The 46712-nt window shown below is 62.4% G+C and carries 38 protein-coding genes, 1 pseudogene and 1 riboswitch; of the genes and pseudogenes, 20 read left to right on the plus strand and 19 right to left on the minus strand.

The genetic code is table 11. The features are described from left to right. A partial coding sequence (locus FRC96_RS07825; protein ID WP_146973948.1) for a serine/threonine protein kinase occupies window positions 1-2082 on the minus strand: 2082 nt, incomplete at its 3' end. Window positions 2083-2194: 112 nt separating this feature from the next. Between FRC96_RS07825 and FRC96_RS07830 the strand changes: the two genes are divergently transcribed. From FRC96_RS07830 to FRC96_RS07905, 15 genes are all read left to right on the plus strand, one after another. Then, window positions 2195-3613 carry a DEAD/DEAH box helicase gene (locus FRC96_RS07830; RefSeq protein ID WP_146973949.1) on the plus strand — a complete coding sequence of 473 codons (1419 nt, stop codon included), beginning with the start codon at window positions 2195-2197 and terminating at the stop codon, window positions 3611-3613. Then, the gene (locus tag FRC96_RS07835; RefSeq protein ID WP_146973950.1) at window positions 3600-4802 is read left to right on the plus strand and encodes a DUF790 family protein; all 1203 of its coding nucleotides are present in this window, start codon (window positions 3600-3602) and stop codon (window positions 4800-4802) included. The genes FRC96_RS07830 and FRC96_RS07835 overlap by 14 nt, the downstream gene beginning before the upstream one ends. Window positions 4803-4978: 176 nt before the next feature. Beyond that, a complete protein-coding gene (locus tag FRC96_RS07840; RefSeq protein WP_146973951.1) occupies window positions 4979-6106 on the plus strand; it encodes an MYXO-CTERM sorting domain-containing protein in 1128 nt (375 codons plus the stop codon). Between the two features lie 68 nt (window positions 6107-6174). After that, a complete protein-coding gene (locus FRC96_RS07845; protein WP_230469997.1) occupies window positions 6175-7188 on the plus strand; it encodes an MYXO-CTERM sorting domain-containing protein in 1014 nt (337 codons plus the stop codon). Window positions 7189-7457: 269 nt separating this feature from the next. Next, entirely contained in the window at window positions 7458-7937 is a 480-nt protein-coding gene (locus FRC96_RS07850; protein ID WP_146973953.1) for a GbsR/MarR family transcriptional regulator, read from the plus strand. Continuing rightward, entirely contained in the window at window positions 7930-9381 is a 1452-nt protein-coding gene (locus tag FRC96_RS07855; protein ID WP_146973954.1) for a TolC family protein, read from the plus strand. Before FRC96_RS07850 ends, FRC96_RS07855 begins: the two co-directional genes overlap by 8 nt. Next, window positions 9374-10573 (plus strand): efflux RND transporter periplasmic adaptor subunit, encoded by a 1200-nt coding sequence (locus tag FRC96_RS07860; RefSeq protein WP_146973955.1) that lies wholly within the window; start codon window positions 9374-9376, stop codon window positions 10571-10573. The genes FRC96_RS07855 and FRC96_RS07860 overlap by 8 nt, the downstream gene beginning before the upstream one ends. A 103-nt stretch (window positions 10574-10676) precedes the next feature. After that, window positions 10677-13763: an efflux RND transporter permease subunit gene (locus FRC96_RS07865; RefSeq protein ID WP_146973956.1), complete on the plus strand. Its 3087-nt coding sequence runs from the start codon at window positions 10677-10679 to the stop codon at window positions 13761-13763. A gap of 8 nt (window positions 13764-13771) precedes the next feature. Continuing rightward, entirely contained in the window at window positions 13772-14047 is a 276-nt protein-coding gene (locus tag FRC96_RS07870; protein WP_230469998.1) for a PG0541 family transporter-associated protein, read from the plus strand. A gap of 144 nt (window positions 14048-14191) precedes the next feature. Continuing rightward, the gene (locus tag FRC96_RS07875; protein ID WP_146973958.1) at window positions 14192-14722 is read left to right on the plus strand and encodes a hypothetical protein; all 531 of its coding nucleotides are present in this window, start codon (window positions 14192-14194) and stop codon (window positions 14720-14722) included. A gap of 305 nt (window positions 14723-15027) precedes the next feature. Further along, entirely contained in the window at window positions 15028-16200 is a 1173-nt protein-coding gene (locus tag FRC96_RS07885) for a hypothetical protein (protein ID WP_230469999.1), read from the plus strand. Between the two features lie 135 nt (window positions 16201-16335). Further along, a complete protein-coding gene (gene aqpZ, locus FRC96_RS07890) occupies window positions 16336-17097 on the plus strand; it encodes an aquaporin Z (protein ID WP_146973960.1) in 762 nt (253 codons plus the stop codon). A gap of 240 nt (window positions 17098-17337) precedes the next feature. After that, window positions 17338-18162 carry a DUF7151 family protein gene (locus FRC96_RS07895; RefSeq protein WP_146973961.1) on the plus strand — a complete coding sequence of 275 codons (825 nt, stop codon included), beginning with the start codon at window positions 17338-17340 and terminating at the stop codon, window positions 18160-18162. Beyond that, a complete protein-coding gene (locus tag FRC96_RS07900; RefSeq protein WP_146973962.1) occupies window positions 18129-18350 on the plus strand; it encodes a hypothetical protein in 222 nt (73 codons plus the stop codon). Before FRC96_RS07895 ends, FRC96_RS07900 begins: the two co-directional genes overlap by 34 nt. Before the next feature lie 239 nt (window positions 18351-18589). Then, window positions 18590-20215: a hypothetical protein gene (locus FRC96_RS07905; protein ID WP_146973963.1), complete on the plus strand. Its 1626-nt coding sequence runs from the start codon at window positions 18590-18592 to the stop codon at window positions 20213-20215. Window positions 20216-20311: 96 nt separating this feature from the next. On the opposite strand, the gene FRC96_RS07910 is transcribed toward FRC96_RS07905, so the two are convergent. Continuing rightward, window positions 20312-20983 (minus strand): hypothetical protein, encoded by a 672-nt coding sequence (locus FRC96_RS07910; protein ID WP_146973964.1) that lies wholly within the window; start codon window positions 20981-20983, stop codon window positions 20312-20314. Window positions 20984-21293: 310 nt separating this feature from the next. On the opposite strand from FRC96_RS07910, the gene dcm reads away from it, so the two are divergent. Beyond that, the gene (dcm, locus tag FRC96_RS07915) at window positions 21294-22472 is read left to right on the plus strand and encodes a DNA (cytosine-5-)-methyltransferase (protein WP_146973965.1); all 1179 of its coding nucleotides are present in this window, start codon (window positions 21294-21296) and stop codon (window positions 22470-22472) included. Between the two features lie 11 nt (window positions 22473-22483). Here the strand turns inward: dcm and FRC96_RS07920 are convergent, their stop codons facing one another. The 8 genes from FRC96_RS07920 to FRC96_RS07955 form a co-directional block, all read right to left on the minus strand. Further along, entirely contained in the window at window positions 22484-23749 is a 1266-nt protein-coding gene (locus FRC96_RS07920) for a type II restriction endonuclease (RefSeq protein WP_146973966.1), read from the minus strand. Window positions 23750-23853: 104 nt separating this feature from the next. Further along, a complete protein-coding gene (locus FRC96_RS07925) occupies window positions 23854-24651 on the minus strand; it encodes a DUF6339 family protein (protein ID WP_146973967.1) in 798 nt (265 codons plus the stop codon). Beyond that, entirely contained in the window at window positions 24644-25567 is a 924-nt protein-coding gene (locus tag FRC96_RS07930) for a hypothetical protein (RefSeq protein ID WP_146973968.1), read from the minus strand. The genes FRC96_RS07925 and FRC96_RS07930 overlap by 8 nt, the downstream gene beginning before the upstream one ends. Next, a complete protein-coding gene (locus tag FRC96_RS07935; protein ID WP_146973969.1) occupies window positions 25564-27459 on the minus strand; it encodes a hypothetical protein in 1896 nt (631 codons plus the stop codon). The genes FRC96_RS07930 and FRC96_RS07935 overlap by 4 nt, the downstream gene beginning before the upstream one ends. Beyond that, on the minus strand, window positions 27441-28418 hold the full coding sequence (locus FRC96_RS07940) for a PD-(D/E)XK motif protein (RefSeq protein WP_230470000.1): 978 nt from the start codon (window positions 28416-28418) through the stop codon (window positions 27441-27443). The genes FRC96_RS07935 and FRC96_RS07940 overlap by 19 nt, the downstream gene beginning before the upstream one ends. Continuing rightward, a complete protein-coding gene (locus FRC96_RS07945; RefSeq protein ID WP_146973971.1) occupies window positions 28411-31107 on the minus strand; it encodes a Z1 domain-containing protein in 2697 nt (898 codons plus the stop codon). Before FRC96_RS07945 ends, FRC96_RS07940 begins: the two co-directional genes overlap by 8 nt. 557 nt (window positions 31108-31664) lie before the next feature. Next, window positions 31665-32540: an AraC family transcriptional regulator gene (locus FRC96_RS07950; protein WP_230470001.1), complete on the minus strand. Its 876-nt coding sequence runs from the start codon at window positions 32538-32540 to the stop codon at window positions 31665-31667. Window positions 32541-32579: 39 nt separating this feature from the next. Further along, complete coding sequence (locus FRC96_RS07955; RefSeq protein WP_146973973.1) at window positions 32580-33491, minus strand: NAD(P)/FAD-dependent oxidoreductase; 912 nt, start codon at window positions 33489-33491, stop codon at window positions 32580-32582. 826 nt (window positions 33492-34317) lie between these two features. On the opposite strand from FRC96_RS07955, the gene FRC96_RS07960 reads away from it, so the two are divergent. After that, the gene (locus tag FRC96_RS07960) at window positions 34318-35127 is read left to right on the plus strand and encodes a hypothetical protein (protein ID WP_146973974.1); all 810 of its coding nucleotides are present in this window, start codon (window positions 34318-34320) and stop codon (window positions 35125-35127) included. Between the two features lie 191 nt (window positions 35128-35318). On the opposite strand, the gene FRC96_RS07965 is transcribed toward FRC96_RS07960, so the two are convergent. Both FRC96_RS07965 and FRC96_RS07970 read right to left on the minus strand, forming a co-directional pair. Continuing rightward, a complete protein-coding gene (locus FRC96_RS07965; protein WP_146973975.1) occupies window positions 35319-36098 on the minus strand; it encodes a nucleotidyl transferase AbiEii/AbiGii toxin family protein in 780 nt (259 codons plus the stop codon). Continuing rightward, a complete protein-coding gene (locus FRC96_RS07970) occupies window positions 36095-36679 on the minus strand; it encodes a type IV toxin-antitoxin system AbiEi family antitoxin domain-containing protein (protein ID WP_146973976.1) in 585 nt (194 codons plus the stop codon). Before FRC96_RS07970 ends, FRC96_RS07965 begins: the two co-directional genes overlap by 4 nt. Window positions 36680-36883: 204 nt before the next feature. On the opposite strand from FRC96_RS07970, the gene FRC96_RS07975 reads away from it, so the two are divergent. After that, window positions 36884-37117 carry a hypothetical protein gene (locus FRC96_RS07975; RefSeq protein WP_146973977.1) on the plus strand — a complete coding sequence of 78 codons (234 nt, stop codon included), beginning with the start codon at window positions 36884-36886 and terminating at the stop codon, window positions 37115-37117. After that, on the plus strand, window positions 37107-37586 hold the full coding sequence (locus FRC96_RS07980; RefSeq protein ID WP_146973978.1) for a hypothetical protein: 480 nt from the start codon (window positions 37107-37109) through the stop codon (window positions 37584-37586). The genes FRC96_RS07975 and FRC96_RS07980 overlap by 11 nt, the downstream gene beginning before the upstream one ends. Before the next feature lie 5 nt (window positions 37587-37591). On the opposite strand, the gene FRC96_RS07985 is transcribed toward FRC96_RS07980, so the two are convergent. The 4 genes from FRC96_RS07985 to FRC96_RS08000 form a co-directional block, all read right to left on the minus strand. Next, window positions 37592-38272: a DUF2306 domain-containing protein gene (locus FRC96_RS07985; RefSeq protein WP_146973979.1), complete on the minus strand. Its 681-nt coding sequence runs from the start codon at window positions 38270-38272 to the stop codon at window positions 37592-37594. 100 nt (window positions 38273-38372) lie between these two features. Beyond that, on the minus strand, window positions 38373-39869 hold the full coding sequence (locus tag FRC96_RS07990) for an SLC13 family permease (protein WP_146973980.1): 1497 nt from the start codon (window positions 39867-39869) through the stop codon (window positions 38373-38375). Between the two features lie 74 nt (window positions 39870-39943). Beyond that, the gene (locus FRC96_RS07995; RefSeq protein WP_146973981.1) at window positions 39944-40912 is read right to left on the minus strand and encodes a hypothetical protein; all 969 of its coding nucleotides are present in this window, start codon (window positions 40910-40912) and stop codon (window positions 39944-39946) included. 98 nt (window positions 40913-41010) lie between these two features. Next, complete coding sequence (locus FRC96_RS08000; protein WP_146973982.1) at window positions 41011-42093, minus strand: hypothetical protein; 1083 nt, start codon at window positions 42091-42093, stop codon at window positions 41011-41013. Window positions 42094-42362: 269 nt separating this feature from the next. After that, a riboswitch (cobalamin riboswitch) is annotated at window positions 42363-42515 on the plus strand. 150 nt (window positions 42516-42665) lie between these two features. Here FRC96_RS08000 and FRC96_RS08005 point away from each other — a divergent pair. Further along, window positions 42666-43106 carry an acyl-CoA thioesterase gene (locus FRC96_RS08005; protein ID WP_230470002.1) on the plus strand — a complete coding sequence of 147 codons (441 nt, stop codon included), beginning with the start codon at window positions 42666-42668 and terminating at the stop codon, window positions 43104-43106. A 3-nt stretch (window positions 43107-43109) separates the two neighbouring features. Here the strand turns inward: FRC96_RS08005 and FRC96_RS08010 are convergent, their stop codons facing one another. The 3 genes and pseudogenes from FRC96_RS08010 to FRC96_RS21925 form a co-directional block, all read right to left on the minus strand. Beyond that, window positions 43110-44258 carry a hypothetical protein gene (locus FRC96_RS08010; RefSeq protein ID WP_146973983.1) on the minus strand — a complete coding sequence of 383 codons (1149 nt, stop codon included), beginning with the start codon at window positions 44256-44258 and terminating at the stop codon, window positions 43110-43112. Window positions 44259-44569: 311 nt separating this feature from the next. After that, the gene (locus tag FRC96_RS22825; protein ID WP_146973985.1) at window positions 44570-45550 is read right to left on the minus strand and encodes a pirin family protein; all 981 of its coding nucleotides are present in this window, start codon (window positions 45548-45550) and stop codon (window positions 44570-44572) included. Window positions 45551-46460: 910 nt separating this feature from the next. Then, window positions 46461-46712, minus strand: a pseudogene (locus FRC96_RS21925) (hypothetical protein); the annotation flags it as partial.

Genomic DNA, 46712 nt, shown 5'->3' on the forward strand with positions numbered 1-46712 from the left:
CGGGGCGGTGCGGCGCTCCGGCTGCGGCGCAGGAGCGGGCGCGGCACCTTCGGGTTCGGCGGCCGGGGCGTTGGTGCGCGGACGTGTCGGGGCCGGGGGAGGGGCTACGAAGTTGCCGCCCTCGCCGCCCTGCACCGCGGTGGGTTGCCCGTCGTAGAGGCCGATCTTGGTCATGGCGATCTCGATGCCGTCGGCCATCGTAAACGAGAGGGTGCGGTTGGCCTCGGTGATCGGGGTGGGCTCGAAGTTCACGTCGACGTTCTCGCGGAAGAACCAGTTAGGATCGTTGCGCAAAAAGTCGGTGACGCGTCCGGCCATCGCGAAGGACATGATGATGCAGGCTGCTGCCGCGAAGATGGTCGTCCCGATGAAGATGCGCGCCAGCCGGTCAGTGGGGCGCTTGACGACGTGGAAGCGCTCTTTCTGGCTGTTTTCACCGAGGGCGGTGAAGATCGGGATCGAGAGCGCGAGCGTGCTGGCCACCCCCAGCTTGACGGTGCCGTGGGCGAAGTCGCCCAGCAAGGCACCGGTGGTGATGAAGGTGATGTAGCTGAAGAAGATGGCCAGGATGCTCAAGAAAATGAGCTTTACGACGGTGAAGGCAAAGGAGAGCAAATTATCGTCCGGGCTTGCTGCGGGGGGAGGCTTGGGCGTTGCGGAGACGGCGGCATGCGCGGCGGTCGTGTGCGCCCCGGAGCCGCTCGCTGACTGTGGTGCGGCCGGGGCCTGCGGGCTTAGCGGCGCAAAGGGGTTGTTGTCGGCGTAGGCGTCCGGGGGCAGCGGAAGCTCGGAGCTGGGAATGCCCAGGAGCTTCTCTTCGGAGAGGTCGTAGTCGACCTGATTTCCGACAAAGGGCGCTGCTTCCGCCGGGTTGAACCCGCTCTCGGCCGGGCCGGTGTCGAAGTCGCGCTCGTTGAGGTTGCCCTGAAGCCATCCCGCCTCCGCGCCAGATTGAGCCGCGGCAGACGACGCGCCCGCCGCGGCTCCCAGGCCGGGGCCGAAACCGGCGGCAGGGGCGGGCTGGCGGGGCTGCTGCGTGCGCGGCTGCGTGCGCGGCTGCGGCGTGTGCTGCTGGTGGGTGTGGCGTGGGGTGTGCGGGTGCACGCCGCTCGGGTCGGTGCGGGGCACGGCGTTGAAGTTGCCGCTGACCGCGAAGTAGCCCCCGGTCGCCGGTGAGTAACCCTGCTCCTGAGAGAGGGACATCATGGCGTGGTCGATGGACTCGCAGAACTCTTCGGCGGAGCGAAAGCGCCGGGCGATGTTTTTCTGGGTGGCGGTGCGGATGAGATCCTGGAGCAGCGGGTGCAGCGCCATCAGGCTGGGGAGGCGCAGCGGCTCGGGCGTGAGCTGCTGGCTGATCAGCCCCATCGTGGTGTCGCCCTGAACCGCCGGCTCTCCGACGAGCATCTCGTAGAGAATGAGCCCCATCCCGTAGAGGTCGCTGGCGCCGGTGAGCGACTCGCCACGGACCTGCTCCGGGCTCATGTAGCGCGGCGTGCCGATGAGCGCGCGTTCGCCCTCGGGGACGCCGATGGAGGTGAGATCGTCGTTTTGTTTGCCGAGAAGGCGAGCGACCCCGAAGTCGAGCACTTTGACAAAGTCGGGCTCGGTGTCGAGGTCGGTGACCATGATGTTGGCCGGCTTCAGATCGCGGTGCACGATGCCGTGGCGGTGCGCCTCGGCCAGCGAGCGGGTGATCTGACGGGTGAGCGCGAGCGCGCGCATCGGCGTCTGGGCGCCTTCGGCCTTGAGGATGTCTTTGAGGGTGTCGCCCTCGACAAACTCCAGCACCATGTAGACGACGCCCTCAAAGGTCTCGCCATAATCGTGGATGGTGACCGTGTTGGGGTGGCGAAGTTTGCTGATGATTTTGACTTCGCGCAGAAAGCGCTCGCGCGCGCTGGGCGCCTCCGAGCCCACACCGGGCTTGAGCACCTTCAGCGCCACGTGACGGTCCATGGCCACCTGAAAGGCCAGGTAGACCATGCCGAAGCCGCCGCGGCCGAGCTCGCGCAGGATGCGGTACTTGCCCTCGAAGAGGTGTCCTGGCTCTAAGCTGTATGTTGCATCGAAGACGACCACGGAGGTGGACTCCCCTGGGGCATAGACCTATGGTTGGCATCATCCTTAAGCCGGATCAGGCTATCAACGGCCCCGGAGCAGGTCAATCTAAGCGGGCCGCAGAATTCAAGCGATGTCGAGTAACGCAGAGTCACAGTTCGGGGACAAGGCCGACGGCGCAGCCGGCGCGACGCTCTCCTTTGAGGAGGGCACGCTGGTGCTGCGGGGGGTATCGCGGGAGCAGGGCGCGGCCGGGCCGGGCTGGGTCTATGACGCGCGGGTCGACGCCTGGCGAGCGCCGGCCTGGCGCTACCGGCAGGTGCTCGCTGCACTTCTGCGCTCCGGATTGAGCCTGCGCGATGAGGCCCGCGCCTACGCCGAACACGACCTGAAGATGGGCGGGCGGCGCTTTAAGCCCTACGACCACCAGGCCGAGGCGCTGCAGGCCTGGGGGCAGGGCAGCCGACGCGGGGTGGTGGTGCTGCCGACCGGCGCGGGAAAAAGCTATGTGGCGTCGATGGCCATTGAGCTCACCGGGCGCACCACGCTGGTAGTGGTGCCCACCATCGACCTGATGACGCAGTGGGTGGGTAACCTCGAGGCGGCCTTTGGCCAGCCCATCGGCATGCTCGGCGGGGGCTACCATCAGGTGGAGCGCATCACGGTCTCGACCTACGACTCCGCGGCGATTCATATGGCGCGGCTCGGCGATCGTTTTGGGCTGTTGATCTTTGATGAGGCGCATCACCTGCCCGGGGAGGTGTATCGGCAGGCGGCCTTGCAGAGCATTGCGCCCTTTCGGCTGGGGCTTACCGCCACGCCGGAGCGCAGCGACGGCAGAGAGCGCGACCTCGACGATCTGGTCGGACCCCAGGTCTACCGTCGCTCCATCAAGGAGCTGGCTGGCGAGGTGCTGGCCGACTACGAGGTGCGCACCCTGGAGGTGGCGATGAATGAGGAGGATCGCGCGATGTATGACGACGCTCGCGCGGTCTACCGCGGCTTTGTGGAGTCGCAGGGCATTCGCCTGGGCGGACGCCACGGCTGGCGCAACTTCCTGGCGGCCACGAGCCGCTCCGATGAGGGGCGGCGCGCGCTCAAGGCCCACCGTCTGCAGAAGCGTCTGGCGCTTGTGCATCAGGAGAAGTTGGCGCTGCTTTACGAACTTCTCGATGAGCATCCCGAGGAGCGGGTCCTGATCTTCACCAACGACAACGCGTCGGTCTACGCCATCAGTGAGGCGCTCTTATGCCCGGCCATCACCCACGAGACGAAGATCAAGGAGCGCCGCGAGATCTTAAAGCGCGTGCGTGAGGGGACCTACCGGGTGCTGGTCACCAGCAAGGTGCTCAATGAGGGGGTGGACATCCCGGAGGCCTCGGTGGCGATGATCCTGGCCGGCTCCGGGAGTGTGCGGGAGCATGTGCAGCGCCTGGGTCGAATTTTGCGACGCGGGGAGGGCAAGCGCGCTCTGCTGTACGAGTTGGTGACGGCGGATTCGGTCGAGGGGTTTGTGAGCCAGCGACGTCGGGAGCACGATGCTTACCAGTGATCTTCTGCGGGTAAAAAAGACGCGCGGGGCGATCGTGCCGCGTTATCTGGATGTGGATTCTCCCGAAGCGCGGGAGCGGGCGCAGGCGCTGGTGGGGATTTTCAACGATCACCTCGATAAACCGCGCGCGCTGGTCGATGAGCGGGTGGAAGAGGCCATTGGCCACGGCACGGATTTCTTGATCTGGCGGGGGCTTGCGAAACTTCTCTACGACCGCAGCGAGTTCGAGGTACGGGCCGAGGCGGAGCCCGCAGATGTGCGCGAGGCGCTCTTTCTGGCAGCGGCGAAAGCGGGCAACCCGCATCGCGACGAGGCGCGCGCGCAGGTGCTCAACGAGGTGGGAGCGGCGATGGGGCTGAGCCCGCAGGCGCTGGAGGTGGCGCTTTACGCCGATCTTGAGGAGCGTCAGGTGCTCTCATCCTTTAAGAAGATTGACGCCGAGGGGCTGCTGCACCGCTACAACCTGGCGCTGGCGCAGGCGGTGCTCTACCGGGCGCTGAGTCTGAAGATTTCGCTCACGGGGCAGGACTCCAACCGGCTGCGCTATCTCTTTCAGATGTTGAAGTTTCACCGTTTGATGCATCGCACCGAGCGGGTCAAAGGGGGCTATGTGATCGAAGTCGACGGGCCGGCCAGCGTGCTCAAGGGGGGCAAGCGCTACGGGTTGTCGATGGCGAGTTTCCTGCCGACGGTGCTGCACCTGAAGGGCTGGCAGCTCGACGCGGTGGTCGATTGGGATAACAAAGAGCGCACCTTTGAGCTGGGGCCGGACCAGGGGCTGAAAAGCGGTCGGCGCGTGCGGGGGCAGTGGGTGGCCGAGGAGGAGCAGTGGTTTGAGGAGCGCTTCCCCGACCAGTCGCCCGAGGGCTGGGAGCTTGTGCGCCAGGGGGAGGTTGTGGATCTGGGGGATAATGAGGTGCTCGTTACCGATTATGTGGTGCGAGAGCCGGGCGGGCGCGAGGTGCTGCTGGAGATCGTCGGGGCCTGGCGGGCGGGGTATTTGCGCCGGCGACTGGAGCGGTTGTCGGCGCTTAAGAGCGAGCGGCCGGTGATCCTGGTCGTCAGCGAGCGTCTCAAGGCCGACCGCGAGAAGATGGAGGCCGGGGCGGCGGGGGTGGTGTTTTTCAAGGGCGTGATCTTGAGCGATAAGGTCGTTGAAGCGGCCCGGCAGGCGCTGGGGCTCGGGTAAGCGCGGGGGAGGGGGCTCGATACGGGTCTCAACGCTTCGGGGGACACCCCGAGGAGGTGCAGTCGGAGCGCGGAGGTGCGGGGCCTGTTGGCGTCGAGCACCAGCGTAGGGCATGGTAGCAGGCATCATGCGCAGCGCGATGAATAAATGACTTCCGGGACAGTGGAGTGACGAGTATGCGAATCGAGAGTGCGACAAAAGCGGCCCTGGTGGGCCTTGTGGCAGGCGGGGCGATATTGGTGGGGCAGGTGGCGGTGGCCGACGCCTGCATGCCGCCTCCCGGTCAAATCAACGGGGCTTACCCGGCCGATGGCGAGGTGGTGGCTCCCGAGGTCAAGATGTGGCTCTTTGGCAGCGGGGCGGGGCAGCTCCCCACCATCGAGCTCCGAGACGCCGATGACGAGGTGGTCGAGACCACGGCGCTCACGAGCTACCTGACCTCCATGTTCGGCGTCGCTCACGCCGTGGTCCCCGACGCCCCGCTGGCCGAGGGCACCTACACGCTGAGCGCTCAGTTTGAGAGTTTCCCCCAGAGCGACTTTGAGCGCGTCATCGAGGTCGACGCCGACGCCGCCTGGCCCGCGCCGCCCGCCCCGCCGGCGATCACCTGGTACCGGGAGACTCACGACCAGGCCGTGGGCAACAGCTGTGAGTTTGGCGATGAGCATCACCGCATCATGCTTCAGCCGTCTGCGGGAGCAGTGGCGTACCGCCTGGAGCTTGAGACCGAGTTTGATACGGCCTTTGAGATCGGCCCGATGGGCGGTCGCACCGCCATCGAACACGGCATCACCCTGGGCGATGTGGTCTGCGTGCGGGCCTACGCCATCCGTGGCGACGGCGTGGAGAGTGAGGTCTCGGAGCGCTGCCTGCCGCAGAAGTGCCGTCATTACGAGCTCGACGAGAGCCCCGGCGCGCTGGGAACCACTGACTGGAGCCTTGTGAGTGAGGATAGCTGCCCGGGTGATCCCGGGGAGGGGGATGAGCCCGGTGGGGGCGATGTGGGCGCAGATGCCGGCTTTGATGTTGGCGAGTGGCCCGACGAGGATGCTGGTGATGATGTGGGGCCTCAGCCCGGCGATGATGTTGGCGAGGAGCCTCAGCATGATGCGGGAGAAAGCGTCGATGCCGGCTCCGGCGATGTGGGCACAGGCTCCGGCGGTGACGTCGCCCTGGACGACGATGGAAACTCGCAGGGAGCGGTCAGCGGGGGCGGCTGCTCCTCGTCGGGAAGTCCGGCGGGCGGTGCGCTGAGCCTGGTGCTCGGTGCGCTGGGGATGCTCGTGTGGCGTCGGCGCCTTTGAGTCGCTCAAAGGTCGGGTGTGAAGTTCCAAAAACATGGCCGTCTTTTAAGGCGGCCGGGAGTATGACGATGACGATGTGGAGTGTGGGAAGTGGCCTGGCGATCTGCGCGGGCGTGATGATGGCGAGCGTACTGCCCGTGCAGGAGGCGCAGGCCTGTGATCCGGCGCTTGAGTATGTGGTCGATGCGTTGCCCGCCGAAGATGCGGTGGTGGCGCCCGATGCGCAGCTGTTGATCTTCTTTAACGGCGCGCAGGACGACCCTTTGGTCGAGCTTGTGAACGCGGCCGGGGAGCAGGTGCCCGTCAGCGTGGAGCGCGTCAATCAGGCGGCGTTCTTCGGTTTTGTTCGCGAGCTCCTGCCGGAGGCGCCGCTGGCCGAGGGCAGCTATAGCATCCGCGTGACCTATGACGATGAGTTTCAGGAGGACTTCGAGCGTAGCTTTGAGGTGGACGCCGAGCACACCTGGGCCCCGATTGAGAGCGCGCCCGAGTTGACCTGGTATCAGGAGACCTACGCCGAGGGCACCGGCAACAGCTGCGAGTGGGGTGATGAGTATCAGATGATCCGTTTTGGGGAGGTTCCCGGGGCGATCAGCTATTATGTGGAGCTGGAGCGCGATGACACGATCCTGGAGCAGCGTTACCTGAGCGATAAGGCCGGGATGTTTCACGGCTTCGTGATGCAGGACATCGACTGCGTGCGCGTGGTGGCCCTCGGCGGCGATGGTGGGGCTGGCGAGTCGACCGAGCTCTGTGTGCCCGATAAGTGCAACCACTTCGAGGGGGAGATGCCCTTTCAATTTGGTACCACCGACTGGGACGAGGTCGAGGGCTGTGAGATCGAGGTGCCGGTGGAGGGCGATCCGGACGACAGTGACGCTGGCAGCGACGACGTCGGCGCAGGCGATGTGGGCTCGGGCGCCGATGCGGGGAGTGACGCCGGCGGCTGGGATGTGGAGGAACCTTCTGGCGGATCGGATGACGAGGGTGGTTGCAGCAGCACCGGCGGAGCACCGGGCGGCATGATGGCGACGGCGCTGGCGATGTTTGGATTGCTGTGGCGCCGGCGCCGCGCGTTCTGAGCGGCGCTCAGGTCGGCCTGAACCGACATCGATCGAAGTACAAGCGAGACGCGCGGCCCGAAAGGGTCGCGCGTTTTTTTATTCAGATGGTCGGGTGGGTCTAAGTTGTTGATTGGGAACGTCTTTTGGCCTGCCCGGGGAGAGGGCGTTCGCAAAGGTTGACGGATCATGAAATAGTCTCCAAATTAGCGCCGTTAGTTTGTTCAGTTCATACTGAATGTTTCATATGAACAGCCTGTCGCACGCAGAACACCCACTGAGACGAACCTATGAATGACGCAGAGATCGAGTTTATCGAGCGCTTCGGCCTGATCTTTGAGGAGGACGGCGCGCCGCGTATCGCCGGTCGCATCTTCGCGCTGGCGCTAATCGAAGACCGCGCGCTGACCCTCGACGATATGGCCGAGATCCTTCAGGTGAGCAAAGCCTCGATCAGCACGAACACTCGCCTGCTCGACGGGATGGGGCTCCTGGAGCGCACGACCGTGCCCGGCGATCGCCACACCTACTATCGCCTCGCGCCGGATGCCTTTGAGGTCTCGCTGGCGAGGGCGCGCCGGCGGATGGTCACGGTGCTGGAGGTGCTCGACGACACCCTCCCGGGGCTCCCCGAGGATAACCCGGTCGCGAAGCGACGGCTCTCAAAGATGCAGGAGTGGCACCGCTTTTTGGTCGACGATATGGACGCGATGCTGATTCGCTGGCGCGATCGTCAGGACGCGAAACACGAGGAGGGCGCCGATGCGTAAGCGAGCATTCATGCGTCATAGCGGCGTTTGGGGGGCGGTGGCACTCCTGATGGTGAGCGCGCCGGCCTGGGCTCAGGAACTTCCCGAGACGCCCCCCCGGGCAGAGCCGGTCGATTCGCCCGACGATGTGCAGCCGGAGTCGTCGACGAGCGTGGCTCAGCAGGATACGGGCGCGCAGACCACCGGGGCGCGCGTGCTTACGCTGGACGAGGCGGTGGAGCGGGCGACCACCCGCGGCAACCAGATCGCGCTGGCGCAGGCCGACGTGCAGAGCGCCGAGCTGGCGCTGAAAGAAGCGCGCTACGGACGGCTTCCGCAGGTCAGCGCCGAGGGGCAGTACTCCAACAACATTCGCACGCCTTTCATCGTGCTTCCCGAAGACAGCCCCTTCGGGGGTGGGGTGTTGCGCACGGGCAGCAAACATAACTTCAACTTCTCGGCCCAGGTCTCGGTGCCGATCTGGTCGACGCAGCTCAACCGCAGCATCGATCTGGCCGAGGCCAGCGCGGAGCTGAGCCGGCTGGTGGCGGAGTCGTCGCAGACCACGGTGAGTGTGGAGGTGCAGCGGGCGTATCTCAACGGGCTCATCACCCTGGAGTCGCTGGAGGTGTTGGAGCAGAGCTATCAGACCCTGCAGAAGAACCTGGAGCTCGTGCGCGCGCTCTACGAGCAGGGCGCGGCGCCGGAGTACGATCTGATCCGCACCGAAGTTCAGGTGCGCAACGTGGAGCCGGAGCTCAGCCGCGCGCTGAGCAACCATCAGGGCGCCCTCAACTACATCAAGCTGCTCACGGCGATCCCGATCGATGAAGAGATTCGGCTGGCAGGCTCGCTGCGCGAGCTCTACGCGGAGGCTGATGCGGCCGGGCTGGAGCCGAACTTCGAGCAGAACGCCGATCTCATTCAGCTCACCGGCCAGCGCAGCCTGGTGGAGCGGCAGGTGGCGCTGGAGAAGGCCGCCTACTGGCCGACGCTGGCCGCCTTCGGCAGCTTCACCTACCAGGGCCAGGCCAACGATCTGAGGTTCTGGGATTACGAGTGGGGAGAGACGGCGATCGCCGGGCTGACCCTCTCAGTGCCGATCTTCAGTCCGGGGCTGCGCCAGCGGGTGGAGCAGGCCGAGGTCGATCAGATGCGGCTCGGGTTGCAGGAGGAGTTCTTGCGCCAGTCGCTGCGCTCGGAGTTCGAGATTGCTATGGCCCGTCTGGCCGACCTGGAGAAGACCATTGAGGCCCAGGAGCGCAATGTGGCGCAGGCCGAGCGCGGCTACTCGATCGCGCAGACAAGCTACGAAGAGGGCGCCTACGGCCTGATGGAGGTCAACGACGCCGAGAGCGCGCTGACCGACGCGCGGCTCAATTACACGACCACGCTTAACGATTACCTCAACGCGTTGCTCGACCTGGAAGAGCTGGTCGGAGCGGGGAGCGAGAACGATGACTGACGAGATGATGATGAACCCGACGACGACGTTTCGAAGTCGAGCAGGACGAGGCGCGATGCTACTGAGCGCGCTGGTGCTGGTGATCGGCAGCGTGGCGTGCAAACCCCCGGCCGAGGAGAGCAGCGCGGAGGTCGAAGAGACCGTGGAGCGTGCCGCGCCAGTGCGCGTGAGCTCGCCGGAGGCGCTGACGCTTCCCCGGCGCGCGACCTACTCCGGGACGCTGGAGGCCTGGGAGGTGGCGCAGATCACCGGGCAGCAGGGCACCCGCATCGATCGTATGCTGGTGCAGGAGGGCGACCGGGTGCGCCGCGGGCAGGTGCTCGCCAGGATGGATGACGCCACCCTTCGTCAGGCGCAGGTGGAGCTGCGCACCGCGCAGACCGAGCTCGATCGGGCCAAACGCCTGGTGGATATCGGTGCGGTGGCCCGCCAGCAGCTCGAGCAGGCCCAGGCGGCCTACGACTCGATCAGCGCTAACATCGAGCTTCTTCAGAGCAACACCGTCCTCACAAGCCCGATCTCGGGCATCGTGACCAACCGCTACTTTGTGGCCGGTGAGCAGTTTGTGGCCGGCACGCAGGCCCCGGCGCTTCTGACGGTGCAGCAGATCGATCCTCTCAAAGTGATCATCGACGTGGCCGAGCGCTACTTCCCGCAGGTCAAGACGGGGATGAAGGCCACCGTAAACCTCGACACCTACCCCGGCGAGGACTTCGCCGGGGAGGTCACGCGTATCAACCCCACCATCTCGCCAGATAGCCGCAGCTTCCGGGTGGAGATTCGCCTGGACAATGAAGACGGGAGACTCAGCCCGGGGATGTCGGCCCGCGCCAGCCTGGAGCTCGGCGAGGTGGAGGGGCTCTTTGTGGCGCGCAGCGCGGTGCAGACCCAGCCGGGGCGCGACGAGCCTTTTGTGTGGGTGGTGCAGCAGGACAAAGCCCACCGCGCCTTTATCGAGGCTGGCGAGCGCTTTGAGGATCGCCAGCTGGTGCGCTCCGGTCTGGAGCCCGATGCGCAGGTGGTGATTGAGGGGATGTCGCGTCTCAATGAGGGCACGGAGGTCGAGGTGGTGGGCGCGCCCGATTCCCAGCCGGAGGGCGGCGATGAGGTGACCCCGGAGGTCGATGAGCGCGATGTGCGCGCCCAAGATAAGGCCGAAGACGAGGCGGAGAGCACCGACCAACCCGGTTGATGATGACGAGCGCGTTGTCGTCATGACCGCGCGCTCGCCAATCCGGGTAGCCCCCCATCACGTTGCGGCGACGCTGCCTGTTTTGCTGCATTGAGGACGCATTATGAACATCTTTCGCCTGGCCGTCTCCCGGCCGATTGCCACCTCGATGGTCTTTATCGCCATCATGGTCTTTGGCATCTACTCCTACATTCGCCTCCCGGTGGACCTCTTCCCCGAGGTCGATTCGCCCATCATCTCGGTGATCACAAGCTACGAGGGGGCCGGCGCGCTGGAGGTTGAGCGCAACGTCACCGAGCACCTGGAGAGCGTGCTGGGCACCACCCCGGAGCTGCTGGAGATCACCTCCACCTCGATGGATAACGTCTCGGTGGTGACCCTGGAGTTTAACGGTGGCGCCAACATGGACGAGGCCACCAACAACGTGCGTGACCGCCTGGGGCAGGCCGAGTTTTTGCTGCCCGACGACGTCAACGACCCCATCCTCCAGAAGTTCGACGCCAGCGCGATTCCCGTGGTCATCTACTCGGTCACCGCCGATGAGAGTTACCCGGAGCTTGAGCAGATCATTGACGACTACATCGTCAACCCCCTCAACCGCATCAGCGGGGTGGGCGATGTCTCGGTGACCGGGGCGCCCAGCCGCGAGGTGCAGGTGGTGCTCGATCCGGAGCGGTTGCGTGCCTACAACCTCGATGTGCCGCAGATCGCCCAGGCCTTGCAGGCCGAGAACATCTCGTCGCCGGCCGGGCGCGTCGACCTGGGGACAGAGAGCTACAACCTGCGCGTGAACACCGAGTTTCGCTCTGTCGACGATATCGGCGGGGTGATCGTGGCCAACTACCAGGGCCGCCAGGTCACCCTGGATCAGGTCGCGAGCATCCGCGAGGGCTTCGCCGACGAAGACGCGATCTCGCGCGTCAACGGCCGCCAGGGGCTGACCTTTGCGGTGCAGAAGCAGACCGAGGCGAACACCGTCGAGGTCAGCGAGCGGGTCATGGCGCAGATGCCGGCCATCGCCGAGTCGTTGCCGGACGATGTGGAGATGACGCTGATCATCGACACCTCCGACTTCATCGTGGATGCCATCAACAACTTGAGCTCGGTGCTCTTTTACGCGGTGGTCTTCGTGGTGCTGGTGGTGCTGATCTTTTTGCGCCAGTGGCGGGCCACGATCGTGATCGCCGCGACGATTCCGGTCTCGCTGATTGTGGGCTTTATCTACCTGACCCTTGTGGGCTCCACGCTGAACATGATCTCGCTGAGCTCGCTCTCGATCGCGCTGGGGATGGTGGTCGATGACGCGATCGTCGTGCTCGAGAACATCATGCAGCATATCGAGCGGGGATCGACGCCCAGGGAGGCCGCGATCCACGGCACCGGGGAGGTGGGTGTGGCGGTTGTGGCCACCACGCTCACCGTGGTGGCGGTCTTTTTGCCGCTGACCTTTCTCGAAGGTCAGACCGGCGTGTGGTTCGGCCAGCTCGGAGCCATTGTCGTGGTTACGGTCGTGACCTCGACGGTGGCCGCGCTCACGCTCACGCCGATGATGGGCTCGCTGATGATGAAGCCCGTCGATGAGAAAGGGCGCGGGCCGCTCAAAGCGCTGGCCCGCGGCATTGATAAAGGACTTCGGGGCATTGAGGCGGTCTACCGCGGCGCCCTGGGCGTGGCGGTGCGTTTTCGCAAAACGACCATGCTGGCAGCGCTCGCGGTCTTTGGCCTGAGCGTGGCGCTTGTGCCACGGGTGGGCACCGAGTTTATGCCCATCAGCGATGACGGCTTCGTCACGGTCAGCGGGGAGCTCGAGACCAGCCGAAGTCTCGAGTACACCTCGGAGGTGGTGACCCGGCTGGAGGCTCAGATCACCGAGGAGGTGCCCGAGCTCAAGCGCCTCAACAGCACCAGCGGCACCAGCGGCTCGATGTTTGGCGGGGTGGGCGGGGGCAAGAACGAGTTTCAGCTGCGCATGGAGCTCATCGACCAGGATGATCGCGAGCGCTCGGTCTTTGAGGTCGCCGATCAGGTCCGCGGCATCATGGCGGGGACCCCCGAGATCGTGACCTCCACGGTGACCGCCGGTAACAGCGGTGGGGCCGGCAGCGCACAACCGGTGGCCGTGGAGATCCGCGGCTTTAACCTGGAGCAGACCACCGCCCTGGCCCGAGATCTGGCCGAGCATATGGAGGGCATCGAGGGCACGCGCGATGTCAACTTAAGCCGTGGCGAGAGCCGCCCGGAGTTTGAGATCATCTTTGATCGCGAGCGCCTCAGCGACTTCGGTCTGACCTCGGCGCAGGTGGCCCAGGTGGTGCGCGGCAACATCGCCGGGCAGACCGCCACGATCTTCCGACGCGACGGCGATGAGTACGACGTCGTGCTGCGCTATGCCGAAGGCGAGCGCAGCTCGCTGGAGCAGGTCCGGGAGATGACGGTCAACACGCCGTCCGGCGCGCGGGTGCGCCTCGAAGACCTTGGCGAGATCAAAGAGTTCATGGTGCCGCCCAACATCGAGCGCATCGACCGGGAGCGCATGCTCACCGTCTCGGCCGGCATTGAGGGGCGCCCCCTGAACCTGGTCATGGAGGACGTGCGCGAGTGGGTGGATGCGCAGAACCTCCCTCCCCAGATCGCCATCACCTACGGCGGCGACTTCCAGGAGCAGCAAGAGTCCTTCCAGGATCTTTTCCTCATCCTCGCCCTGAGCCTGATCCTCGTCTACCTGGTGATGGCCGGGCAGTTTGAGTCGCTCAAAGAGCCCTTTGTCATCATGTTCTCGATCCCCTTTGCGTTTACCGGGGTGATTCTGGCGCTCTTGATCACCAACACGCCGCTGAGCGTCATCGGGCTTATCGGGGCGATCATTCTGGTGGGCATCGTGGTGAAAAACGCCATCGTGCTCATCGATTACATCAAGCTCTTGCAGGGGCGCGGCCAGCCCATCTTTGAGGCGATCGTCGACGGCAGCGTCTCGCGTCTGCGCCCGGTGTTGATGACGACCCTGACGACCATCCTGGCGATGATTCCGCTGGCGCTGGAGATTGGCGAGGGGGCCGAGCTCTGGAAGCCGATGGCCATCTCGGTGATCGGGGGCCTGAGTTTCTCGACGGTGGTCACGCTGATCATCGTGCCGGTGCTCTACGGGATGTTTGAGCGCAACGCCAAGACCGAGACCGGAGGTATGACGTGAAAGCGGTGATGATTACCTACAACGAGGTGCTCTCCGAGCGGCTGATTCATCTGCTCGATGAGCTTGAGCTGCGCGGTTTTACGCGCTGGAACGGCGTGCAGGGCCGCGGCACCACCACGGGCGAGCCGCATATGGGAAACCATATCTGGCCCTCGCTCAACGGGGCGATGTACGTGGTGGTCGAAGACGAGCAGCTCGACGCGTTTTTCGACGCGCTCTCGGAGCTCGATGCCCAGGGGCGCGGACTGCGCGCGTTTGTGAGCCCGGTGGAGCGGGCGATTTAAAGGGAGCGTGCCCGGTATCGCTCACCCGGGGGAGGTCCGGGCTGTCATCGTGCGTCGGGGTGCGCTAATTTAATGGCATCGATGATCGCATTGGGTGCCACCTCGCGTATGATGATGGCAACGACCTTCTCCCGGGATCTTTTTATGCATACGTTGCGCAGGCTGTTGGTGATGTCGTTTTTCGCGCTCGCGCTCCTGGCGACGAGCTTCGCGTCCACGGCGTCGGCGCAGACGCCTGACTTCAGCGGCAGCTATGTGCTGGATGAGGCGGCGAGCGATGATTTTCTGGCGGCGTTTGAGCCGGCGCTCGAAGAGATGAACGCCATCAAACGCGCGCTGGCGCGGCGCTACCTCAAGAAAAGCGACGGCCCCGATACGCGCATGAGTATCGAGCAGAGCGACGAGACCTTTACCGTACAGGGCGAAGATCGCACCCCGGTGGCCATTCCCCTCTCTGGCGAGCGCATCTCGCGGGAGGGTGAGGATGGAAAGACGGTGCATTTCACCGCCGGGCGGCGCGGCGAGGTGGTGCGTGTGACGATGTTCACCGAGGGCGGCCCCTTCCGCACCGACTACCGCATGCTGGACGACGGGCGCATGGAGATTCGCGTGCGCGTGGAGAACGAGCACCTACCCCTGCCGGTGACCTACAGGCTGGTGTATCGGGCGCAGTGATGGGAACGCGTGCACGGTATGCAAGTGTTTGATTTTAAATGAAAAAAGCCCCCGGAGTCGGGGGCCTTTTTTGTGCCGGAGATCCGGCCGAGTGATACCAGCCGCCCCCGCAAACTCGCCGCGACGGGCTGTTGAGACGACCCGATGCCATCCCATCACCCTCTCATCAGAGCCTCAAACTCCGGGGGACCCTCGCGGTGTGTTTGTGCCCGCACGTTCCAGCCGCTACGGTGAAGGTGTGCCACTTACACCTACATGGTCCGGGTCGCGAGCTATTCCCGAGCCTCATCACGCCAGGAGTGCGGATGAACACACGAGCAACGCCTTCGGTTCGGTCGCTACCGTGCGCGCTGATGCGCGGCGCGGTGCTCGTGTCGCTGGCCCTTACGATGGCGTGCATGCCGCCCTCGATTCGTTCGGTGAGCGAAGGCTCCGACGATGCGGGCGACTGGTCGCTCGATGAGGATGGTGGCGAGGACGATGGTGGCGAGGATGTCGGTGTGCCGGATGTCGCGTTCAACGACGGAGGGTGGGGCGACGAAGACGCGATCGATTTTTTTGATGCGTCCGAGCCCGATCCCGATCCGGAACCTGAACCGGATCCCGATCCTGAACCCGATCCGGAACCTGAACCGGATCCCGATCCCGATCCCGATCCGGAACCCGAGCCCGAACCCACCGTCGATCCGGCCTTTGAGGCGGTGATGACCTTCACCACGGTGAACATCGGCCGTAACTACCCCAACCGCGCCGCGATGGAGACGGTGATCGACCGGGTCGGCGACGTCATCGGCCCCAAGAACGGCCCGAACATCTTCGGGTGGCAGGAGATCGGGGCGGCCGACCCCTGCGGCGCAAGCTGCGAGATCGAGGCGGTGCGTGCGCGCTTCCGCTCCGAGTGGGGCTGGCAGACGCGCCGGCCGATGGGCACTCGCCCTAACGGCGGCCGTGAGCGCGTGAATGTGCCCGTCACCGTGCGCGGCGCCAATACGTTGAGGGTGCGCACCGCCTACGCCTCGGCCGGGTGGGCAGGGGTGAGCTCCACCCGTTTTCATACCGTGGTGTTCCTCCCCGAGCGCAACCTCTCGGTGATCAATACCCACCTGATCGCCGGCGCGTGGAGTTGCAAGTCCAACGTGGAGCGCCGCAAACGCTACTGGCGTCAGGCCTGGAACGTCTTAAAAGACGAGGTCGAACGCGAACACCAGCGTGGTCGCAACGTCATCGTCACCGGCGATCTCAACCGCCCGCGAAACGCCAACGGTTGCAACCCCGCATGGGACCCGACGTCTCTGCACCCCCGGGCGCGCATCATCGGGGGCGCTTCCATCGACTATGTCTTTGCGGTGCCCGCGGCCGGCTGGCGCTTCGAGCTGGCCCGACGCGCCAGCGGTGAGGTGCGCCGCGGCGCGGTGACCCTGGGGATCGACAGCCACCGGGCGTTCTGGGTGCGGGGGCGCTTTCAACATCGCTCCTGAGGGCGCTCCGCCGCTCAAGGCGGGTGTTTTGGTCTTCGGCGAGGTGCTCCTGGCTTTGGAGTCAGGGCGCTCGCGGTCTGTGCAAGGGGTGCGGACGCGAAGCCGCCGTGTTGAAACGCGGCCACAGGAGACTCGATGCGCGCACAAGCCAGACCGCTGCTCGCGGAGTTCGTAGGGACCTTCTTTCTGGTGCTGGCCGGATGCGGCACCGCCGTGCTCGCCGGAACCTTTCCCGAGGTGGGCGTCGGCATCGTGGGCGTGGCCCTGGCCTTTGGCCTGGTGCTGCTGGTCATGGCGTACGCCATCGGGGATATCTCGGGATGCCACATCAACCCGGCCGTCTCGGTGGGGCTGTGGATCGGCGGACGCTTTCCGGGCCGCGACGTGATCCCCTACATCGTGGTGCAGGTGCTCGGCGGCATCCTCGCCGCAGCCGTGCTCTACCTGATCGCCGGCGGCACCCCCGGCTTCACACTCGCCGACGGCTTTGCCGCCAACGGCTACGCCGAACACTCGCCAGGGGGCTACTCCCTGCTCTCGGCGTTGACCATCGAAGTGTTCATGACGGCGCTTTTTGTCTTCGCAATCATGGGAGCCACGCATAAGCGCGTGCCCGCCGCGGTGGCCCCGGTGGCGATTGGCCTTGCGCTCACCCTGGTGCACCTGATCAGCATCCCGGTGACCAACACCTCGGTGAATCCCGCCCGCAGCACCGGCGTGGCGCTTTTCGTGGGCGACTGGGCGCTGACGCAGCTCTGGCTCTTCTGGCTGGCCCCGATCGCCGGCGGCATGGGCGGCGCGCTGCTCTACCGCGCCCTTGGCGAGCGCAGCACCGAGACGGCAGAGGACGAGCGCGCGGTTGAGATCCCACCGGACGTGGCGGCAAGACCGGTGTGATAGGAGGTGCGGACGCCCCCGGAGACCGGGGCTTTTCGTGGCGCATCGTTCTGACGGGAGACAAAGAGACGTTGACCGCCGGGGGGAGACGTCCGTACAAAAGATAACCTTTGCACCATTGTCCCTGGCTGTTTTCGTTGTCTTGAGGCTGCGAGCACATCGCTTCTTGATCGAGCCCGCGGCCTACTTCTGTTGTATGGAGTGTGAACTGTGTCTGATCTGCGACCTGCGATGCATTGTGTGTGTCTCGCCCTTCTCCTTAGCGCCTGTGGAGCCGATAGCAGCGGCGTGCAGGGGCCCGAGGGGGACGCCGGCCTCAACTCCCTGATCCGCACCGAAGCGGTGGAGCCGGGCGCCGAATGCGCCGAAGGCGGCGTCCGGGTCTTGAGCGGCCTGGACGCCGACGCCGACGGCGAGCTAGGCGCCGACGAGGTGTCTGGCGAGTCCTTTGTCTGCGCCGGTGGGAGTGGGGAGCAGGGCCCCGGCGGACCGATCGCCCTGGTTCGCACCGAAGACGTCGCGCCCGGCGAGGACTGCGTCGTCGGAGGCGTGCGGGTCTTGACCGGTCTGGATGCCAACGCCAACGCGGAGCTTGATCCGGACGAGGTCACTGGCGAGTCGCTGGTATGCGCCGGCACCGAGGGGCTCAACTCCCTGATTCGCACCGCCGATGAGCCCGCTGGCGAGAACTGTGGCTATCGCGGAAGCGCCGTCTCGGTGGGGCTCGACACAAACGCCGATGGCGAGCTCGGTGAGGACGAGATTCAGGAGACCATCTACGTCTGCGAGACCCTCTTCACCGACCTGGCTTTTCCCTCAGAAGATACCCTGACCTATGGCTCCGCCGGTTGGGGGGTACCTATCTCGGCCGGGCAAGGCCGCATGTTTTTCTCGCTGAGTCACTTTCTCCGTCACTACTTCACCGTGCCAACACCTCATTACGTGAGCTCCCTGAGCTATCGGCTGGAGGTCTTTGACGACACCAATATGGAAGAATGCGCCGGAGTCCCCCGGAAGGCGGGTTTGACGCGGTGCGCGACTTCCAGATCACCATCGACGGCGTAGAAATCCACACCTTCAGCTTCGAGGGAGGTACGGTTGGTCAGACCCTGACCCTGGAGGGCAGCGTGGACTTTGATCCCTTCCTGCTCGATGGCGAGCACTTCGTCCACATTGGCCCCCTGGATGAGGTGTGCAGCGGAGGCGGCGGGTTCCGCTGGGAGACCGGCGGCCGCTTTGTCTTCTCAGGCTGAACGTGTCGAGGACCCTCCCGACGTCGACCTATCAGGCCCACGCGGCCCCGCAGGTTGCGGGGGCTGCGTGGGCTTTTTTGCCGACTCATCGCTCGACTACTGCTCATCTGGCGAGTTTAAGGCTCCAGATGCGATTGAGTGACTGGCGAGCGACGTTTCGCCTACCGTGCGCCGTCCAATAAAGGGTGTGAGCTGATGAATCGTGCGCAGCGTGTCGCACGGTGCGCCAGGGAGTTTGTATGCAGCGTGTCCAATGGATGGTTCTTTTCGTGTTTCTGAGCGTGCTCTCGGCCTCGGCCTGCGAGCGAACGACTCCCTATGTGGCCCCTGGCGAGGTCTGTGATCCGGCGGACGATGACGGCTGCATGTATGCACATGGTGAGATGGAATGTCGCCTCGACGCGACGGGCACGCCGCGTTGCCTGCGTCCTCTCGGCGGTGTCTGCGACGTTAGCGATAGTCCGTCACTCTGCGGTCCGGGAGCGTCCTGTGTAGGCCCGGAGGCCCGGGGCTCTGGGTATTGCCTGCTCGATGAGTTTGAGCGATGCGATATCCGCGGTGGTTCTTGCGGGCCGGGTCTGGCCTGCGAATCGGCCGACGTGGTGGGGCGCTACTGCAACAAGGTGCTCTACATCCAGGGGCAGGTCTTCGATACCCAGACGCTCGCTGCGGTCGAGGGCGCGCAGGTCATCGCATTTGATGAGGAGGGGGTCGCGCTCAACGAAGCTGTGTTCAGCGACGCGTCAGGTCTGTACCGGGTGCCTATTGCTGCGCGTCGAGATGCGCAGGGGATGCCCGTGCACAGGGTCGTGTCGCTGCACGTCAGCGCCCCGGATTACCACGCCATCCCTGGCGGGTTGCGCACCATTGCGCCGCTCGATCTGGCCACGGCACGCATTGACACGAGCACTGGCGAGCTGCTTGTCGATACGGCGCAGACCGACGTGGCCATGCTCGCACTGCCGCTGGAAGAGCGGGGCTTTGCGTCGATACGCGGTAAGATTGAGCCCTTTCATCACAATCACGGGGGAAGGATGGTTGCGTACAGCCACCCATCCGGTGCCTTTCGGGGCGTCTCGGACCGCTACGGGGCGTTTACGATCTTCAATGTGCCACCGGGCCGCTATCAGCTGCAGGACTACTCGGCACACACAAAACTGAAGCCGGCTGAGATCGACATGGGAGCGGTGCCGCTGGAGGGCGTCGCGTTCGAAAGGTCTTACAGGACGCGCCATAGCGTCGAAGGGCAGGTCCGACTGGTCGACGCTCTAGAGCACTCGGAGATCTCGGTGAGCCTGGTCGTCGCCTCCACCTTCGACGCGGCGCTGATGCGCGGCGAGATGCCACCTGCATTGCGCGCGTCGTCCACTCGCCAGGGCGACACCACCTGGACATGGCGAGTCCAGGGGGTTCCGCCCGGGGTCTACGACGTGCTCGTTACCCATGAGAATGATGGCCTGGTGGTGGGCTCGTACGACGCGATCTTTGGCGACCAGCGCGTGCGCATCCAAGTCCCGGAAGGGGAGGGCCACATCGAAGTGACCCCCGTCATCCGCGTGACCGCGGCCCTCCCCATCCTCAGCCCCGGCGCCGAGGGTCCCCAGGGCCTCAGCGCGCGTCCTTACCTGCTCTGGGGCCCGGCCCCAAACGTCGACCACTATGACCTGGTCGTCTTCGATGACTACGGCAAGGTCGTCTGGGAAGCGCTCGACATTGCCCCTGGCGAGGAGGGCGACTACCTCAGCGTCGCCTACGACGGGCCTTTTCAGCCGGGGATGTATTACCAGTTTCGCGTCACCGCGTACCGCTCCGGCTCGCGTGTCACCTCGACCGAGGCGTTGCGAGGGGTGTTTTACAGGGAGTGAGTTGGGTGGGGCGTCGGCGTAATGAGGAACCAGGACGCGCTCGGAGAGGGGGGCGAGCCATGTCGGGCGGCCATGTGGGTAAGTGGCTGATACTGTTCAAGATTCAATGATGATTTCGCGCCCGTACACACACTGTTTTCGAAGCGGACACCCCGAGCAGTGAGCCTTCCTGGCGCACACCTCCCGCGTGAAGTCGAGCAGGGCGTAGCCGAACGTCCGGGGCTCGTAGTCATGGTCGAAGAGGTGTTCGACCAGTTCAAGAAACCAGCGCTTGCGTCTTGTCTCTCCATCGCGCTCAAATCCGAAGAAGCGCGAGAGCAGGCGCACGACGTTGGCATCGACGAACGACGCGTGGCGATTGCGATGCAGCGCCTGAAATGCCCCCGCCACATAGGGACCAACGCCGGGGAGCTCGCGAATCTCATCCGTGGCTTCGGGAACCACGCCATCGCGTTCGGCAAGTGTTTTGCCTAACTCACGCAGGTATTGTGCCCGCCAGGCGAGGCCGAGCGAGTAGATCGCCTCGGCGATCTCCGTTTCGGAGGCATCTCCGAGACTAGCCGGTGATTTAAAGCGCGAAAAAAAGTCTTTTCGCAGGTCGGCCACGGTTTCGGCCCGAGTTCGCTGTAGCAAGACCTCGGTGACGAGCAGGCGCCACTCTTCGTCTGGGGCACGCCAGGGGAAGTTGTGATCTTCTTCGGACCACCATTCGACAATCTTCGTCTGAACGAACTTCCAAACCCGTGTATCCACAACGATTTCGGCCAAAACTTCTTGCCTTGTTTGAGAAGGTCACAACGGCTACTAACGCGAGCCCGTCGGCGACAGGCACTGTACGAATGCTCCCCGTCGAGCTATACGAATGCGCAGGTTGTCCGGCCGAAAACGACGATGCCGGCAACCTGTATCTGAAAGATATACGGAACGGGCGTGTAGTAAATTTCCTCGCCCGTCTGGAAGGCGAGCCTAACTTTCTCGTTCAACTGTCGAGGACGGTGCTGCTTTTCTGACCGTCAACGATATTCGCCCAATTTTGTGAGCTGTCGCCCACCCATTGCTGTCCGGACAGGAGAGCCCTATGAATGCGTTCAAAGACAAAAGCTTTCGTTTTATCGATCTTTTCGCCGGTATTGGCGGAATCCGGATCGCGTTTGAACGCCAGGGGGGGAGATGCGTCATGACCTCCGAGATCGATAAGTTTGCGCGTCAAACCTATCAGGCCTACTTCAACGACGAAGACCATTTCTTCAACGAAGACATCACCGCGATCGCTCCGGATGATATTCCCGACCACGATATGCTCCTCGGCGGGTTCCCATGCCAGCCATTCTCCCTCGCCGGTGTGTCGAAAAAGAACTCGTTGGGCCGTGAACACGGATTTCGTGACCCAACCTCCGGTACACTCTTTTTCAATATTAAATCGATTCTGCACGCAAAGCGCCCGGCTGGCTTCCTTCTCGAAAACGTCAAAAACCTGCGAGGTCACGACAAAGGTCGAACCTGGCAGGTCATCGCCGATACGCTCGACGCCGCCGGTTACGCATTCACCGATCGAATCATCGACGCAGCCCAGGTCGTTCCTCAACATCGAGAGCGCGTCTTTATTGTGGGGTTTGATCGCGAGAAGCTCGGACTTCGAAACCGCAAGTTCGACTGGGCGGCATTCTGGGATGAAGTCGACGAAGAGCTACGACGCACGCGAGAGCGGGAACGCGCGAGATATTATAAAAATGATATCGCGCAGTGGCCTCAGGTTCGCGCGATTCTTGAGCCTGAATCGGAGGTTCCAGACAAATATACGCTTTCAGAAAAACTGTGGGCCTATCTTCAAAATTATAAAGCTAAACATGAAGCACGGGGCAATGGCTTTGGCTACGGTCTTTTGACCGGCGAGGAAGCGTATACTCGTACGATCAGTGCTCGATATCATAAAGATGGGTCGGAAGCGCTCGTTGCACAGGCCGGAAGCCCTCGCCCTCGACGCTTAACTCCACGAGAATGCTCGAGACTTCAAGGATTCCCGGACGACTTCGAGCAAATGTATATCCGGGACGGCTCTCAACCCGTGAGTGATACTCAGGCCTATCGGCAGTTCGGAAACAGTGTATGTGTGCCGGTAGTTGAGGCCATCGCACGCGTTCAGGTTCGGTATCTCTCAGCGCCTAAGCTCTTCAATCTTTTGCCTTTCGAAGAACGGCCGTTACAACAAGTGATTGAAGGGATAAATGTCGACGATGTAAATGCTGTGTCAGGGTAATGCATACAGAGTCAGGTTGTTAATTGCTTGACCAGCGTAATGAATTCATCCAGCGTCAGAATTTCTGTTCCCGGGCTATCATAGCTGGAGCGAATCTCCTCGGGCACGACAAGCGTTACGTTGGCATCTCCCATCTCTTCAGTTTGCGATGAGGAGATTCTTGTATCCAGGGTGCATAAATAACGTTTGGAAAGTTTTTGGGCTTCGTTCAAGACCTGCCGCCATCGCTCTTTACAAGTAGATTTTGCGGCAAGCATAATCACATCTTCATCCTCGCCTTCTTTGAGCGCGTTGTAAACATTCACGCCGGGGAACATAAAGTCGGTTGTGGACCGCTCTGTCTTTGCCTGGGTATCAAAAGTAAGATTGTTCTGGTTGAAAACATACTCCAGCTGAAGTTCCAGGGATCTGCCTCGGCGAGACTTTCTTCGATTTTGAACCGACAATGAGACGTTGATGAAATCTTCAACGGTGTCGAAACCATCGCTGACATGTGTGGACACGACTGCGTACTCAATCTGATAGTAAGCGCGCGTTTCGATGTCTAATAGGTTGAGCAATGCCTGTTCAGGAGAATCGACCGGGCAAATCTTGTTATGGGTTTGAGCAAACTCGGCAAGATCTGTAGTCGAAGGAAAATTGTCCGATGTCGGATCGGCAAAGAATGATGGAAATGCCTTACGTACTAAGAGTTTGAACGACTCTTCGGGCTCGATGAAGCTGAGGTCGGGCTCAAGAGTCTCTAATATATGGCGGCGAAGAATAGAGCGTTGAATAGTGCTCGCAGCTCCTTTCGAAATTTGTTTTACGCCACGTGAGCGAGTCGACGCATTCAATGCCCACAGGACATCGTCGAAAAGATCGGATTCTTGCGGGATTACATAAATGGTGAGGTCGGATGTGCCACTCTGTCGCTCAGAAACTGGCCGGCTAAAAATCGCGAGATCGCGAGGGTTTACTGCATGGAGAGATCTGAAATGGGCCGGATAGTACAGCCGCCATTCAGGCGCTCGGTTTGGATCACGCTCGCGGGAATCGTACCATTTGCAGCGGTTGTGTACGGTTTCGGTAAGGTCGCCATTACTATTGAATAATCGCCAGCGAACATTGACATCTGCGCGTTCGCTCGTGCCGAGTAAGGTTCGCAGGGGCGAAATAGACGTGATTTCATGTTGATTGCTTTTGCGGCCTGGAAGGTCGACATTAGCGAGGAACTTCCATGCGAGGCTCTGAAAGAACGTGTTAGTGAGGTCACGTCTCGTGTTGGAGTTTTTCATAGCTTAACTCTATATTTATAGCAGGAGCTAATCAGGCGGGGGGGGGATAAAGACTTCAAGTGTTGAGCCGATCAAGGTTGGCACAGCCGGGCGGCATGTTAAGATCACGCTGGCGAAGGTTCAACAGACTCTTCTTGGAGTGCGAGCGCTACATCAAACCAGCATTTTTGCAACAATTCGCGAAGCTCGTGGGAAGGCAAGGCTCCGAGATAGCGCACTGCCGCCCGTGCGCGAACGAGTTTCAAGGCCTCTCGGTGAAACCTCTCAAGATTGTCAACGTTAAATTGTTTTTGCGCTTCAAAAGCCATACGGGCGATTTGTAGGGCTACATGTCTGTTTGATGATAGGGCGGGGCGTTCAAATATACCTACAAGAGTATCTTCCAGAAGCTCGCGGACTAACCAAACCGGATCATCTGCATCAGGTGCGCCCAGTTTATATGCCCGAATCCACGTACGTTGCAGGGCATTTCTATTACCGCCCGCAAAATGGTTTAAATGATGTTTTTCCTCAGCCAATACCGTTTTCGAGGGTACACTGAAACGCCACGCAACAATGTGTGGCACAAGGCAGAGGCAGAGGAACGACCAGGTATCTTGATGGAGCGCATCAGCCAGCGGTACTTGCCACTTCAGCGCTAACAATTCACCGAGATCAGCGTCGAAATCTGACCGCGAACGAATTGGGGCAGGATATCCATATTTTCGCGCCACGTGGAAAATTTTATCTGAAAGGTCGAGTAGTCGGTCCTCACCAATGCGCATGCCACCACTTGCCCCTCGGGTTTCCATCGGATGTGAGGCAACCGCCAGACCTTCCAATTCTTCGAGATTGTGCCATTCAAGCTCATGAGCTCGGACCAGAACTCCCGCCGGGCTTAATCTCGGATATATTTCAGTCATTGTTTCCTCCCCATATTGAATGGCAGACTGCGCCAAAGCGATGCGGCTCTTCTCTCACGAATTGAACCATCTCTTCCACCGTATCGTGTCCGGCTTCGTTTCCGGCGTGCAGTAGCCAGCGATATACTTCTGCTCCCAACGTGCCATCAGCCGAATCTTCTAACTCTTCCCAACCTAACGATTCGTTGTTCACAACCGCCGTGGTGATTGTTCGAACGACGTCGGCGTTCAGCAGTCTCTCGAGAGGTCCACTTCCATTTTTCAATGCGTCTGCAACGTCCTGGCGAGCGGTGTTCACGAATACAACAACCGATGACATGAAGGGGGCGTCAGGCTCACTTCGGGCAATGCTTACGTACCAGGGGGCATTTTTCATCCCACGTCCGGGGAACGTTTCCGAGAAGGCGAGGGGATGAACCGGGAATCCACGGAGATCTCCGTCGAGATCAAATTGACACGACGCCTCCCAGAGGATTGAGCCAGAAAGCCACGGACTACCAGGCGATGGCGTAATATTGGCTCGTTGAAACGTCAGCATCACTTTAAGGGTGACGGTCGATGCCAACTGGCCACCATTCAATGCATCAAGTCGCAGCTCAATGTTTCCCTGAGTCCCGGGAGGCAGTTCGTGGTCTTTCGTCGCAACCACGAATTTGCTGCCTGTTGTTCCTGTTTCTATTTCTGTCCACATCCTGAGTTCTGCAGGGCTTTCTGATGAGAACCCGATGTCCTGTTGAATTTGAGGCCAATCAAGAGCCAGCCGGATTCCCGGTGTGATCACAAGTGATCGGTCCCATTCCTGCAGGTGTTCCTGTAGTGGTTCGACGTCCATTCCACGGAACGCAAGCCACTCTTCGAGAACGATGGATTGTTCGGAGGGAACGAGAAAGGGCTTTGCCACTGTAGTTCGGCTCATTGTCCCTCCTCAGAGACGGCTGCCTGTTCAACGACGACTCTCAGATGAAGCGCAACCTCATGTGAATACTTCAACTTCAATTGGACTTCCGAAAGGGGCTCGTTAAGGACAGCGAACTTCTCTCTAGACAACAATTTGCCTGCCGACGAATACCAACCAAGGACCTCGATCTCTCCCATTGTGAGTAGTTCCGCGGCTCTCCCACCACCGGCCATGGCAAATCCGAGGTCAGCAATGAGTTTGTCCCCGGGACGACAGGCTCCTTCGAGCGCTATCTTCCACGTGGAAGTCACAGCCGTGCTATTGTCACGTGTGAGAGTCAAGAGTGTTGGTGAGAGTCCGCGAGCGGACTTTTTCGACCGAGATCTTGCGCCTCTCATCGAACTCGTCGTTAAACGCCGGCCTCCCTCGGCTCCAACGACAGTGAGAAGGCTTTTGCCCAGGGAACGGGCGAGACGACCAAGCCCACCACCGTCGACATGTTCTGTTTTTGTATTTTGCACAGATCCTGCGAAAGCGTCCCGACTTCGCGACTTGATGTTTCGAAGCGCAACCCGAACGAAAGTCTGGCCCCATCCTTTCGGTAGCGATTCCGGAGACCAGTCGTCATGGGCAGGGGGTTCGGAATCAGCAAACGCTTTCTCCACCTGCTTATTATCAGAGCAGATAAACACGCCCCCCCATTCGACTTCCGGGTCTGGATGCGCTGCGCAAGGCAGATATGTGACCACAAGCTCAGCCGGACGCATTAGTGCCACATGATGTGACGCCTTGCGAAACCGAGGGCTGAGACCCGCCAGGCGCGATGATACGGGGCCACTTTTTAAGGAGAGCCGTCCGAGAAACTTTTTCGGCTTTCTGCAACGGATATCCTCTGCCTCACCGGCTTTGAGCACGCGCATTGCTTCAACATACAGGTGAAGTGGTGCTACTCGCTCCGGTGGGAAGACGGGGTAGTTGATGCCATCGGACGAGATCTGAAAGCGCATAGGCGGTGGTTCGCCGCCATCGCTGATCATCTTCGGCCAAAAGTTCCATAGTAGGTATTCATGGACCTGTTGATGAACTGGGATGCCGCTAAACTCAGCATCTTCCGTCTCGACATCCTCTTCATCATCTCCGAATCGAGGCGCGAGTATCATCAGAGTCGTTCCGGTGCGGTCGGGTCCGCGTTCCGGTAGCCCAAGCGCCGCGGCGATTCGTTCGGCCTCTTGCCCTGTGACTGGTCCCCCCTCCTTCGTGCCCCACCAATGGCGACCAGTGTAACGACCTTTATGGGGGCCATCCTCAATATCATGGGGGTCCCCCAAATTATGTGCGGTGAAGCGCCGCTCCTGATCTTCTACGGGATATGTGTCGATCAAGATCGTGTGACATTTGCTGAAACGATACAGGGAGGACTTCCCGTAGCCGTAGGTTCCTCCTCCAAGTTCGGTGTCGCGCGGTGAACCGAGGTTTCGAATGAAGTCGACGTAGTCCGTGCATCTGTCACCCGGGGGCACGCGCGGGTCCACAGGCCCACCAAGCCCGACGGTTCCATAATCGGAAATCTCCATCACCTGCAGGCTGGTCCCGCTAAGTACATCGGAAATCATCGGATGGCTTCGCTCTTTGGGAGGAAGCTCGCGAAAGACCTCCTCACGCAGAAAAGCAAACTCTTCTACACTCAACGTACGAATGCGTACGTGAAACTCTGGCCTCATTAAGGGCTTTAAGGGTTCTTCTAACGTTTCAACTCGCGCATCCCAGGCATTCTGCACGGTTTCGCGAATCACAAGCTCCAGAGGAGGCATTTTGGGCTTTCCGAGGAGGCGACTGACCCCGGAAGCAGACATCGAACCATGTTGAGAATAGCCTTCGCTTTCACAATACATCATCGAAAGTCCTTCCATAAATTATCAAGCGCATCGTCGGTGAGTTTCCAATCGCTAAGGTGGTCCAGGTTTAGCGAGTACTTGACCTTGGATACTGACGCCGGAAACTCCGCAGCCGCGGCGACACGTAATCGGGGGGTCGACTCGTCAATGCGATAGACTCGAAGACCGAACAGTGAGTAGGAATTCTCTTCGCCAGATTTTGCCATCTGCTTAAGTTTTTCTATCGCTTCCGGCTGCGCTGGGGCCCCAGTCGGCAGGCTCTTAAGGACCGATTGAGCAAGTTTCCTGACGGTAATTTTGCCTTCGGGATCCGCCTCCAGCGTAACGACAGCGAGCCATAGATCACCGTCCTTCTGTACAGGCTCCAGTTGCTCCAGGGAGCTAATCTCAACTGAACTATGCGGACGAAGTCCAGTTTTTACCTCCAGAGCTTTGCGACCACTCCGAAAGTCGTGGCGACCCTGAGCGGGGCCGGTCCACTGCTCGAGAGCGCCCGGATTGTAATCTAGAAGCCATCGCAAGATATACAGTTCGCCGACATTCCCGAGATTTCGTGCATGCTTGCGCCCGCCAGTCATCCCCAAAAGGTCAACAAACTCCTGAATGGTTCGGTCCACGGCAGCCGCGCCAGGGAGCGTCCTTCGATGACCAATCAGATGTATGATGAATTGTTCGAACAGGTCTTCTAATTCGGCCTGTTCACATCGCAGCTCAACAACGCGTTGGTTGTTGCCTTTAATGGAGAAAGTCTCCAACTGGATCGTCACGGCGCTATCATTCCCGAGTTGGGAGGCTGGAGGTGCCTCCTGTTCGTCAAGACCGACAAGAAGCCTGCGGGCACCGCCGTCGGTAAGAGATAACCAGACGTTCAACTCTTCTTCCGCAGCAGCAATCGCAATCTCGTGAGTATTGTCTGAAGTCTTCGCGCGAAGCTGCGTCCACTTCAGCTGAAACTTCTTTGAAAGTTCACTCATTATCATCCTCATACTCCTCAAAGTCGTCTTCTTCTATTTCTGGCAGGGCGACCTCTACATATACTTCGGCGCCGTGTTCCTTCAGATCTGGGAATATAATCCCCAGGCCAATCACCGGAGAGTTGGCGTTAAGATTTTTAAATTTTCCAGAATCAGACTTCGGTGTAGAGTCCGGGTCAATAATGTAAAGCACAAGCATCGGAACCGGGTGCTCGAACGCATCCTGTCGTTTCTGTTTGTATGCATTCCAGCTGCGCCGTCGATCAGTCATTTTCGGTGTATCACTGTCAAGTGCCTTCACGTCGAGAAATACATCCGTTTTCGACATCAACGATTTGATGTCGACGCCTTCTCCATCGGCCAGCTTCGAGAAAGCAGCGCGATTCACCATACGCGTCCCCTCCAGAGCGCCTTTCCCCTGTGTATATACTTTGCCTTTCTTGGGCTCAGCGATCGCGACATTCCATGTGTTAATGCCGCGCTTTGCTAATTTGGAAATAAACTCGTCGAGTTGTTCGCGATGGAACTCGTCGTGGTGCTCGTGCACCTCGTAGTTGTTCAGGAATTTCTGAATTTTTGTCACCGGTACATTTAGCCAGACGCGTCCAGAAGCTACATCGACTGGGCTGTCCAACTCATTCAGCAGCTCCACAGTGGCGGCACGATTCGAAGCCAAAAATGCTTCATTTTTGTGATGGAATCGACGGGTCTGAATATGCTGGTTCGACCACGACAAACGGACCTTCCGGACGCTTCGCATCTTGCCTCGAGCCGTAATCATCATCCCCGGGATCTGACGAATACGAACCGCGAAGTCCAGGGGGGTCTTCTTCTCATTACCCTGGGGGTCTACGTAGGAAGCAATGTCTTCGCGGATTTCAGCCTCCACGGTCGCCAGTTTTTGAAATCGGTCGATAATGGATTGAGGCATCCATATACGCTGTAGGTCTTCGTAGCCCTTGCGGTAACCAAACCAGCGCCCCATCTGCATCAATGTATCGTACTGCTTCGTGGGTCGGAGAAAGTAGCTCGCCGTCAGTCCTTCAATTGTTAATCCGCGGGCAAGGACGACGCCTCCAACGACCAGATAGCGACGACCGAATGGGCGACCTTCACTATTCGGTATGACTTCAAAGTCTAACCGGTTGTCGCTCTGGCCGTTCTCAATGATGATCTCCAGAGCTCCAGGCTCATTGGCTCTTTCGAGCAATTCAGAAACACGAGCGACGACCTTCTCGAAGGGAAACCGGGCGTTTTTGAACTCATGAGCCGGTACGGCGTCGATTTCCTGCTCGTAGAGTTCTCGCCACCGCGCAAGCAACTGTTCATCATCTCGCACTAAAGCCTGGCGGATCGATTCGATCTCATTCTGTACCTTTTGGGCAACCAGGCGATGCGCTTCAACTCGAATCGCGGTATGTATGAGCATGGAGCTATGTTCAGACTCCTGTCCCCGTAGTTCGCGGACGGCCGTTGCCATAAGGAACCAGTCCAGTGATCGTCGGAAATGCGTCGTAAGCGCCAGCGTATCCCAGACATCACGCAGTCTTTCTCCCTTCTTTTTTTTCGGAGGTGAGAGGAATTTAGCATCGTTCTCAGGAACGATTCGGATCACGTTCATTCCTTCGGCCCCAGGCTCGTCGAGCTCCTCAGCATCTATAAGCCCCTGGCCAAAGAGGCGGTCCGTTCCGAAATACGCCTTTGGAGACTGTAAGGAGAGAATGAAGTCTCGCGGATACAGGTCCTCGGGTTTCGTCGGGTCCACGCTTGGATCAATCAATACATTCGCAAACGGGGTCGCCGTGTATCCAACATAGGCGTGACGCGGCATAAGAGCGAGCATCTCCCGAATAGCTTGATTGATCGCTGTAATGCCATCGTCGCGATTCGAAGCATTGACACTGGCATGGTCACACTCGTCATCGATCACCAACACGTTGAAGGACTCTTTGTGGCCACTGTGAGTTTCCTTGAAACGCTTCTTTAGCTTCTTCAGCACCGCAAGGTTCTTTTTGACGATTGCGATTCGGACGATGCCCGGCTTGAGGGGCTTGAAGCCCTCTTCCCGACTATCGTCGAAATCACCATCATTCGTGGTCAGTCGATCCCAATAATGCCGGTTATGTTTATAAAGGTCCGCCTCGAAGCGCGACTGAGTCTGGTAGCGAAGTACATTGGTCAAGCCCGCAAGGATAAGTACGAAATTCCAACCTCTGTCCGCCGCCCGGGCGATCACGCCCATCATGTTTGCGGTCTTCCCACTCTGGACATAGCCAAGCACCAGGCCTCGGCCTTGAAAGTTGCTTTCCGACCGGGGATCGGGCAGGCGAGTTACTATTTGCTGGGTTGCGTTCTCCAGTCCCTTGACTGTGTTGGCGTCCCAACCTTTATTTTTCAAGAGATGCTGTTTATAAGCATTCCAGTGCTGCGCCATGCTAATGGGTGGAAGCGGACCAAGAGGTATGGGCTCCCCAATGACGAAAATCTCTCCCACTTCCTCTCGAATCTTTTCGACAGCTTCCGTTGCAAGGACGTTGATTTTCTGCGCCTGTTCTGGAGTGACCGGTGTGAACTGATTGGTGAGAAACTCTGAAACGACTTTTTTTGCACAGTAGTAATAGTCTGGCTCCGATTTGGCGACGGAGTAGTCTTCAATTTTTTCTTTTAGGAAATCGACTGAAATTGCCATAAGTCCTCTTGGTGTACATGTGTTGTCGCTGGCCCGTGTTGGCAAGGCGTTTCTGTTTTTCGTGCCTGAATTAACTAAGGATTTCGTTCAGTAAGCTGTTGAAACTGTGTTGCAGCTAGAAAGCCCGTCTCGTCGTAAGGGGCCTGTTGAAATCTTGCCGGCAGTCACATGAAATGCTCACGTGCGTGTCGTTTCGTTCAAGCAAGTATCCTGTCTGTTTAGAGCTTGAGTAGATTCCCCGTCAAAATTTGAGCGGTAGCGAAATGTGTCGCATTGTAGCGTTATTGGTTAAGTTGAGCAAGTGTCGAATTCGAAAGGCAATATGTCGCGCGGAGGGCCGCATCGCGGGTCCTAATCCACATTAGGTAGATTAGATTGTCTAGCGGGCGTTTAGTGCCGTTTCGATCAAAAGTCGTTTTTTTTACTCCCGCGCTGCTTAAACGCTGATGGCCTCTCGAATAGCTGCGGTCAAAATAACCAGGCGCGAATTTTAAGCTCCCCACCGGCGCACCCCGCACCACCACCTTCCACCACCTCGCTAGCCAGGCCGCCTCGCACTAACCCCCACCCCCATGCACCCGCCGCCACTCCCCCGGACTCACCTGATGCGCCTCCCTGAACACCCGGTGGAAGTACGACGCGCTCGAATACCCCACACGCTCCGCGATGATCTCCACATGCTCATCGCTGTGGAGCAGGAGCTGGCGGGCTCGCGAGAGTCGGGCGCGCGTTAACCACTCCATGACCGTGGCGCCGGTGTGCTCGCGAACCAGTGTTGTTAAATACGCGGGGGATTTGCCCATCGCCCGCGCGACCTCTTTTAAGGAGATCGGCTCGCAGGCGTGACGCTCGATGTAGGTCAGGGTCTCGGTGACCAGGGGTGGGGTGCTGTCGGGGCCGGGGAGGGCGGCGCCGGGGGCGGCGCGCTGGACCTCGGCCATCAGCTGGGTCAGAAGCCCCCGGGTGGCGAGCTCAAGGTGGGGGCGGCGCGTGCGGAGCTCCTCGTCCAGGGTGGTGAAGAGGTCGACGAGGCGATCGAGGCGGTCGGGGGCGACGCGGCGCACCGGGCAGGCGCCGGCGGCGACCTCGTCGAAGGGGGAGGTCTCGAGGGCGTCGGGGTGGAGGGCCAGGCAGCTCGGGCAGATGGCCATCATCCACACGTCCTCCGGTCCCGGGTGGGGCTCGGCGCTGGAGGGCGGGCCGTGCGGGGCGCCGGGTGGCACCAGCAGGAGCTCGCCAGGACCCACCCGATAGCTCGCCCCCTGCCAGAGCTGCAGCTCGCCGGCGAGCACCAGGCTCAGGCTGGCGTGGTCATGGACGACGCGGGTGTCGGCGGGGTGAGGGGTGCCCCGGCCCGGGCCCTGGCGGTGATTCACGACCAGCGTCTGGTGGCCTTCGAGCGCGGAGCGCAACACGGGCTTTCGGGGGGGCATCGTCAAACCTCGGGGCATGGGGGCACGGGGCCGCGTGGTTCAGTGGGCGGGCATGGCCAGGGTCATGATGATCGCGGCGGCGGCGCGGGCGCCGGAGGCCGCGCTCTCGAGCACCTGCTGAAAGCCCGTGGTGATGTCGCCTGCGGCCCAGAGCATCGGGAGCGGGGTGCGTTGCATCATGTCGACCTCGACGTACTCCACGTGATCGCCTTTCAGCGGGAGCTTGAGCGTGTGGATGAGCTCGTGGTGGCGCTGCCCGAGTTTGACAAACATGGCGCTGCGCGCAACCCGGGTGCCGTTTTCGAGAACAATGGTCTCCAGCGCGCCATTCGCCCCTTCCAGCCCCACGATCGGGCTCGGGCAGAAGGGAATCTTCAGCTCCTTAAGCAGCGCTTCGGTCTCCGCCTCAAAGGGCTCGCCATGCGAGAGCACGATCACGTCGTCGGTCCAGTTCTTGAGCATCGGGCCCATGTGGCGCGCGTAGTCGTTGCCGCCGACGGCGGCCACCGGGTGATCGCGCACCTCCCAGCCGTGGCAAAAGGGGCAGTGGTGAATGCTTTTCGCCCAGCGCTCGGCGTAGCCCGGGATCTCCGGATGAACATCCACCACGCCCACCGCCAGCAGCACCGCGCGAGCCTTCAGCGTCTGGCCATCGTCGGTGCGCGCTCGCCAGTGGTGATCCTCAAACACAAGGTCCTCGACGTAGGCCTGGCGATGCTCGATGGTCGGAAACTCCCGCAGGTCCTCCCAGGCCAGCTCCCGAAACCCCACCGGAGCAACACCCTCCCGCGTCAAAAAATTGTGCACTCCGCTCGACGGCGCGTGCCGGGGCTCGCCGGCGTCCACCACCAGCGCACGCCTTCGCGCGCGGCCCAGGTAGAGCGCGGCGCTCAAGCCCGCCGGGCCGCCGCCGATGATCAGAACGTCCAGATTGTTTTCAGTCATGCTCATAAAGACTCCGCCGGAAGGGGTTCGGGCCGATCAGGCCGCTATGCCCTGGGAGGCGGGGATCGCCTCCCTCATAGAAAGTAACGAGGCGCTGGAGGCGTCTGTAGAGCAGATCTTTGGCTGGAAGTGCTCAATTTTTCTGTTCAGCGGAGGGGAGGCGACGTGCCGGAGGGGAGGCGTGGTGGACAGGGGGAGGGCAGTTTGGTGTCGAGTGGGCGATCGGCCAGTCTGCATGCGCTTTATCGACCCTCTTTCAATTTGAAATTTTGATTGCGAAGCGTTCGGAACACGTGTTGGTGGGCGCGGTGAGGGTTGCGAAGGCTTCGCGACCTACCGGGGGACGTGGCGAGTCGTCGCGAAGCGTTGAGGGAGGCGCCGGGAGGAGAGGACGGGATTGTGAAGCGTTAAGCGAGGGGCCTGCGCGTTGAACTCCTGTCTCGAGACGCTTCGCGGCGTGTTTTCCAGATTCAGGGAGGGGCGCGAAGGCTTCCGGGAGTTGAGGGGCGTCAAAAAGCGCGCGGCGAAGTCTGTGTCGAGCGTGTCGGGCCGCTGAGAAGCGGGGCGAAGCCTTCGCCGGGGCCGGTGGGCCGGGAGGGGCGGCATCGAAGGCTAAAACGTGGGCATTTCAGCGGCGAGAGGGGGCGAACATGGCGTTCGCAGCATGGTGAGCGCGCGTCCTGCGTGCTGGCGAGGTCGGATGGTGGGTTGCAACAACGAAAAATCTGGGGCTAGAGTCTGCGTATCAACAACAATCTGTCCTCGAAGTCGGGGGCCGGGCTCGACTGGCGAGCCGGGTTGTCCGGGGGGCCGTAGAACCGTGAGGTTTGGTATGGCGAGGATGTCAAAGCAGGTAGCGAACCGTCAGGCGATCAAAGAGAACATCCGCTCGTCGGTGGCGCGTCATCGCGATCAGGTGGTCGAGGCGGTGGAGCGTGCGCTCTTCGGGGGCCAGGCGCCCGCGACGCTGACGATGGGGGAGTTTTTTGATGCGTTGACCGGGAGCCTGGAGTCCGCCCATCAGGAGTTCGCCGCGCTTGAACAGCAGCTCGCGGTGGAGCGCGGCGAGGAGTCGCGGGCGCGGGTGCGCCGGGATGAGGCCGCGGAGGAGGTGCGTCAGGCGTTGATCCGGGTGCGCGGCGTGATCGAGGGCTTCTGGAGCCCGCAGGCAGCGGTGCAGGCCGGCTTTATCGGGGTAACCCCCCAGGTGCATCGCGACCTTGTGGTCTACGCGCAGAACGTGGAGGCGAACATGGAAGGCGCGCTCCAGAACGCGGAGGCCGCGTTGTCGTTGGCCCTTCCCGACATCGGGGAGCTGCGCGAGACGGTGCGCACAGCCCGCACCGGGCTGGAGGCTGCGCTGGTCGAGGTGGGCGCCGAGGAGCGCGACGCCCAGGACCTTCAGAACCGCCGCGACCGGGCGGTCGAGACCTGGGATAAGACCTACATCCCGGTGGCCAACATCGTAGAACACCTCTTCCGTCTGGCGGACATGCACGCCTGGGCCGATCAGGTGCGCCCCACCGCTCGCCGACGCGCCGGGATGGCGGAGCCCGAAGACCTCGAGGGGGTGCGCGAGGATGGCGAGATCGAGGTGGTGGAGCCGGCGGTCGATGAGGAGCCGGCGCCGGTCGCCGAGTGAGCGGTGAGGTAACCTGAACGAAAAGCCCCGGGCCGCGGAAGCGGTCCGGGTTTTTTTGATCAGGGCCAGGGGTTGGGGATGGAAGCTCAACTCCATTGCCAGGACGATGGACTCCAGGTTTTGGTCAATTCACCTGCAAGGACCGGGTTCAAAAAAGCGCTGGCGGCGTCATGGCATTGTTCAAGCGTTGATCAGGGCAGTTGGTTCTTACGAGCCATTGCAGCATATGGGGCTACCCAGAGTTCAGGTGGTTGGGGAAGCTCCGTAGGAAGTAGATGTGTCGAGCGAAAGTTGAAGGTCTGGTCGAGCGCAGTGGCGAGGTCGCCTGCGCTAAGTGGTCCTGCGGTAGCGAGTAGAGCGATATCGGGCAGGTCTTTTACCCGGGAGTTCGGGTGAGGACGGGGCATCGTGTAGGCGTGGAGCTTCTCTGCCAGATGGGATTCTACCGGGTAGACGCGGAGCGTAGGGGATTGAATGCCTGCGAAATAGAGAACGTCTTTGGCGCGCAGCGATTGTGGTTCACCATAGATCGGGTCGCCAAACGCGACATCGACTCCGAACGGGCTTCCGTAGATTTTTCCTGCGAGGCGGCATTCGGCTCGAAAACGAATTCCCTCGTATCGGGTGCCATCATTCTGAATGACCGACGACCGGGTATCGCGTGCCACAGCGAAGGTTAGAAAGTCGCCGAGATCGAGACGGCCGGCATCGCGCAGAGATTTCAGAACTTGATCTGGAGAACCGGCCACGCGGAGATCGACGTCACGCGTTGTGCGGGCATGTTGAAGGCGAAGCTCCAAGGCCAACCCGCCTTTAAGGATGACAGCCTCCCCAAGAACCCCGGCGACGCGGGCGAGGAAGCGGTCAAATATGAGAAGTTGGCGTTGACGCGCTAAATCCGGGCGTTGTTTAAGCCGCTGCTCCAGCGCTTGCTTAAACGCAGCGGGGCTGGTGTAGGTTCGCGAGGTCATGGCTTAAGCCCTCCAAAAGGCTTAAGCGCTCGCAACACATCTTTAAGTTCCGATTTCGATGTGACGCCGCGCTCCAGCGCTTCCCGTGTTGCTTGATGTAGGAGATCGGGAGAGAGGTCTGCGAGGGCGCAGTCGCGTAGTGTGCGGGCGGGTGACGTCACCGGGACCGGGCCGAACCACTCGCGCTCCTCAGGTTTGATGTCGGCGTAGTAGGTCGTGACGCCTGTGGGCGTGCGCAGCCGTCGTTTGCGCCAACTCGCGGGAAGTGTGAGCTCAACGCCCGGGGGGAGCGCGTCGGAGAGTTGATGCAGGCTCAGGGCGGTCTGGTGGGAGAAGACCCCCTGGTGCTCGGACCAGAGCCAGATCACGACGAGTTCTTCGTGCTCGTCTGCCGGGTAGTGTGTCAGGCGGTAGATGCCGCGGCGCACGCGCAGGATTTTGCCGGAGCCCAGATGGTGGGCGAGTAGCTGGGGAGAGTAGCCGGCGTCGGCGGCCTGTTGGGTGGTAAAGTAGCCGCTTTGAGCGGCGGCAATGTCGAAGAGCTGGTCCCAGCTGGGCGATGATGTCTGTGAGGTGTCCATGCACAAAACTTAAGCATGACTTTAGTTTTGTGCAAGGTTCGTCGTTGTTGGAACGTGCTACGTCGGCTCGTTTGTAGATGGTCCACTCGGCTGCCATGAAGAGCTCGCTGCGGCATGGACGCCACCCTTTAAGGGTTTTAGGGTGGAATCGTCGGATCGAGGGTGAGACGCCGACGTCGCTTATGCCCGAACGAGGAGGTCCACATGGTCGCAGATAAGAACGAATCAAAGCCTGACGAAGCGCGCGCGTTGTCCACCTCTCCCGAGGAGCTGCGCGACCCGGCAACAGGCCTGGGCCCCGACGAGATCACGGAGGACGGGGTCGATCGCACGCTTATCCGGTGGTTTTTGTCGCTGACGCCGGACGAGCGTTTGATGTGGGCGCAGGGGCACGCGCAGGCAGTGCTAAAGATGAGGGGAGGGCGCATTGTCCGCTGATTTTCAAAAAATTCTCGGTGTGTTGCGGGCCCATGAGGTGGAGTTTGTGGTGGTGGGGGCGCTGGCTGCGGTGCTTCAGGGGGCACCGATCATGACGCTGGACGTCGATGTGGTTCATCGTCGAACGCCCGAGAATATTGACCGCCTCATCGCGGCGTTGCGCGAGCTTGACGCCCATTTCCGGGGGCATGGTGAACGGAAGTTGGTGCCGCAGGTCTCCCATCTGGAGAGTCGTGGACACCAGCTGTTAACGACGAAGGGGGGGGCGCTGGATGTGCTGGGGGCGATTGAGGATGGGCTCGACTACCACGCGCTGATCGAGGAGTCGGTCGGCGTGGAGATCGAGGGGGAGGTGTTGCGGGTGCTCAGCCTGGCGCGCTATGTGGCGCTAAAAGAGCGCTCCGATCGACCCAAGGATCAGGCTCGGCTTTCGGTGCTTCGGCAGACGTTGCGGGAGTCTGGGGAGTAGTGAGTTTAGCGCCGCGGAAGAAGACGCGCGCGCCAGTCCGAGCGCAGCCGCCCCTTGTAGGTGGTGGCGCGGATGTAGAACTCAGCGAGTATGAGGTTGGGGACCCAGCAGAGCCAGGTGATGAAGGGGTACCACTGATCCAGGGTGAGAAAGGCGGGGTGGGGGAGCATGCGCACGGTGACCACGGCCAGGGTGACCAGGTAGCTGCGCAGCATCCACTCGCGGTGCTCGCGAAAGCGCCGGGCGCGGGCGGTTTTAAGGGCCATCCAGGTGGTGAAGAACCAGACCACGGCCAGGGTGGCAAAGCCGAGCTTTGCAAAGATGCCGTACTCGTTGGCGGTGGCCAGGGCAAATCCGGTGATGCTGCTGATGAAGATGGTGACGACGTACACCCAGCCCGACCATCGGTGGAAGCGGGTGCGCAGGTAGCGGCGGATGAAGTTAAAAGGCCCGAGCATCAGCGGCGGAAGCGCGGTGAGGATGTGCACGCCCAGGATCAGGTTGTTGAGGCGGTGCTGGCCGGCAAAGACCTCGGAGGAGAGGGGCTCGGAGCGGGTGAGAAAGCCGTGGGAGACCAGGATATAAATCACCGAGGAGGCGGTCACGTAGGCGACCACCGTGGTGAAGAACCAGACGACGCGCTGGTAGAGCTCAAAGGAGTCTTGAGGGGAGCGGTGGTTGGCCATGCCTGCGCTGTCTCGGCTCGTGGGGGGCAAGGTGCGACGTGACGCGTGGAGCGCCTTCGACGTTGACAGAAAGGGGGCGCGGGCTCAACTGGCGAGGTGCTCAGATCCCCCAGGCCACCGGAAGCCAGAAGCGTCCCAGGAGGGCGATGAGCACGATAAAGGCGATGTTGAGGCGCAGGCCGGCGCGCATCATGTCGTTCATGGTGACGTAGTTCGAGGCAAAGACCACGGCGTTGGGCGGGGTGGCTACCGGCAGCATGAAGGCGCAGGAGGCGGCGGTGACCACCGAGATCATCAGGGTGTAGGGATGAAGACCTACGACGGTGGCCAGGATGGCGACGACGGGCACAAAAATCGTGGCCGTGGAGGTGTTGGAGGTGACCTCGGTCAGAAAGATGACGACGGCCACGAGCACCAGGATGACCAGAATGCCAGGGGCGCCTTCTAAAAAGCCGAGACCCTCGGCAAGCCAGGTGGCAAGGCCGCTGGCTTCGATGCCGCTGGCCAGCGCCAGCCCCCCGCCGAAGAGCAAAAGAATGCCCCAGGGCACCTCGCGCACGTCTTCCCAGACGAGCAGGGGCTCACCGGGCTCGCAGTGGGAGGGGACGATGAAGAGCAGGATGGCGCCCAGGATGGCCACGGTGGTGTCGGAGAAGCCGCCCAGGCCAAAGGTTGCCAGGTGGGGGGCCAGCGCGCCGCGCAGCACCCAGAGGCCGGCGACGAGCGCGAAGATGGCGAGCACGCGGCGCTCGGAGTGGCGCATGGCGCCGAGCTCGCGCAGCCCCTCGTCGACGACCTGGGCGATGCCCTCCATGCCGCCGATGCGGATGGGGTAGGCTTTTTTGGTCAGGTAGAACCAGGCGATGAGGATGCCCACCACGGCGATGGGGAGGCCGTAATACATCCACTGCAAAAAGGAGATGGTCGTGCCGTAGACGCGGTCGACATAGCCCACAAAGATGGCGTTGGGGGGGCTTCCGATGATGGTGGCGATGCCGCCGATCGACGCCGAGTAGGCGATGCCCAGCATCAGCGACATGCCAAAATGAAAGCCGCCGGGGCGGGTGTCGATCTCGGGCTGGTGCTTTTGGGTGAGGGCGGCGACCTGGGTGACCACCGCCAGGCCGATGGGGACCATCATCATGGCGCTGGCGGTGTTGCTGATCCACATCGACAAAAAGCCGGTGGCGACCATAAAGCCCAGCACCAGCCGCGAGGGCTCAAAGCCGACTTTGGCGATGATGGTGAGGGCGACGCGGCGGTGCAGGTGCCATTTTTCGACGGCGATGGAGAGCAGAAAGCCGCCCAGAAAGAGGTAGATGAGCTCGTGGCCGTAGTTCAGCGTGGTCTCGGCTGCCGGGAGCACCCCGGTGAGCGGAAAGAGCACGATCGGCACAAGCGCGGTCACATAGATGGGGATGGCCTCGGTGAGCCACCAGATGGCCATCAAAAGCGTGATGGCCAGGGCGGCGGTGCCGGCCTCGGAGAGTCCTTCGATGCCCTGGCCGAGCATGATCAGGAAAAAGACCACCGGGCCGGCGATGAGGCCGACGCTGCGAATGGTGGAGGGGGAGGGGGCTCTGGGGGTGGGGGGCATCTGTGCGCTCCGGGAGGTTGGGGCGCATAGAGTAGTGGCGGGGGAGGTTGGGTCAACGGGGGGATCCCGAGGGTTTAGAGCGCGTGGTGGATGCGCGCGAGTCGGTGCGCGTGGTCTTCGACGTTGAGGCGGCCCTCTCGGATCAGGCGACCGGCGGCGGCCGCGCTCCGATCGAGTGTGGCGGCGACGGCGTTGAGGTCATGGCCTTCGGTAAAGAGGCGAAGAGCGCGGGCCTGGTCGGCGTCGAGCTCGCAGAGCGCGGCGTGGGTCAGGCTCAGCTCCGAGGGGGGGCCGAAGGAGTGATCGGGGCTGCAGATGGCGTTCTGGCTGCGCCCGCTCTCCAGAAGCTCCTCGGCCCGGGGGAGTTCTTTGTTGAAGGCGGCGCGCAGGGCGTCGAGGTCGCCGGCATCAAAGCGCTGACACACGTGGATCACAAGTGCGTGAAGGGTGTCGGCGGCGGCAAACGCCGGGGCGCGGCGCGTAAGGTGGGTGAGGGCCTGCTGGTGATGGGAGGCGTTGTCGGGACCGGGGTGATGAAGGGCGCCGACGCAGCGCTTAAAGCCGACGACCACGTCGGCGTCGTCTCCGCTGGCGCTGAACACGACGTGGGTATCGCCGGGATCGGCAGCGCGCAGGCGTTTGAACTTCTGCAGCGGGGCGTACCAGAGGGGCGGGCCTGCCTCCGCAGGGGTTGAGGAGGCGTCGATGACGGTGCCCGGGAGCTGGACACCGGCGATGATGGTAAGCGAGAGCGCGGCCAGGGGCAGGGCGATGCCGACGACGACCCCGATGCGAAAGGGAGTGGCCGTGAGGCGGCGTTTGAGAAGACGCGCGATAAAGAGGGCGAGGCCGCCTGCGCCCAGGACCACAAAGGGGCTGATGGCGAGCTGCTCAATGGCCCCGAAGCCCATGGCCAGGGTGAGGATGGCAAACACGCTGTAGTAGGCCAGCCAGCCGAGCAAGCGTTGGGTGCGGGTGGGCTCGGCGGCCTGTCCGGCGCGCATGACGGCTTCAAAGCTGGAGCGGGAGGGGGCTGAGCTCATAGGCGGCAGGGAGTGAAGGTGGTGATGGGATGCGTCGGGGCTCGCTGGCGAGCGTAGCGTTAGCATGCAGCGAGGGCCGGGCGCCAGCGATGGCCCTGTCAGCGCCCACAGATCTCGGTGCACGAGAGGTCGTGGCCGATGTCGCAGGCCGACTGCCAGGTGCGGGCGGCAGCGGCCGCCTGGCCGCGCTGGCAGAGCACCACGCCCAGGGTGTGAATGATGTTGCCGTCCTCCGGGGCGAGCTCGACGGCCTGGCGCGCGATGGACTCAGCGGTGGCGTCGCACTGGCCGGCGCCGTAGCAGCGCTCCCAGGCCAGGTTGTTGCAGGCGTGGGCGTCGTCGGCGTCGCAGGCGGACTGGTTGTAGATCTCGCGCTCGGCGGCGTCGTTCCAATGGGCGTTTGCGAGCTCGCGGCAGGCTGCGGCGTCGCCTTCGATCAGGCACGGATCCTCGTGGAGCTCCCGCGCCATGGCCTTGCGCTGGGCCGTCCACCGCTGCTGGATGCGATTCTGGAGCTTCTGGTGGTGTTCCTCCAGGTAGCGATCAAGGCCGATACCGGTGCCATGCACCATGTATTGAACGCGGGTCTGGTCGCCGACGGTGTTGACCATGGGTTGCTGGCGGGCATGCCCGAAGAGGGTGGAGATAGCCGGGCAGGCAGCCCGGTAGTCGAAGCGCCAGGCCTGCTGAGGGTCGCCTTCATGCTCCAGCGGAAACTCCATCGCGCAGGGATACTCGGAGCAGTTGACGGTGGTCTCGGGCGGAAAGAGATCGGGGCACTCCTCTTTGAGCTGATCGACCATCTGCGCAAAGTGCTCGGGCTGAAAGGCCTCATCGAGCTCGGCGGGAAAGGCCATTGGCGTGGCCGCCGAGGTGCGCTCGACGAGGTCGGTGAGCGCCTGGTTGTGGGCGCGGGCGTCGTCGCGCTCTTTGATAGCCCTGGCGAGCGCCTGACGGGTTATGATGAGCGACTCGTCGCAGCTTTCGCCTGGGGGCAGGGCGGGAGCCGACGATACGGAGGGGCTATCGGTCGAAGGAGAGGCACCGGACGAGGGTGTGGTGGGGTTGTAGGCGTGAAGTTCGGGGGCCGTCTGCGGCCCCGAGCCAGAAAGATAGGAGGGGAGGGCGCCCAGGGCAGCACCGATCGCAAGAACGATAAGGTAGGAGAGGTAGGTGCGCATGGCGTCATCGCTGGGGTTGGTTCGTAGCGTGGACGGGTAGAGCGGGCAGGGTAGCAGAGCCCCCCGAGCTGCGCCCAGCCGAGGTGGCGCTCGGGACGTTGGCGAGGTGTGGAGAGGCGTCTGGTCTGTGCACCAACGATGACCTCGCGCGTTTTATCGGGCTTGCGTCCGGTGCACCGGCTACCGATACTCCCCCCCGCGCTGGTGTCCGCCCCCGATGGGGCGGAGCGACGCCGAGAGTATGCGTGAGAGAGCATACCCGGCGAAGAAGGGAACCCGGTGAGATTCCGGGGCTGCCCCGCAGCGGTAAGCGAGAACGATGGCCACACTTATGGCGCCGTCCCCTGGTGGGGCGGGAAGCCGTGGTCGGTAGGAGGTTGGCCCCGAAGGTGGGGCCGCCGCGCTCGCAAGCCCGAAGACCTGCCCGCGCCGGGTGCTCTGAGCGAAAACGGACCCCGTACCGACCTTGATTCTCGCGGGAGATGGGCAGGTCGCCGCGTACACCCCTGGATGGGATGTGCGACGGCTCTCTGTGCATCTTCGGCCTTCCTACGACTTTGAGAGGCAGACCGATGCAAACCCCCACCGACAGCACGATGCAAGAGACGCTAACCCCCGGTCAGGTGACCGAGGTGCAGCTCATTGAGATGGTGTTTCCGCAGCAGACCAACCATTACGGCACGCTCTTTGGCGGGCAGGCGCTGGCGCTGATGGATAAGGCGGCGTTTATCGTGGCGTCGCGCTATACGCGGCGCACGGTGGTGACGGCGTGCAGTGAGCGCTGTGATTTTCATGTGCCGGTGCGCCAGGGGCAACTCGTGGAGCTGACGGCGCGGGTGGTGGAGACGGGGCGAACCTCGGTGACGGTGGAGGTGACGCTTGTGGCTGAGGATCTTTTGAGCGGGGATCGGCAGCCTGGCACCCGGGGGAAGTTCGTGATGGTGGCGCTCGATGCGCATGGGAAGCCCACGCGGGTGCCGGCGCTGGAGAGCGAAGCGACCCCCGCCTCGTAGAGGTCAGTCCTCGGGCAGGATCCTGGTGTCATCGCTACGGACAGCGGGTTTGGGGTCCCGGGGGCGGCCGAAATAACCGCCGGAGTCGCTGATGAGCTCGGAGGTGGCCATCTCAGTGAGCTCTGGAGAGCGCTCGGTGCTGAGGCTGTTCAGGTCAACCTCCCAGACGAAAGGCTGGTTGCGAGGGCCGATGAAGTAGGTGCGCAGGCGCTCGTCGGCGACCGTGGGTTCGGTGATGGAGGCCATGTTGGCGACCTGAAAGCGGGTCTCGGCGATCTGATCGACGTGGTAGCGCAGGCGGTAGGAGGACCAGCCTTTGGTGCGGTACTCCTCGCGGTAGGCGTCGGCGTCGGCGATGACGTGGTAGTGCCCGTCGCGGACGTGGCGCTCGGCGATGGCGTTAAAGAGCGCCGTCGCGAGCGAGGACAGAGTGGCCGGGGTGGCCAGCTCGGGGTGGGCTTTTATGAGGTCGCGCCAGGCGTCGAAGCGTTGGCTTGTGGAGTCAGGGGCATCGACGCCACGGACGACAAAACGCGCGCTCTCGGGCGCAGCGTCGAGCGCGACGAAGAGGTAGGTGGCCTGGTCTTCGGAGCGCACGCGCACGACGGCGCCTGGCGTGCTTCCAAAAGTCTTCTTCAGGAGCTCGTCGGTGCGCTCTGAGGCGGGGGCCGGGGTGGCGAGGGATTCGCGGGCGACAGGCCAGGCAGAATCAGCGAGGTCTGCCTCGTAGCGCGCTGAGATAAAGAGTGGCGAGCCCAGCGAGTAGTGCAGATCGAGGCTGACGAAGACCAGGGTGTCGCCCTGCCAGTGGGGAGCGACAAGGTCTTCGGGGCCGGGCACGCGCGGGGTGCCTTCGCGATGCCAGCGCTCAATATCACTCAGGCTGCTGGCGTTGTACGCCACCGGCAGCATCCCCTCCAGGGCTTTCTCCGAATAAAAAAGCTCGCCCTGGGTGCCCGGTGCGAGATGGAGGATGGCGCTCGCGAGCTGCAGGGCCGTGGTGGGGCCATAACTCTGGAGGGTAGCCAGCTCGGGGAGGGCGTCGCGCAGGGCCTGTAGGCTTGTGACACTGATGTCTTCGGGGTGAATCTCCACGGAAGGGAGCCCCTCGTCGTCATAGGTGGCCAGAAGTTGGACGGGGGGGGCGGTCATTGAGGCTCCTTGTTTGGATGTCCGGGTGGGGGCGTCGGTCAGCATGGAATCAGCCCCGGGGGAAGATGGCGAGCACGCCGTCATGACGAGGAGTAGAAGTGTGGTCGCGGCTCCAGGAACGCAGCGTGAGAAGAAGGGTGGCATAGGTGGCGGCATCTCAGAGGGGGCGCATCGAAGTGGAAGATGTCCGAGGCTACGCGAAGTGCTGACTGTCGTCATCCCGGCAGACCAACGAAAAGCGCCGAACCTTCGTGAGAAGATTCGGCGCTTCACGAGGAAAGGACCGAGGGCTGCGAGAGGATTAAGGTTGCTCAGACGGGCTCTTCGAAACGACCATCGGCGTGAAGCGCAAAACGCCCTTTTTCAACTTCGTGCACCGGCCCGTTGTCGCGGAAGGACCAGCCGCCAAAGCCTGTGCGCTGGTAGTCGGCGTAGGCCTGGCGGATCTCATCCTGGGTGTTCATCACAAAGGGGCCGCGCTGGGCGATGGGCTCGTTGATGGGGCGGCCCTGCAGGAGCAGGACCTCGGCTTCGGCGGGGCCGCCCTCCAGGATGATGGCGCCGGGATCTTCGACTTCGACGCGGCGTTTGTTGGCGATGGCGCGGCCGGCGACGCTCACCCCCTGCCCCTGATGCACATAGAGCGAGCGCAGCGTGCCGGGGTTGACCTCGGGAAGTTTCAGCTGCGCGCCGGCCTCCAGGCGAATCGACCAGATCGCCACGTCGCTCTCCGCGCGCGAGGCCCAGGAGGAGGGGGGAGGCGCCGGCGGGCGCTGACCCTTAAAGGCGCCCGCGGCGAGGGTCAGCTCGCTGATGCGGCCCTTCGCATCTTGCTCGATGACCCGGGGGATGCGCTCGTTCCAGAGCATCGTAAAATGCGGGTCGACCATCTTGTCGGCCCGCGGCAGGTTCATCCAGATCTGAAAGAGCTCCAGAGGGTTGGGCGCGTCATCGCGCAGAAGCGGAAACATCTCGGAGTGCTGGATGCCGCGGCCCGAGGTCAACCACTGCACGTCACCGGCGCCGTAGCGGGCGGTGGCGCCCATCGAGTCGGTGTGGTCGAGAAAGCCCGAGCGCACCACCGTCACCGTCTCAAAGCCGCGGTGGGGGTGGCGGGGAAAGCCCGGCACGCTTTTGCCGTGGTACATCCGCCAGGGTTTTTGCTCGTCGAAGTCGCGGCCCAGGTGGCGGCCGGCCAGCGAGGCGGCCGGTCCCATCTGACCGTTGCCCTCCGGGTAGTCGTCGCGGTGGTGGGCGCAGAAGAGAAAGGGGTCCGTGGTGGGCCAGTGCATCGCGTCGATGGCGCTGACCGCCTTGATGGTCGCCGGGGGATGCCCGGGGGCGGGCGTAGAGGCGCTACCGGAGTTTGCCGGGGAGGTGGCGCGGGCGGGGCGGTTGTCGCGCTCGACCTTCTGGCAGGCGACCGCGGGCAAAAGGGCGCCGGCGGCCAGGATCTTCAGCGCGGTGCGCCGCGCCACCACCGGCGTCCCAATACGACCGGGGGAGGGCTCGCTCAGCGCCAGGCGACCGGGCAGGCGGTCGTCGGGGATGTTGAGCGACTCGCCACACAAGTCGTGGAGCTTCCAGGCCTCGAAGATGCGCTCGGCCACATCATTGCCGCTCAGCGTGTGACCGGCCTCCACGCGGGGATGAAGCGCCTCCAGGCGCAGCGCGACCTTCGCCAGCCGGGGCGGTGAATGGAGGCGCGCGTAGAGACGCTGGAGGGATCCGGCGCGGGGGAGCTGGCCTTTGTCGCCGGTGTGGAGGTCGCCGAGCGGCTCGGGATGCAGCGCGTTGAGTAACCAGCCCACGCCATGCCAGACCTCCTCAAAGGCCCAGTCGAAGGCCTCGAAGGTGAGGTTTTCGGTGGCTTCATCCAAAAAGGCTTTGCCGCGGCGCAGGGCATCTTCGGGAGTCATACAACAGGCCTGTGAGTCGGGTTTTTCTCAGGATTTCAGCGGCTTCGATATCGTAGACGCTAACGTTGCTGTATTGGGATTCATTTCATAGATGTGGCGCATGTTGGTTATGCATAAGGTGCATGATTCTGGCGGGCGCGACGAAGAACGCCGGCGCTCCGATCGGAGCGCCGGCGTTTTTTCAATCAGGGGAAGCGTTGACCCTGAGAGGGGGGGCTGGCTTCGCACACATGAGGCGGATTAAGCCCGACGAGTCTGCTGCAACTCCGCCCCGGGTCAGCGCTCAGGAGGCCAGCACATTGACATAGCCCTCCCCGCCGTTCCCACCGCGGGTGGTGGACCAGGCGCCGTTGTTGAGCGAGCCCACCCCGCCGAGGCCGCCCGGAGCCGAGGGCTGAACGCTGCCGCGCTCGGCCTCGGGCGTCTCGGTGTAGATCAGCACCAGGCCGCCGGCGCCACCCCCACCGCCGCCGCCCTCGCCACTGCCTTCGCGCACGGCGTTGTTGCCGTTGCGGCCGGCGGCGCGCACCGCGCC

This window comes from Lujinxingia vulgaris, assembly GCF_007997005.1.
Classification (GTDB): domain Bacteria; phylum Myxococcota_A; class Bradymonadia; order Bradymonadales; family Bradymonadaceae; genus Lujinxingia.

Coding starts and splice junctions, on each gene's coding strand:
- FRC96_RS07830 (WP_146973949.1), top strand. CDS start 2,195: ATGTCGAGTAACGCAGAGTCACAGTTCGGGGACAAGGCCGACGGCGCA.
- FRC96_RS07835 (WP_146973950.1), top strand. CDS start 3,600: ATGCTTACCAGTGATCTTCTGCGGGTAAAAAAGACGCGCGGGGCGATC.
- FRC96_RS07840 (WP_146973951.1), top strand. CDS start 4,979: ATGCGAATCGAGAGTGCGACAAAAGCGGCCCTGGTGGGCCTTGTGGCA.
- FRC96_RS07845 (WP_230469997.1), top strand. CDS start 6,175: ATGACGATGTGGAGTGTGGGAAGTGGCCTGGCGATCTGCGCGGGCGTG.
- FRC96_RS07850 (WP_146973953.1), top strand. CDS start 7,458: ATGAATGACGCAGAGATCGAGTTTATCGAGCGCTTCGGCCTGATCTTT.
- FRC96_RS07855 (WP_146973954.1), top strand. CDS start 7,930: ATGCGTAAGCGAGCATTCATGCGTCATAGCGGCGTTTGGGGGGCGGTG.
- FRC96_RS07860 (WP_146973955.1), top strand. CDS start 9,374: ATGACTGACGAGATGATGATGAACCCGACGACGACGTTTCGAAGTCGA.
- FRC96_RS07865 (WP_146973956.1), top strand. CDS start 10,677: ATGAACATCTTTCGCCTGGCCGTCTCCCGGCCGATTGCCACCTCGATG.
- FRC96_RS07870 (WP_230469998.1), top strand. CDS start 13,772: ATGATTACCTACAACGAGGTGCTCTCCGAGCGGCTGATTCATCTGCTC.
- FRC96_RS07875 (WP_146973958.1), top strand. CDS start 14,192: ATGCATACGTTGCGCAGGCTGTTGGTGATGTCGTTTTTCGCGCTCGCG.
- FRC96_RS07885 (WP_230469999.1), top strand. CDS start 15,028: ATGAACACACGAGCAACGCCTTCGGTTCGGTCGCTACCGTGCGCGCTG.
- aqpZ (WP_146973960.1), top strand. CDS start 16,336: ATGCGCGCACAAGCCAGACCGCTGCTCGCGGAGTTCGTAGGGACCTTC.
- FRC96_RS07905 (WP_146973963.1), top strand. CDS start 18,590: ATGCAGCGTGTCCAATGGATGGTTCTTTTCGTGTTTCTGAGCGTGCTC.
- dcm (WP_146973965.1), top strand. CDS start 21,294: ATGAATGCGTTCAAAGACAAAAGCTTTCGTTTTATCGATCTTTTCGCC.
- FRC96_RS07920 (WP_146973966.1), bottom strand. CDS start 23,749: ATGAAAAACTCCAACACGAGACGTGACCTCACTAACACGTTCTTTCAG.
- FRC96_RS07925 (WP_146973967.1), bottom strand. CDS start 24,651: ATGACTGAAATATATCCGAGATTAAGCCCGGCGGGAGTTCTGGTCCGA.
- FRC96_RS07930 (WP_146973968.1), bottom strand. CDS start 25,567: ATGAGCCGAACTACAGTGGCAAAGCCCTTTCTCGTTCCCTCCGAACAA.
- FRC96_RS07935 (WP_146973969.1), bottom strand. CDS start 27,459: ATGGAAGGACTTTCGATGATGTATTGTGAAAGCGAAGGCTATTCTCAA.
- FRC96_RS07940 (WP_230470000.1), bottom strand. CDS start 28,418: ATGAGTGAACTTTCAAAGAAGTTTCAGCTGAAGTGGACGCAGCTTCGC.
- FRC96_RS07945 (WP_146973971.1), bottom strand. CDS start 31,107: ATGGCAATTTCAGTCGATTTCCTAAAAGAAAAAATTGAAGACTACTCC.
- FRC96_RS07950 (WP_230470001.1), bottom strand. CDS start 32,540: ATGCCCCCCCGAAAGCCCGTGTTGCGCTCCGCGCTCGAAGGCCACCAG.
- FRC96_RS07955 (WP_146973973.1), bottom strand. CDS start 33,491: ATGAGCATGACTGAAAACAATCTGGACGTTCTGATCATCGGCGGCGGC.
- FRC96_RS07960 (WP_146973974.1), top strand. CDS start 34,318: ATGGCGAGGATGTCAAAGCAGGTAGCGAACCGTCAGGCGATCAAAGAG.
- FRC96_RS07965 (WP_146973975.1), bottom strand. CDS start 36,098: ATGACCTCGCGAACCTACACCAGCCCCGCTGCGTTTAAGCAAGCGCTG.
- FRC96_RS07970 (WP_146973976.1), bottom strand. CDS start 36,679: ATGGACACCTCACAGACATCATCGCCCAGCTGGGACCAGCTCTTCGAC.
- FRC96_RS07975 (WP_146973977.1), top strand. CDS start 36,884: ATGGTCGCAGATAAGAACGAATCAAAGCCTGACGAAGCGCGCGCGTTG.
- FRC96_RS07985 (WP_146973979.1), bottom strand. CDS start 38,272: ATGGCCAACCACCGCTCCCCTCAAGACTCCTTTGAGCTCTACCAGCGC.
- FRC96_RS07990 (WP_146973980.1), bottom strand. CDS start 39,869: ATGCCCCCCACCCCCAGAGCCCCCTCCCCCTCCACCATTCGCAGCGTC.
- FRC96_RS07995 (WP_146973981.1), bottom strand. CDS start 40,912: ATGAGCTCAGCCCCCTCCCGCTCCAGCTTTGAAGCCGTCATGCGCGCC.
- FRC96_RS08000 (WP_146973982.1), bottom strand. CDS start 42,093: ATGCGCACCTACCTCTCCTACCTTATCGTTCTTGCGATCGGTGCTGCC.
- FRC96_RS08005 (WP_230470002.1), top strand. CDS start 42,666: ATGCAAACCCCCACCGACAGCACGATGCAAGAGACGCTAACCCCCGGT.
- FRC96_RS08010 (WP_146973983.1), bottom strand. CDS start 44,258: ATGACCGCCCCCCCCGTCCAACTTCTGGCCACCTATGACGACGAGGGG.
- FRC96_RS22825 (WP_146973985.1), bottom strand. CDS start 45,550: ATGCACTGGCCCACCACGGACCCCTTTCTCTTCTGCGCCCACCACCGC.